The following is a 45,027-nucleotide window of genomic DNA, read 5'->3' as shown; positions in this document are numbered from 1 at the left end:
ATACCAAGTTTTATGCATTCAGCGCGCTCTGCCGTGTGAATATATATGGGATTTGTTTACGGATGCCATCAAATATGATTTCGATGCTCTCGCTTTTGGCTATGAAAAGGACAACGTTCCTGCCACAGATCTATTGCAAGCAGCCAATAGGCTTTTAAGCGAAAGTAAGAGAATTTGCCCCTTTGTAGGAGAGGCACCTGTATTCATTCCCGGGAAGGAGCGTCACGTTCATTTATATATTTTCTGCTTGTATGCATCTTCAACCTATACCCAACGGTGGATAGAAACTTTAGGGGATAACGCAGGCTTAAATAACTATATTGCAGCTGCTGAAGCTCACCTAAGGGCATTTAAAGCCATAGAAATCGCTGGTAGAATTAGCTATGATGGTAAACCCTTATATAAGTACTATTCTGAAGAGCATTCTTCCAACGAACGCTATTTTTTAGTAGAGAACTATGAAAATAATTTAATTCAAATACGAAAAGTTCGAAGAGCTCTTGCTGAAATTAAGGCAGATTTTGGTCGATTAGCAGGCATCTATCTTGAAGCATCCTGTTTGGGAGCTGAAGATGTACCCATGCTCTATTTGCTTTCAGAAGAAGCGCGCAAAATGGCAAGTCGGAGATTTGATCGATCTAAGAGATACGAGGCTTTTGCCGTGGCCCGCACAAAAGCGAAAGAATGTTTGTTAAAAGCAAAAGAATGTTTAGACAAGAACTCCCGAACTGTTTTCCTAATCCCTAAAAATAACATACCCGTTGAACAGAACTTTTATTGGATCTGTCAGTATGCTGCTTCAATTTATAATTTATCTTCCAAATGTGCATTAAGTTCTAAAGACGCATGGGATGTTCGCACCGAAGCTTTCAACCTGCTCGAGGAAGTCGGGGTCATCGTTGACACTTCATTTTTAAGTGATCTTCCGGAAAAGTTGAGTGAGGTAACCAGTTCAGAATTACTCAAGTTTTGTCTCATAAAGTTTCAAAAGGATGCTTACGACCCCCTTATGGCCATTACTCGACCTCAAACAGCAGCCAATAGTGTTTTCTCCACACCTTTCTCTTCGCCTTCACTCTCAAGAAGGGTAGGCAACGCCTCCGTCGTAATACCAACAGCCACCAATCGTGCCGCAACACCCCCTGTTGAGCAAGAGGGAATGCAAGATGGATCATTTGGACGTATTCGATCGCGTCATAACTCGATCTCCCTCAAACCCGGTGAAACATTAGAAGATGCCTTAACAGGATCTGGGTCTTCCTTTGATCCACAGGGTTCTTCCGTAACCCGTTCAAGAAGCAGTACCAGAGACAGTACTTCATTACCCCCCGTTCTGGTGCCGTCTGTTGCAAAGACCCGCTCGAGAAGTGGTACGAACGATTCTACTTCACCACCCAACTTTCAGAAACCGGATCCTGTTGTAAAAGGACGCTCAAGAAGCAGCACCATAAGCGGACCATCACCAATGATCTCAACTCAATCTCCTAGGCTTGCTCATGTTGAAGCGAGAGGCAGTAGCGACAGACCGGTGACACACTCGCGCTCAGATTCAGGAGATTATTTTGAACAGCGTTTGTCAGGAAGTAGTAAACCGGGTCTTTTAAATCCTACCGAAGAGTCAGTTTCAACTGTTTCTTCGGTTTCTGCCCCAGGCGGACGGAAAAGAAGCAACACAATATCAGGTACCCAACCTCCGATGGCACAACCGTCTCATATGACACCTCCTCAAAGTCCTGCCCTTAGAAGAGCCAAAGGAGAACGAACTCAATCAGGGAGGTCTTCACCTGTTAATGATCCAACTCTTAGCACAGAAATCTCTTCTATCCTCAGTGGTCCACCTCCTCTCCCACTTCCAACAAATGAGGAGCCCCCACCACCTCCATTGCCCGCAGCAGGCACGGATCAAAATGAAGAGCTACCGAAAAAAAAGGGGTCAAATCTTGTGCCACGATTAAGAGGTGTCCCTCAAGGTGCTTCTGACGAAAGAAGAAGAGGAATGAGAAAATCAGATACAGCCGTCCTCGCGCCCTTAAAAAGCCCAAGGGTTGGCTCTGAAGGATCGTCTGGTATGACCTTTGCACAACTCCCTTCAAACAACGCTGGAGGCCTCAGATACTCTGAAAGCGCAGGGAATCTGTCAGGTTTGGCTGATACTATGGAAACACTCAACCCCAGAGATCTAGCCCTAACAAGCCCAAAGAGCCCTACAAGGGGCCTCCCCTCCAAATGGGGTGATGCCCCAGCGATAAGAAGATCTGAAGGTGATGTGCCAGGATCAGGAATTAATTCAGATGGAAGAAGATCAGCACGCCTTGGACAACCAAGTCCCCTGGAAGTAGAGACTCGAAGAAAATCGGTAATCGGCTCACAACCTCCAACGAGCTTAGATCCTCACGCACCGAGTCCAAGAACGGGAAGTCCAAGGAAGGGAAGTCCAAGAACGGGAAGTCCAAGAACAGGGAGCCCAAGACCTGAGGGCATTTCGAAGGACAAAGCCATTCCAGTAACACCAAGGAGAACAAGTGTGACAGTTGCGCAAAGTGGGTCGAACAACAATGGCCAGAAAGCAACGCCAAGAGATGAGGAAACCTCAAGTAAGGATGTAGCACCTCCTACAGATGGGAAGCAAGATGAGTATACGATATAGATTTTCCTTGCTCTCCAACCTGATTTTCTAATAGGATCTGACTCAAAACAGGAGAGAAAACATGTTAAAAAAGTTTGGTGCCTTACTGTTATCTTTTTCTCTCGTGATATCAATCGTACAAGCAACAGAAAAAGAGAAGGACACACGACGGAGATTTTTTGGAAGATCGCAAGGGTCTGAAAATCCAAAAAAAGATGATAAGTTAAAAGAATTAATGAGTCCATCAGACAAAAGGGGCTCCGCCGACTCAAAGGGCCCAACATCCTTTTCACAGCTTGGTGGGGGGCGAAGAAAATCAGACCCTGCATTAAGTGTAGGAGATAGTTTAAGCAAACCCTCCTATATTATGGACCCAGAGGCTTTAGCGGCCCTTGTAGCAGACTCGAAGGGGGGTGTAGACGCACAAAAAGAAGTCCGCCTCAGAAAAACACCAAACGATGATGCCCGCAGAAGAAAATCTGGAAGTTCGTCAAGTCCTCTTGATCAACTAGGCCGCCGAAAATCAGGCAATTTGGGCAACCAAGATAAACTTTCGACAGGTCTTGGGCGCAGTACTTCAGGAAGCCTCCAATCCAATGGACCTAATAGTCCACATAAAAGCCCCAGAACCCCGGGGGGAAGTTCAAGGTCGAGCCCCAGAGACACGATTAGCCCGAGAGTAAGCAAGGGAAGCACGAGTGAAGCGACCAGTCCAAGGGCAGAAGACTTAAAACTAGCTCAAATGGAAAATTCAAAGTAGTATGAAAAAAAATATCAATCACTCACTGGGAGAAAGCACATGTTTAAAAAGTTAGTCCTCACTCTAGCTTCATATTTTCTGTTCATTTCAGTCACATGCGCTGAAAACAAAGTGACACTGAAGCAAGAGTCTGTCCCATTCTTGGTCATCAGCTGCAGCTTAAACCCCGACAGCCGAAGTGCAATCTTGGCTAAAGGGGCTTTCGATTATTTGAAATCACATGGCCAAGACGTCGAATTGTTGGATTTGCGAGACTACAAAATTCCCCTGGCCAATGGCCACGAGCAATCCGCTTATGATGATCCGCAAGTAAAGGTCATTCATGAACGCATCGCAAAAGCCAAAGGAATTATTATCGCAGCACCTATCTATAATAATAGCGTGGGCGCCGTTGCTAAAAATTTGATGGAGCTCACCACCCATGCTCACAAAACCATTCTGACAGGTAAGGCATGGGAAAATAAGGTGGTTGGATTCATGGGTACTTCTGGCGGACCTGGCTCACGTTGGGCTTTCATGCCTTTCCTCAACAGCTTAACGATCGAAGCGAGCGTTGTCGTTGTCCCCAACTTTGTCATGGCAACGGGAGGCGACTTTAATGACAAAAAACAACCCAATGAAGAAACCCAAAAGCGCATTGAGGAGCTTTCCCAAAATATAGTTCGTTTTACAACTGCTCTATTACCAAAGTAAGAATCCTTCATGAACCTTGATAAAACACAAAGTCCCTTTGGCGGTGCTGTCAAATCTGGCCCCAAGATATGGTTACACCTCGAAGGGCTCTGCTATTTCATCGCAGGGCTCTATCTTTTTTCATTACATCATCGCTCTTGGGGCTTTTTTGCAGCCCTTTTCTTGCTCCCTGACCTCAGTTTTGCAGGATATGCCTTTGGACCCCGCATCGGCGCTTATGCCTATAACACCCTACACTCCGCAGTCGGTCCCCTCATCCTTGGGATTACTGGCATGATGGTAAATTCCCCGGATTACGTGGTGATCAGCACCATTTGGATCAGCCATGTTGGCGCTGATCGTATGCTTGGTTTTGGACTGAAGTATTCAGATAACTTTAAGCACACACACTTAGGCTTTCCGTTTTCAAAAGAGAGTTAGGGAACATGATCGTGAAATCCAATAACATAGTCATTGCGTGGAGGTAAGCCGAAGCGACCAGCGAAGGCGTGCGACGTGGCAATCTATGTATTTGATTCTTCAAAAGGATTTTATGTAGATGGGAGCTAAGAATACATAAATTGCCACGTCGCTTATGCACTTACGTGCTAACGCTCCTCGCAATGACGTAACCAGTCGATTTATGAAGGATGTTATGCCCCGTTCAATCCCTAGCATGGGCTATCACCTACCCCCCTTCGCCCTCACTGTCTATGAGCTTACGATCCGATTTGTCTATAGAATCTGACAAATCAATAGATCCTGAGGTTTGGCTAACGTAGTCATCTAGTTTTGAAGCAGGATCGCTCGACATATCCCCATTGCCCATGGGTTCTTCCATATCGTCTCCATCATCATCAGATCGTTTCAAGGGATCGGGGCAATTTCGTGTTGTGGTTTCAGGACACATCAAATGGCATTTATCGGCCACCTTATCATGCATACAGTGTTTTTTGGTGCAGGCTATTTTACAGAATTTAATGAGCTTTTCATGAGAGGCTTTTACCTCAGTCGTTGACAGGTTGTACCAGTTGTTGTGGAAATTTTCGGCTTGGCGAAACCCTTCCAGAATTTTTGCTCGTTTCTTCTCTTTTTCTGATTTCTTCTTATTTTTCTCAGACTTACTTTTGGAAGGGGCTGGTTCTTTTCCCTTCTTTGGTGAAGGCGCTTCTTCTACATCATCGTCGGCATCTTCTTCCTCAGCATCACTTTCATCAGCCTCGCCAACAATTGGGCTGCTTTCAACTTTTTTTTCTACTTTCAAAGGACTTTTCTTTGCTTTCGGTGATGCATCTGTAACGCCAATAGACAAAATCATGACAGGCATCAGGGCGATCAATAATCGACTCAAAAACAAGGTACAGGCCCGCATTCTTAAATTCCATTCCTTAAAACAAAGAACTCTATTTCAGTAACAATAGCTTAAAAAAGGTTATTCCTATTAAAAATGATAATTCAGAAGACACAATATATCAATCTCGGAATATCACTTCTCTTGCACACGCCGCTCAGATTCACTATAAATCGAGGTGTAACTTATGAGGGAATAAAAAATGAATCAATCACTCCCCCCCCTTCGCCTAGGCACCCGCGGAAGTAAGCTCGCCCTCGTACAAGCGAACATGGTTTTAGAACTCCTGAAAAAACAATTCCCAGATGATGCTGCCATTCAAGGCGCCAACATCGTTACCATCACAACAACGGGGGATCGCATCAAGGACCGCCCTCTTTCTGAAATTGGGGGAAAGGGATTGTTTGCAAAAGAGATAGAGCAGGCCCTCCTTGCCAATGAGGTTGACTTTGCAGTTCATTGTCTAAAGGATATGGAAACGAAAGCCCCCGACGGGTTGATGCTGGCTGCGATACTCCAAAGAGAAGATGCTCGCGATGCCTTGCTCAGCAACAAAGCTCAGTCCCTCGAGGCCCTTCCTCCCAATAGTGTTGTTGGAACTTGTGCACCTCGACGTGTCGCGCTAATACTCCACCATCGACCCGACCTCATTTGTGTTCCATTAAGAGGAAATGTGGATAGTCGCATTCAAAAACTTCGGGACGGCGATATGGATGCGATCATTCTGGCATTAGCTGGTTTGCGCCGCTTGGGTCGTCAAGACGAGGCCACTTACATATTTCCAGAGTCAGAGATGCTCCCAGCGGTCGGCCAAGGCGCCCTCACCCTGCAATGCCGAAAAGATGATCCGCGCACACTGTCTTATCTAACACCGTTAAACCATCTTAACACTCAGCGTTGTGTGACGGCTGAGCGCGCGCTCTTGGCAGGCCTCGGGGGCAGTTGTCGAACCCCCATTGGTGGGCACACAACCCTGCAAGACGATGGCCAACTGCAGTTAGATGCGATGATTGCGTCCCCTTCAGGCGCCCCCCTATTTCGAACAAAACAAATAGGGAATGATCCAACAGAACTGGGGTTATCAACGGCTAAAATATTAAAAGAGCTAGCAGGCGCTGACTTAGAGATGCTGGAATGCGCATCTTAATTACACGCCCTCAAGAGAGCGCCGCCATCCTCGCAAGCCAACTCACACATCTGGGACATGAGGTGACCGTCGACTCCTTAATTCACCTAACGCCAATTGACCCAGGGACTTTAGATTTAACCTCTCTTGCCACTCATGAAACGATTATCGCCACTTCCCAACAAGCTATTCGTTGTTTGGCGAATCTGACTTCCAAACGCACGTACATCTTGTGGTGTGTGGGGGAAGAGTCAGCGAAGGTGGCCAAGAATCTTGGATTTCAACATGTCCATCAGGGAGGGGGCTCCGCTGAACTATTGCTGGCAGAATTCCTCAAGGCCCAGCCCTCTTTGTGCAAACCCATCCTTCATATATCTGGAGATATCATCCGCACCGATATTGTCCATGAACTCATCAAGATGGGAATTGAAGCCACACGAATGGTTGTTTACACCACTCACGAAGCAAATACATTCTTACCTCAAACCTTGCATACCCTTCAAACCAATGCCCTTGATGCGATCCTATTCTACTCGCCTCGTACAGCAAAAATATTTAAAAAATTATGCCGAGACACGAATCTTGATGTCGAATGCGCTTGTGTTAATGCCATCTGTTTAAGCGATGCAATCAAAACTGAGATAGAAGACCTTCCCTGGAAAAGTATGAGAATTGCAAAAAAATCCACAACAGACGATTTACTATTGGCGCTGATGATGGCAGACTGACATTGTTTTTTGGGCAATGACATTTTGGTACTTATGTGGAGACTTCAATGAAAGATAAACCCGTCCCTCCATCCCCGGTTGAAGAAACCCTACCAACAAAACCGAAAAGGTCGTGTTTCTTAAAATTCGTGATCCCGATGATTATGGCCATTGCCTTGGGAGTCATTGGTTCTGTCGTTCTTCTTAATCAAAATCTCTGGTTCATACCCTCGCCGAACACTCAAGAGATCGACCTTTTGAAAAGTCACACCGTCGCGCTTGATGATCGGTTAACCTACCTTGAGAAAATGGACAAGCCTCTGAGTAGCACCGTCAACCAAGAAGAACTTGTTAAGGACGTTGAAAGGCGTCTTACAACTCTCCAACAACAAATAGAAGACCTTCAAAAACAACCTAAGGAAGGCGCACCAGACACAATTGAGCGCTCCCAAGCTGTTGAGAAAGGGGTAACGCGATTAACCCAGGCCAATCAAGTGTTAAGAGAAGCCCTTTTATTTTGGCGTTTAAAAGCAAAAGTTCTATCTGAAACCCCTTATGTCGGAGAGTTAGCCGCTTTTAAAGAGTCAACCAAAACGGATGTGAATTTTTCAATTTTAGAAAAGTATGCAGACCATGGGCTTCAGGGTTTAAAACATAAAGTTCAAGAAGCATCTCCTTCTGTGAATGAACCAACAACAGTGTGGTCCCGCCTAAAGGCCTCCGTACAATCCGCCATCAAGATTGAAAAAGTGGATCCAAACGCGCCGGAAGCACCTCGTCCCCCAGAATCCCCAGACAGATCAACTGTTGAAGAAGCCTTGAGCCACATAGAACAAACGTTAATCCAAAAACTTAGCTCACAATCTCTATTCCCATCATCACAAACGGGAGATGCCTTATAATGGTTCAATTCATACGTGGATTTATTTTCTTTACCAAACTCACAATCCTTGTATTGGTCGGGTTTCTCTTGACCCAATATCCAGGGCACGCCAACTTAACTTGGTTCGGGTATCGATTCGAGATGAGCATTGGGATATTGCTGGCCTGTATTTTATTTGCAGTGGCATCTCTTCTCCTTCTCGTCGGGGTTTGGCGCTTTATATGGCGCCTTCCTGTTATTTGGGTGGAGCGTCGAAAAGCACGCCGCGTCCGTAAAAGTGAACTTGCGCTCCTGGAGGGCTTAAGTGCCATTGCGGCCGGGGAACTCTCGGAGGCCCGTCGCCTCGCGAAACGATCGATGATGTTAAATGCGAACCAACCCTTAAATCTGCTTTTGTCTGCACAAAGTTCTTATATGTCAGGCAAACTTGAGGAAGCCCAAACGCATTTCTTACAAATGAGCAAGAACCCCAAAACAGCCTTTTTAGGTTTGCGTGGCTTAATTTTGCATGCTCATCAAACCAGTAATTGGGAGCAAATGCGCCATTATCTCCAAGAAGCAATGGCCCTTCGCCCTCAATCCCCATGGGTTTTACAACAACTTCTGGAACTGGATTTGCGCCTTGGCGCGTTTGATAAGGCTAGCATGATTGTAGAACAGATGCAGCTTCGTCATATGATTACCAAACCGGAGAGTCGTCGAAGACAAGCGCTGATTCATTGGATGAAAGCCGAGGCTGCGGAATTGGCAGGCGATGAAAGTTTGTTTGTTCAAACAATGGCCAGCGCGCACTACGAAGCGCCTGAAATTTCCGCGATTGCTGTGCGTCTTGCAAACCATTATCACAAGGTTGGGAAGACCTCAAAAGCTCAAAAAATTTTGATGGGGGGATATGCTCATTGCCCTCACCCAGACTTCTCAACTCAACTAGTGGCTCTCAATCCAGACAACAGCCCCCTTGATCATTATCGGGATATTGAAAAGCTCGTAGAAGGCGCCCCCAACCACCCTGAATCCCTTTTTATTTTAGCAACTGCGGCACGCGCGGCAAAACTCTGGGGGCAATCTCGTCATTATCTGAATCTGCTCAAAGGCGTCCAATATTCAGGAAGGGTATGCCGCCTGATGGCAGAGGTCGAGGAAGCCGAAAATCCTCATCAGGCTAATCAAGCTCATGACTGGTTGGAAAAAGCGACAACTGCACCTGCAGACCCCGCATGGATTTGTGGAAACTGCCATACACCAACACCTGTATGGCAACCAGTTTGTCCATCGTGTGAATCGTTTGACCAAATTTTTTGGGGAAAACCTAGCGCAGTGTCAAAGGACTCAAATCCCGGGGAAGCGACCCCATTGTTGGGATAAATTTGTCACTTCTCCAAATCTTTTCATCAGCAGGGGAGAGAATGGACAAAATAAGTGACTCTTATCTCATTTTCCCTCTTTCTCTAATTTTTTAATTACATTATATAAACAATATACAATAATTCTATTTCGAATTGACTGATATTTTTTTAAAAACTGCTACAAGATTTCTCTTTAAGAGATTGTAGTAGCAACTCATAAACGTTAGAAAAAACTGTAGTTTAAGGAACAACTGTATGCTCGCTCCTAGTCTTCCTCTGAATATTTCCGAGCGTCTTTACCCTTTGCACTCCCTCGACATTTTAGGAAGCCCCCTCCAGGGGAATTTTGAGCGCATCACCCGCCTTGCTCAGAGTCTTTTTGATGTTCCTATTGCTTTCATTAGCTTAATTGACGATCAACGCTTACTCTTTAATTCTCTGCTTGGAACAGATCGTATTGAAATTTCCCATGTTGAATCGTTTTGTGACCATGTCTTGTCCCATGAAGATATCTTTAATGTACCTGAAACAATTAGAGATGAGCGCTTTTCTCGGAATTCTTATGTTTTGGGGGATCCTCACATTCGATTTTATGCCGGATATCCTATTCAATTGAATTTGGAAAAGCTTGGTACAATTTCGATCGTAGATCATAAACCACGATATTTTTCCTACGACCAGCTCGCCTGGTTGAAAGACGTTGCTGCCCTGATTGAAACAGAGATTCATAATTTCACTATAACGTCGGACAAAGGCAAACTTGCCTCTGACCTTGACCAAGCACGCTTGGCATCCATGATAGACCCCCTCACCAGCCTATGGAATCGTCAAGGCATCTATAATATTTTGAGATCTCGTATGGATGAGTACCTCTTAGGCGGAGAAGGATTTGCCGTTGCGATTCTGGACATCGATCATTTTAAAACCATTAATGACACATACGGTCATGAATCCGGCGATCAAACTTTAAAGGCCATCGCTCACTCATTGCGGGAAGGCTGCAGGGAATCTGATGCCATTGGAAGATGGGGCGGTGAAGAATTCTTAATCCTCATCAACGAATCAAACCCCGATCACGTTATGGACATTGCTTCAAGAATCCGCATCGCCATGGAAATGCAACAAGTATCTCTGCCCTTCACCCCGCCTCTCAACGTCACCGTCACCATCGGCCTTACCAACATTGTCCCCGGAAGCCGCCCAACTTTAGAAGGCCTGATCGCTCGGGCTGATCAAGCGCTTTATCAAGGCAAACGCGAGGGGCGCAATCAAGTCGTGGTTGTGTGAGGGAAGATATCTGAATCTCCCTATTTTTAAGTGAAGTCATATCTTTAATAATCTCGTGCACTTTACCTCTCCCCTTGTGGGAGAGGTCGCTGATGAGCCTTGCGAAGAAGCGGGTGAGGGGTGTGATTGCTACAAATAACATTTATTGGATGTAAACATTCTTCAGGAAGACCCCTCACCCGCCACGAAGCTTAAGCTTCGTGGCGACCTCTCCCACAAGGGAAGAGGTGATAATACAATGTAGTAATCTCCTTAACTCTTTCATTTCTCACCCACCTAAATTTTCTAATTCAATAAAGAACCAAGAATGACTTCCTCAAATTTGTCTTGACTATACTTCATATTATCTGCATTATCCTCATTTATTATTGGAAAAATCTACAAATTTAAAACCATATTATTTTAGAAGAGAAGGATTATTTTATGAAAAAATCTATTTACACATCCATTGCCCTGAGCGCTTTTATATCCATTTCATCTTTTGCTATGGAAGAAGGTGTTTCTGAAGTAAGCACGATGACCGCTCAGAAGAGTTGGGAAGAATCTACAAGAGAATTTCACCAAGCATTCCTTAGCGGAGATGTTGCAAAATTAGAAAGCCTGAGGAAAACTCCTGGTTTTGCTAATATTAATGACATGGGCCCAGGGTTCTCTCGTTATGGCTCTTCGCTCGACAATTGGGATTTATTAATTTCTGATGCCAGAGAAGTCTGTAAAACGACGGATTTGAATGCAAACTTTATTCGATTTATTTATGAATTTGAGATTGCTTTCAACAACGGAAATATTAAGCGGCTCATGGAACTCAAAAATGTACGCGGCTTTGCCAATATTAATGACTTGGGTGGACACTTTATGGAGTATGGACCAGGTCTCGATAATTGGGAAAAGTTAATGGAAGATGCGAGAAATCTTAAAGTATTCTTGGATGAGCAAAATCGTCTCTTAGCGCTTCAATCTCAAAAAAACTAATAAGGTAGTTTCTAAAGATTAAAGGGTAAGACAAAGGGATGAGAGAAAAATTTCATCCCTTTGTCTAGGCCCTATCCCCTTCAGCCCACCATTTTCTGTGCCATTAAAAGAATGTCTCGTGCCACGGGAGCCGCTGCTCTTGCACCACTTCCCCCATGTTCAACAAGAACGGACGCAACAAAGCGCGGATTCTCGAGGGGCGCATATCCAACAAACAGGGCATGCTCCCGGGTGTGCCATGGACGGTTCGCACTGCCCGCAAGACCTTGCTCTCGATCTTTCTTGGTAATGCGCTGTACTTGGGTTGATCCCGTTTTTCCCCCCATCTGAAACCCAGCTTCCGTGATTCGACTTGCATATGCAGACCCAAACGGCTCATTCACCACTTTTGACATTCCAGATATGACAAGATTCAAATGCTCAGAATTGACCTTAATGTCCTCAAAAGTTGGCTGGTCCTGCAGCCGTGCCAAATGAGGCGTCACAACTTTTCCTGTGACGAGCCGCGCTGTCATGACGGCTAATTGAAGGGGCGTGGCCAGCACATACCCTTGACCAATGCTAGCATTATAAGTTTCCCCAAGGGCCCAAGATTTTCCCATCACCAAACTTTTCCATTCCCGTGAAGGAATGAGACCAGGCTTTTCGCCTGGAAGATCGATACCAGTTGGAGAACCCAGACCAAAGCGCTTGGCCATCGCGGCCATGGGATCAATACCCAACAATTTGCCCACATGGTAAAAATAGACATCGCAGGATTGTGCAATCGCATTTTCAAGAGTGACGGTTCCATGCCCGCCTGTCTTCCAACTATGGCAATGAAACTCGTGATTCCCTAAGGTCACGGACCCTGTACAACAAACCGGCGTTGACGGTGTAATCACCCCCGCCTCGAGGGCAGCCAAGGCCACAATCATTTTAAAGGTGGATCCAGGCCCATATTGACCAGTCAGCACTTTATCATTTAAGGGGCGTTGGGGGTGATTTAAGAGCTCATCCCATTGGGTTTTTGAAATGCCATTGGCAAATAAGTTGGAATCAAATCCCGGGCTTGATACATAACTCAAAACCCCACCAACCTTTGCGTCTAAAATAACAGCTGCTGCCCCCGTTTCCATTGAGAGACGCTGAAACACAGACTGCTGCAATTCAAGGTCAAGGGTGAGATTGATATCTCGCCCAGCAGAACTTGGAGATGTCGATAACTCCCGCACAATTCGACGAACCGAATTCAACTCCACTTGTTTCACGCCGGGTTTTCCACGGAGCTCTGTCTCGTAAGACTTCTCGATCCCTGCTTTTCCAATACGGACCCCCGGCAATTCAAGCAACGGATCCCCATCAAGATCTTTTTCCCCAACCGTCGCCACATAGCCAACGCAATGACATGTTTCAGGACCAAAGGGGTAGGAGCGGTTTTGGCCTTGCTCAACACTCATCCCCGTTAAATCAGGCAAATGCAGCTCAAGGCGTGTAACTTCATCCCAAGAGAGGCCCTCTTTCAAAGTTACCGGCACAAAGCGGGGTTTGCGCTTCAATTCTTGGGAGATACGATCGATGTCCTGATTATCTAATCCTAAAATTGATTGTACCGATGTGAGAAGTTGGGGAAGATCTGTGGCCTGATCTCGAATAACAATAGCCCGATAGGCATTATGATGGGTGGCCAAAATTTTACCAGATCGATCCAGAATCTGCCCCCGTGAAGGCGCGATGAGCCGGGAATGAATGCGATTTTTGTCCGAAAGTGTGCGGTAATGATCCGAAGAATTGACTTGAAGATAATAAAGGCGCCCTACCAAACTGGTCAAAAGAAGCCCTTGGGCGCCCCCTATTATCAAGGCCCGTCGGGTAAAGAGCTGCTGTTTATCTTGAGAGGACATTCATGTTTTCCTAGGATTTGTGAAAGGTTTTTTCCCCCTCACCCGCCTCTTCACTTTCGTTCAGAGTCGACCTCTCCCACAAGGGGAGAGGTAATCGTGCACGTTTGTATTTTTACCTCTCCCCTTGTGGGAGAGGTCGACTCTGAACGAAAGTGAAGAGGCGGGTGAGGGGCACTAAAAACATCAACTAAAACGCTTTACGCCGCTTCATCAATTCCATCGGCGAGCTTGGAGTTCGGAACCATGCCCAATGCTTGAAGATAAAGGGTTAAGAGTTCTTCTTGCTCCATTAACTCTTCTTGTTTCATTTTGCGCATTTTTAAAACTTGCTTCATGATTTTGACATCAAAGCCATTTCCTTTGGCTTCGGCAAAAACTTCCCGAATAGCATCCATAAGCTCCGCTTTTTCTTCCTCAAGACGCTCGACCTTTTCAATATATTGACGCAATTGTCCAGTGGATACGACTTCAAATGCCATCATGATTCTCCCTTAAGATTATTTTTAAAACACAAAATTTGATTTGTTATAGCAGAACTTAGGGTGCTGAAACAACCTTCTGATCATCCCCCTGTTCTTGCCCAAACATGTCTTGTTCAATAGCATGACACAGATAATGATATAAGCAGATGTGCACCTGTTGAATCAAGGGCGTAGAAGAAGAGGGAACCCCAATTAGAACATCACTTAAGGAAGCTATTTTTGTGCTGCCCTTCTTTGTGAAAGCCACCGTCTTCATGCCAAGCTCACGCGCTGTTTCAAACGCCCGTACGACATTGGCGGAATTCCCACTCGTCGTCAAACCAATGAGCACAGCTCCCGGTTTTGCGTACGCCTCCACTTGACGGGCAAAGACATAATCATAGGAATAGTCGTTGGCAAGGGCGGTGAGGATGCCAACATTGTCTGACAAAGCGATCACATTTAAGGCTTTACGCTCCATTAAGAATCGACCCACCAGCTCCCCGGTTATATGCAAAGCATCACAAGCTGAGCCCCCATTGCCACAAACCAGGACCGGCAACCCACTCGTCAAGGCTTCAATGATGAGCTGAGTCGCTTCATCAACTGCACCCAACAAGGTGTTATCCGCTGTTGTGGATTGGAGGACTTGAATGGACGACTCTAAATAGTGTTTTAAAGACATTTTTTAGCCTTTCTGTCAAATTCAATTCAAAGAATGTGTTAAGGTAATATCACGTGTCATCTATAATGGCAAGCATTTCCAAATCATTGAATCTATGCTATACATCTGTCAAGTCAAATACGAAGGAAAGTGAAAAAAGTGCATAACACGACGCTTGATGAAAATTGGACGCGCTGGCGCGAAGGTGGTATCCATGCAAAAGCTTGGCCATTTGAAGAGGCCCGGCGAATCTTAAACCGAATCCAACATAAAACCCCTAAAAAAGGATTTGTTCTCTTGGAAACGGGGTATGGTCCCTCTGGTTTGCCGCATATCGGGACATTCGGTGAAGTCGCCCGCACCTGCATGGTACGCCATGCTTTTCAAGTGTTAAGCGACATACCGACCCGGCTTTTTGCTTTTTCGGATGATATGGACGGCCTTCGCAAAGTCCCTGATAACGTACCCAACCAACAAATGCTCCTCCAACATTTGGGCAAACCTCTCACACAAATCCCTGATCCTTTTGAAAAATTTGAAAGTTTTGGGCATCACAATAATGCCATGTTGTGCCAGTTTTTAGATTCGTTCGGGTTTGATTATGAATTCCAAAGCTCCACAGATTGGTATAAAAGTGGTCGCTTTGATGAAACTTTAAAGCTTGTCCTTGAACATTATGACGCCGTGATTGCCGTTATTCTACCGACATTAGGTGAAGAGCGCCGCGCCACCTACAGCCCATTCTTGCCGATTTGTCCAACAACCGGTCACGTCCTTCAGGTGCCTATTATAAGTCGGGATACACAAGCTGCGACTGTCACCTATCTTGACCCAAAGACCAACCAACCGGTTGAGGTCCCTGTTACCGGGGGGCATTGTAAGCTGCAGTGGAAGGTCGACTGGGGCATGCGTTGGCGGGCCTTTGATGTGGATTATGAAATGTCAGGCAAAGACCTCATTGATTCTGTGAAACTGTCAACTCAAATCACCCACATCTTAGGCGGAAAACCCCCGGAATGTTTGACATACGAGCTTTTCCTAGATGAACTAGGACAAAAGATATCGAAGTCCAAAGGCAATGGCTTAACCATAGAGGAGTGGCTAAAATACGCTCCATGGGAAAGCTTGTCATACTACATGTACCAGTCACCTCGTAAAGCCAAACGCTTGTATTTTGATGTTATTCCGCGCCATGTTGACGATTATTTGTCTTGGGTTGCCAAATATCCTGCTCAACCTGAGGATCAACAGCTGGAAAACCCCACCTGGCACGTCCATGCTGGGCATCCACCGGTTTTGGAAAGCACCCTCAGCTTTGGGATTTTGTTGAATTTAGCGTCCGTGTGTAATGCGGAAGATGCCTCCATTCTCTGGGGGTTTGTCACGCGCTATCAGAAGGATGTCACCCCTGAGTCTGCGCCCTTCCTGGCCCGACTCATCGATCATGCGATTCACTACTACAATGACTTTATTTTGCCAACGAAAACCTATCGAACACCAACCGAGATAGACCGAAGCGCGATGATTGAGTTACGGGATCGTCTCACGACGATTCCAACCCAAACGTCGGCAGAAGATCTCCAGACCCTTGTTTTTGAGGTGGGTAAAAACCATCCTTACCCGGAATTGCGCGCTTGGTTTGCGGCATTATATGAGGTTCTCTTGGGACAAGCAGAAGGCCCGCGCATGGGCTCCTTCATTGCATTATATGGCGTCAAGGAAATGATTGATCTCATTGATGAGAAGCTCAAAAGTACAACCGCTCCTGAAATAGAGAAAGCCATCTGATGCCAAATACTGCTGTCATCGCGTCACCCTCCTGGCTTCGTCGCCTTTACGCTTGGACCCTTCAAATGGCTGCCAAACCACAAGCCGTATGGATTGTTTGCCTGGTTTCTTTTGCCGAGAGCTCCTTTTTTCCCTTGCCCCCGGACTTAATGATCATCCCCATGATTCTAGCAGATCGGGCCAAAGCCTGGGTGTTGGCCGCTTTGTGCACCATTACTTCCGTGTTGGGGGGGCTTGTAGGCTATGCCATCGGGTATTTCTTATTTGAAACCATTGGGGAATGGATTATTGAAACCTATCATTTAGAAGCTGCATTTGGCCGCTTTCAGGCAGATTTTCAAGACTGGGGATTTTGGATTATTGTCCTCAAAGGGCTCACCCCGATTCCTTTTAAGCTCGTGACCATCGCAAGCGGCGTGGCCGGATTAAATCTTTCTCAATTCGTCGTGGCCTCAATAATCGCCCGTTCGTTCCGATTCTTTCTCCTCTCCGCTCTTCTCTGGTTCTTTGGAGACTGGGCCCGCGTATTCATTGAGCGATATCTGCCTTGGCTTTTGGGACTCGTCTTAATCTCTTTAGTCGCTGGATTCATGATTGTTCAATATTTGGCTGGGTGATTTGAACTGAGTCCATCTTGATTATGGGAGGCAGTGGGGGTAAGCTTTGAGAAGAGAGATCGTACAAAAGGCTCATCTCAAGGAGACAACAATGACCTGCACCACCATGAACAAAGTCCTCAGCTGTCTCTCCCACAAACACGTCCACTATTTTTTGATCCTGATCGCTGCTGCATCTCTCGGGTTTGCTTATATTGCGGAATATGGTTTTGGTATTCTGCCCTGTGATTTTTGCCTTTATGAACGGTGCGTATATGCGGGCATCATTATGGTTGGCATCCTCAGCCTTAAAACGGCTTTCTTTGCTGGTCATCGCGGCATCCTCGCCCAGCTCTTCGTGCTTTTCATCGGAATCGTGCTCACCGGTTATCATGTAGGCATGGAGCAACATTGGTGGTCGGGTCCTGCGAGTTGCACAGGCGTCGGAAGCGCCGCAACACTCGAAGATTTTCGCGCTCAAATGATGAAGGTCACCCGCCCGCGATGTGATCAAATCTCCTGGGCAATCTTCGGGATTTCCGCCACCGTATGGAACCTGCTTCTTCAAGCAGGACTCGGTTTCTTAACCTCTTTGAGTCTTTATTTGCCAACGAATAAATCGTGATTTTCATAAAAGACAGCACAGCGATCCATTTGTTTTCAGAGTATTATTTGTTGATACATTGACTTGAAACATGATAAATACTTCTTATGCACTCCATAGAGGTGTGTATTTCCCTATTAGGCAAATGCCCAAATAAATCATATAAAAACCTCTGCAAAAGTTAAATAATTCCTTTGATTATGTTGCTTCATCTATCTGAATAGTTTGAAACTAGCGTATTTTTACGGTATTGCAAAATATGAATTCACTGGTTATATATAACGCTACTTGAGAAAATTATCTTTTGCAAAGTATTAATATAAATTAGCGACCTTTATTTACATCAGGTCGTTAAAGCAAACCCAAATTAAAGGATTCAAAAATGAAGAATAGTATGAAAGGAATTTTGGCTGTTGTGCCTTTGGCGCTTGTACTCTCCCAAATGACACATCCAGCCTTATCCACCGAGGAAAACCCTCTTACGGAGGAAGCTAAGACTCCACAAACTCTAACCTCAGAAACCCAACCCGGTTTAGCTCTAGGTACTGTTGAAATATCTGATGAAATGATTACTGCCGCAGGTCCCCTTGCTAAGGTACCATTTGAGATAATGACAAAATCCGTATTTAGGCATCTTGATTTAAAAACCATAGTCAAATTCAGAGTTTCAAGGTATTTCAATTTTTTGGTTGAAGAGGGTTATTTAAAGACAAATCTAAGCAAGCCTAGCTTGCTTGAACTTGATCCACAGACCCTCAAAGGAATGGGATTGCCTTGTGAAGGTATTGAAACACCGATACAAAATCCACTCAATTGGATAGACCCCATATTTTGCCTCGTAAAAGACAACCTCATTAAATCTAACGGACAGTTACTGGATTGTGTATTTAAGGTGATTCATATAACAAGTCAATTCGAAGGGGTAAAAGTTGTTTACCTTCAAGAAAATCAAACTCTTTTCGCTGGATATAATATACGACTGGCAGAACAACAACTTAATTATACGAAAGACTCTCTAACTGTTCTATTAGAAAAATTCAGACAGATTTAACTTTTAATCTCATCGTTTTCAATAAGTGATACAGCTTAGGCAAGATCAGCAATGTGAAGCATGTTCCAAACGTGAGCCCGCCGACGAGCACCAAGCCTATCGCTCGGCGGGCCTCGATACCTGCCCCTGAGGACAAAATTAATGGCAATGCTCCAAAAACCATCGCGCCTGTTGTCATAAGAATGGGCCGCAAGCGCAAGCGTGCCGCCTCGCGAATCGCCTCTTCAACGCTTTTTCCAGCCGCAATCAATTGGTTGGCAAATTCAACAATGAGGATACCGTGCTTGGTGATCAAACCGATCAGGGTCACAAGCCCGATCTGAGTATAAATGTTCAACGACTGCCCAAACACCCACGCCGTAACCAAGGCTCCAAAGCACCCCAACGGCACGGTTAGCATGATAATAAAGGGATCAAGGAAATTCTCAAATTGAATGGCTAAAATGGCATAAATGAAAATGAGCGCCATCCCAAACAAAAGAACCATCGCCAACGAAGACTTTGTGTACAACTTGCCTGCTCCCGTCCATTCTTTTTTTAGTTCAGGAGAAAGTGATTCAGACGCCAGCTTCCAAAACTGAGGCATCGCTGCCTTGATTTTTTGGTCCGGCATTAAACCCGCAGAAAGAGATACAGAACGCATCTGGTTAAAGTGAATCAACTCTTTCGGCATAACAGAGGACTTAAGTTCCCCGAGGGTCCCAAGAGAAATTCTCTTTCCTTTTGCGTTTGTGAGGTACAATTCATCCAACGTCCAGGGCGCTGGTTTTCCCTCTAGGGTAATTTGATATCGGATCCCATCCTTCTGGAAATGGAGAGACTGTTGGCCACTGAAAAACACCTCGATCATTTTCGAAATTTGAAAAGGGGTAAAACCAAGACGCGAAACAGTGTTTGGGTCAAGGAGAACAGAATAGCCAGGCGTATTAAGCATGAGATTATGGTTCACGTATTGAAAGATCTTCTTATCCTCAATGGCCTTTTTGGCTTTCTCGACCTGGTCGAAGAGATCGCGATAACTTCCGATGGAAGAGATAGCCAACGTTAACTCTCCCCCGGTTACTGCATCATCTAAACCAGGTAACCCTGATTCCCAACTCCACGTGTGTGCGTCAATCGACGGGAGATCCACCATCTGGGGGCGAATTCGTTCAACAACAGCTTCTGTCGAAACACGTCTTTCTTCATGGGGCTTTAAAGACAGAATCACGTTACCACCCCACTCCCCCATAAAGGCCAAATACCCCTTACCTTCGGGAATGTCTTTTACCTGCTCTTCAATTTGAGCAACGTAAGGGGCAAGAGCATTGACGTCTTTTCCAGGAATACGGGGCAAATAAACCCCCATAAGACCCCGATCCTCTTTGGGGGCAATTTCGGAAGGAAGATGCGAAAATAAAAAGATTAAAGAAAGAAAGGTCCCTCCCGCAATTGAAAGAACGACCCGAGGATGGGCGAGTGACTGATTCAAACTTCTGACATAAAATTTTTCCGTTGCGCCAAAAAAGTCATCAATCTTTGGAAAGAGGCGCTTTTTTTCATGACGGAGTATTTTTCCACACATGAGAGGCGACAGAGTCAATGCTACCATTCCAGAAATGAGTACACTCCCCGCAAGGGCTACAGCAAACTCAACAAACAATTGGCCAACGGCCCCTTGAATAAAGGCAATAGGGGCATAAACACTGGCAAGGGTCAACGTCATGGCCACAATCGCAAACCCAATTTCCCGACTTCCCTCCAGGGCAGCCTTAAGAGGTTTCATCCCATTGGCAAGGTGTCTCTCGATGTTCTCCAAAACCACAATTGCATCATCCACCACAAGACCAATGGCCAAAACCATGGCTAACAAGGTGATTGTGTTAATCGAAAAGCCAAATATTTTCAACAAGATAACAGACCCAACAAGAGAAATTGGAACCGCTATTAAAGGAATAAGGGTTGCTCGAATATTTCTTAAAAATAAGAAAACGATGACCAGAACAAGTAAGATGGCCTCAATAATAGAGTTTTGAATGTTACTTAACGAAGCGCGAATAAAGTCCGCTTGATCCAGAACAACCTCAAGGACCATATCGCTTCGAAGCGTCTGCTTCAAATGCTCAACTTGCTCACTCACCAGCTCAGAAACATTTAAGGGATTTGAATCGTTCGTTCGGGAAATGCCAAGGATAAGACCTGGCTTTCCGTTGATCTTTGTGAGCATTGTTTTTGTGTTGGTTTTGAGCTGAACGTCAGCAATCGAACGTAAAAATATGGGTTTCCCATTGTTATCTTTAATAAATAAATCTTCAAAATCTGCCACAGAAGATAGACTCAAATCCATTGTTGTTGGAACATCATTTCGAAACTTACCAACCGGCCAAGATAAATTATTTTTTTCAATAGCCGTGAAAACATCGTCTGCATTAATGCCAAAGGAATAGAGTTTCTGGGGATCAAGGGAGACCGTCATTGTATACGGTTGACCCCACACTTCAACCGCAGCAACTCCTTTCAAGCTTCTAAAAGCATTTTTAAGATTCAAGTTTACATAATGAGTGAGATCCCCAATATTTAATGTCTTGGAAGACACCGAAATTGCCATAAAAGGAGGACCATTCGACTTTGTCCTTTGTTGAACAACGGGCTCCGGTATGTCTTTGGGTAACTCCGATCGTGCCAAAGCAATGGCATCTCTTACAGCAATGAGAGCCCGCTCAACAGACGTTCCTTCCACAAAAATAAGATCAATGTTGCAGGCGCCTTGGGTGGAATGAGACGTCATCGTCTCAACCCCTTCAACCCCAGCGAGCTGATCCTCCAAAACGTTGGTGAGAGCCGACTCCACCAGCTCCGCACTGGCATTGGGATAATGCGCCCAAACCACAAAACTCGGGAGTTTTATTTCCGGATATTCGCGCACAGAAATTGTCTTCAGACTCAACAATCCAACAACAAGAATCATGACGTTCAAGATGGTTGCCGTAACCGGATGTTTGATGAAAAAAGAAGTAAAGTTCATGGAGCAACTGGTTTCTTTTCAGGCGAAGTCTTTCCTACAGGGGCAGGCTGAAAAATTTTGACATCGGTATCTGGGGATAGGCGCTCATGACCCCGTATAATCAAGGTATCACCTTCTGAAAGGCCTGATGTAATCTCAACAGAATCTTTTTCACGAATCCCAAAGGCTATGGGACATAACACAGCTTTGTTATCTTTAACTAGATAAACATGAGTCTTTCCATCTCGAAAGAAAGTGCTGTCAACAGGAACTACCAAAACATTTCGATGCTGTGCCACCACAAGATCAAGGGTAATATTTGATCCAATCACACAATTATCACAAGAAAAATTAACATAGGCGGGGGACATATGGGTATCTGGATCAATCATTTTTTGAATATGAGGAACATCAATCTTTTCGCCATCAATGATCACCTCCTGAACCTTACCGGCATCCTCTTGAATAACTTTCAAGATAGGCGAGGGAATATCAAATTCAACGATAAGCTCAGTCGGGTCATAAAAACTAACGATGGGATCGCCGACCTGTACTTGAACCCCTTCTCTTCTTTTAAAACTCCCAACGATACCATCAAAGGGAGCAATGAATCGGGTTTTGTCAAACTCAATACGCGCTGAATTTAAAGCTTTTTGAGCATCAATCCACTGGTTCTTTCGGTCCTCAACATCCTGCTTCTTGGCAAGCTTTGACTTTTCCAACTGCACCATACGCTCATACTGATCTCTCGCATTTTTTTCTGCGCTTTCCGAAAGGAAATAGGTCTGCTCAAGATCCATGTTCTCTAATTTTGCAATGACATTCTTCTTCAATATTTTCTGACCTGGAAAAGCCACATAATCTAAAGTACCAATAGTTTTAGCGATCAAGAGGGTAGATCTTTTAGCTTGAATGGTTCCAATCAAGCGAACGGTTTGAGTAATATCCTTGCGAGAAGCCTTTTCAACTTCAACAACTTTGATGTCTTTTTTTTCTTCCTTCGAACACGAAATTAACAAAAGTAGACAACCAAAAAAAGCGCCGTTCGCAATAATTTTCATGATGTTTGAAGCACTTGTCAGCATTGATAAAATCGGTTCCTTAGAATGATTTTTAAGAATTTCCAAAACCTTATGTATACGTCAATTATTAGCATTGAGAAAAATTACAGGCAATCCAAAACTTCAAATTCCCTTTCTGTCATCTAGTCTGTATAGTAACACTCATGAATTTCGAACTTACTTTACCCATCGCTGGCGTTTCGTTGAACATCTTCTTCCTTTTAGGTTTAGGATGGATGGGCGGTTTTTTGTCTGGAATGCTGGGTGTGGGCGGGGGTGTCATTATCACGCCAGCCTTAATGGTTTTGGGCGTTCCCCCCATGGTTGCCGTCGCAAGCCAAGTCAATCATTCTATCGGAACAAATTTAACGGGGTTTCTAAATTATCGGCGAAACAATGACGTTGATTTTCGTTTAGGGGGCATCTTGCTCATCGGGGGAATTGTCGGTGCCGTTGGAGGGGTTTATTTACTGAGGTGGTTAAATGCCCACGGTCAAGCCGTTTCAATTATTACCATAAGTTACATTGTTGTCCTCGCCGCCATGTCCTTTGTCCTGTTTCGGCAGAGTTTAAAAACCTTAGCCCATTATCGATCTGCCACCAAGGCCATACATACACCTTCCTGGACCCGATTCATCGGTTTAAAGATATATTTCACCAGAACGCGTGTTGAGCTCAGTGTCTTATTCCCCTTATTTGTTGGGATAATCAACGGCTCTTTGACCTCATGCTTGGGCGTTGGCAATGGCATTTTTATGATGCCCGCCATCTCTTACCTCATTGGAAGAACAAGCCCCGTCGTCTATGGAACAACTCTTCTTGCCGGCGTCGGGATGAGCATCATCACAACGTTCATGTACGCTGTTGGCACACAATCGGTGGATTTATTTCTGGTTCTCATCCTTTTGGGGGGGGGAATATTAGGATCTCAAATGGGTGTCCGATTTGGGTATACTTTGCCTCGACCCTACATAGGGATGATTGGAGCTTTTGTCATTTTAGGAATATGTTTGCGTATTTCTTGGACAGCAAACACAGGGAAAAGCTTCTCCATGCTTTCTTCATGTCGGGAATTAAGAGCGTGCCCCCCAAATTCTCTGTCCTGCATCATGGAGTTTTCACAATGTTACCCGATTGCAAGTGCCTTTGTTGGTGTTTTGGGCGCTATTCTTTTTTCAATACTACTCGAATACATTTTCTTTCGATTTTCATTGATTTCTAGAACGCGTCGTGACTAAATGTGCCTTTACGGAAAAACAATGAGGGGTAATCTACTTTGAATTGGTCAAATAACCAAATATCCATCAAGAAAATCAGCCTCATTGCCATCGTTAGCATTATAATTCTGTGGGGAATTATCTCTTTCTTCAGCAAACCTGCCCAAAAAAGCCCAACGGGTGAGGCACCCTATCTCAATGTTTATAACTGGTACGGAATGATACCAGAAACAATTTTACGACAATTCGAAACTGAAACTGGCATTCGTATTCGATACGATCTCTACGATAACAATGAAATTTTAGAGGCCAAACTCCTCGCCGGTAAATCTGGTTATGATATTGTTTTTCCTTCAGCTTGTCCCTACATTGAACGTCAGATCCGAGCGGGTGTTTATCAAAAGTTGGATAAATCCAAACTGGTTAATTTTCACCATTTAGATCCAGAATTTTCAGACCGCATGCAAATCATCGATCCTGGGCTCGTGTATAGCATTCCCTTTTTCTGGGGAACATTTGGGTTTGCTTATGTGGAAGAAGTCATTCTTGCTCGAATGCCAAATGCCCCCCTTACCAGCTACCGAATGCTTTTCGACCCAGAAGTTGTCTCTAAATTTAAATCCTGTGGCGTTACCCTTTTGGATGAAGCTGTTGACGTATACCCAGCTATTATGGCGTATTTAGGACTTGACCCCCAAAGCTCTGACATCAACGACCTTAAAGCTGCCCAAGAGCAACTGTTGAAAGCACGACCTCACATCTCTCGATTCTTAGGACAACGTTTTGCCAGTGAGCTCGTCTCTGGTGAAGTCTGTCTGACGCAAGCCTGGTCAGGCGACGTGCAAGCTGCTGCGGAGCAAGCTAAAGAATCAAAGCGTAAAACTACCATTCGATATGTGATTCCAGAAGAGGGAGGAACACTTTGGATTGATGCAATATGTATACCCAAAGATGCCCCTCACCCTGAAAATGCCTATCTGTTCATAAACTTTTTGATGCGACCTGAAATAAGTGCAGCTATTACAAATGCCATGTTATTCCCTATCGCGAACAAAGATGCCCTTCGCCTTATAAAGAAAGAAATTCGAAATAATAGAACCCTTTACCCAGAACCTTCCGTATTTAAAAGGTTAAAGCTTGATAAAATTCAAAACCCTAGGTATGAAGAGATACGAACTCGGTATTGGTTTATCGCAAAGCAAGGTGCGTAACGAATGCCAGGCCATACAGGAGGTGTAATTTGAAACCAATGATTAGCAGTGTACCCGAAACTCATTTTAAAAAAAGCGAGAAAGTGATGAGGATTTCCTCTTCATTTTGCCTCTTTATTTTTGGCCGCTGATATGGCGCCTCACCCTCCAACACGCCGTCAGCTTGAACCTTGGCAAGATCCAAAGGCAAAACCTTACATTTCCATTGAAAATGTCACCAAAAGTTTTGGATCGGCCGTAGCTGTCCGTGGTGTTTCCTTATCCATTTACCAAGGAGAACTGTTTTGTCTTCTGGGAGGATCAGGGTGCGGTAAAACAACCTTGTTACGTTTATTGGCTGGCTTGGAACGCCCCACGTCGGGGCGACTTTATATTGATGGCGTCGATGTAACAGATGTCCCAGCTTATGAACGTCCAGTCAATATGATGTTTCAATCTTATGCCCTGTTTCCTCACATGACAGTTGCCCAAAATGTCGCCTTTGGACTGAAACAAGAACGTCTTCCCCCGAAAATCATTCGTGAACGTGTCAAGGAAGGGCTCGATCTCGTCCAAATGAGTGATTATGCGGAGCGCAAACCTCACCAACTTTCCGGGGGGCAATGTCAACGTGTCGCGCTCGTGCGAAGTTTAGTAAAACAACCCAAGCTTCTCTTGCTTGATGAGCCTTTGGCAGCCTTGGATAAACGATTGCGGGAACGCACTCAATTTGAACTTGTCAACATTCAAGAACGCGTCGGAATTACCTTTATTATGGTAACGCATGACCAAGAGGAAGCGATGACAATGTCGAGTCGCATTGGCGTCATGGAAGAAGGACGTATACGTCAAATCGGTGCTCCCCATGATGTATACGAATTCCCCAACTCTCGTTTTGTGGCTGAATTTATTGGCTCTATTAATATATTTGAGGGTGTCGTCGTGGAAGATGAGCCTGACCATGTCCTCATTGATTCCGAAGCAGCGGGGTGTCAACTCTATGTTACTCATTCGGCAGCCGTGCCCGTTGGGGCACAAGTAGCGGTCGCTGTACGTCCTGAAAAGGTCATGATTTCAACCGTGGAGCCTTCTGGAAAGCGCAACTGTGCCAAAGGGGTGGTTCGTGAAATTGCCTATTTAGGAGACCTTTCTATATATTATGTGGAGCTTGCCTCAGGCAAAATCGTCCAAGCAGCTCTCCCAAATCTGCTCCGTCTATCGGAACGAGATGTCAAATGGGAAGATGAAATTTATCTCTATTGGCGCGCTGAAAATGGCGTTGTTTTAACATCATGATCAATCAAACGAATTATTTGACCCTTAAGCGCCTGTGGAATCCTTTATGGAACCGCCTCGCCCGTGAGCGACGATTAGTGATCGCAGCGCCCTACTTATGGCTCGGGATATTTTCACTCATCCCCCTCCTCCTCGTGGTAAAAATAAGCCTTTCGGAAGCGGTATTAGCAATCCCCCCCTTTCATCCCCTCTTCCAATGGCCAGCAGAGCAAGTCCTTCAACTCCGTCTCAACTTAGCGGCTTATGGCACTTTGTTAACCGACCCTTTTTATGCATCCGCTTTTCTGGGGTCCCTCAAAATAGCATTGACAGCAACCTTAACGTGTTTGTTCATTGGTTATCCCATGGCTTATGCCATTGCTCAAGCATCATCCAAATGGCGCACCCCACTCCTTTTATTGGTCATTTTACCGTTCTTCACCTCCTTTTTGGTGCGTGTTTATGCCTGGATTGGTTTGCTCAGCACCGAAGGTGTGATTAATACATTGCTCATATCCTTAGGTGTTATTAGAGAACCCCTCCCCCTCTTATATAATAGCTTTGCCGTTACCGTTGGCATCGTTTACTGCTATCTGCCGTTTATGATTTTACCGATTTATTCCGTGCTTGATAAGATTGACCCTGCTTATTTAGAAGCTGCTTATGACTTAGGCTGTCGCCCGTGGCGGGCATTTTTGCGCATAACAGTTCCTTTGTCTTTTCGAGCCATTATCGCAGGAAGTATCTTAGTCTTCGTTCCTGCCGTTGGTGAATTCGTGATTCCAGAATTGCTTGGGGCACCAGACACTGTCATGATTGGACGGGTGTTATGGTCGGAATTCTTTAATAATCAAAATTGGCCGTTGGCTTGCGCTCTTGCTCTAATAACCTTAATTGTTTTCGTTGTTCCGTTCATGATATTTCAACGATTTCAATTTCGTGAAATTGAGGAATAAGCCATGCGTCAGCTCTCTCGAACAAGTATCACGACATTAATTTTTGGCTACGCTTTTCTTTACCTCCCTATTTTAACAGTCATTGTTTACTCTTTTAATGAGTCTCGTTTAGTAACCGTGTGGTCTCGCTTTTCAACCAAATGGTATAAAGCTTTAATGACAAATGAAGGGCTATGGGAAGCCGTATTTGCAAGCGTCAAAATTGCCTCAATGACGGCCACAGTTGCTGTCATTTTAGGAACGCTTGCAGCTGTTGTCATGGTCCGATTTGTTAATTTTCGGGGAAAAACTTTATTTAGCGGATTAATATCTGCGCCCTTAGTGATGCCAGATGTCATCACTGGCCTTGCGGTTTTAATGATGTTTGTCACTTTTGAGCAACTTATTGGTTGGCCGTCTCATCGAGGCCTTATGACGATTACCATTGCCCACATTACGCTTGCTATGGCTTATGTGTATTTGGTTGTTCAAGCTCGACTTCAGGATTTTGATCGATCTATTGAAGAAGCCGCTCTTGATTTGGGCGCCCGTCCTTTAAAGGTATTTCTGGTCATTGTGCTTCCCTTGATTTTTCCTTCTCTCATGGCGGGATGGCTCCTTGCTTTTGCCTTATCTTTAGATGATGTCGTCATCGCGAGCTTTCTTTCTGGACCCGGTGCTACAACCTTACCAATGTTGATTTTTTCAAGTATTCGTTTGGGAGTCAGCCCTGTCATCAATGCCCTTGCAACCATCATCGTTGGTATTGTGGCTATTGGAATCACAATTGCAGGCATTGTCATTCATCAACAGAACAAGCGCAGTTAAAGTTTCTTATCGATAATAGCCTTGCTGAGGAACCATTGGCTGCTGAAATTGTTGTTGGGGTTGCTGCATCATCGGCTGTTGATACTGAGGTTGTTGAGGTTGTTGCATCATCGGCTGCACCATAGGTTGTTGATACTGCTGCTGAGGTATCATCTGCTGTTGAGGAACCAACATCTGCTGAGACATTTGTTGCGGTGGAGGCTGCATTTGCTGCTGTTGGGGCTGACCATATACCTGCCCCCCGCCTTGAGGATAAGCTGTTGGCGCTTGATTCCCGTACGGCATTTGAGGAGAACCAGGAGGAGCATAGGATTGTGCTTGCTGCTGTGCAGGATATTGTTGATATTGTTGTTGAGCGCCTGTTGACCTGCCACGATGGAATGGATTTACATGGCTAGCAGCCTGACGAACCTTCACATTAGCTGACCCCATTCCATAACGGGCAAAAGGTTGCAAAGGTTTCGGAACGATCTTTGCTGCTGAAACCAAAGCACCTCTCACAGGAGACAATTCATGGCGAACCTCACGACCAAGTATAGACCCCCCCATGTGCGCTGCCATTTTCCCCAATTTTCCACCTGGAGGGCCATCTTGAGCTGGCTGATTTGAGGCTTGCCACGCAGACTGAGGAGGATGTTTCCCTTCCTCTGATTTTAGTGTTGTAACGGCAGCCAAAAACCCAATAATGAAAAATAAGGTGCTTAAAAATAATAATCCGAGCACTAAACTCATAATTGACATTTTACTCATGGAAAGCCTAACTTCCTGATTAATCCAACGATATTTAATTCCCTTTTTTCCAACCCTATTGGCAGCTTTTACGGGCTTCTTCAGCTGTGCAGCTCTTTTCTTTAACTGCTTGGGAGCATCATTTGCACCCTTGGGGGTTCTTGCCAATGATACCGTTTGCCCCCCTACATTGTGTTGTCTTGGTTGGTGATTTTCAACAATCGGCTTTGAACCAACGCTTTCCTCTAAAGGAACCCCCAACGGTGTGCTGACCAGAAAAGAAGGAGGTGGGCCTTGGCTCACAGTAGAAGGAGAAAAATCATCTCCATTCTCAAAGGGCGTGTTGTTGGCTGCTACGGAAGCAAGCTGGGAGGCTCTTTGAAACAAAATTTAATCACCTTCTTTATTTTGGCACCCAAAAGGCTCCTCTTACCCCTCACTAAACAACAAGACTTTGTTCATGTCACGGGCCTGCTCTTAAACAAAATCAACCTACTTTTAAAAGTATGGCACTATTTTAGAAAAATTTTAACATTTTTTACGAAACCTCAATAAAATCGCATTTACTGTGGGATTCAGAACACATGTAATGAATTTAAGAAAATTATTTCAAAAATGATTGTGTAATTTTTTTTATTTTTGATGCTATGCTTTTAATGTGAAGTTTAGGGTTATTTATAAATAGGAGACTATACTATGAATTTAAAGTTACCAATGATATTGGCGACAATGCTCGCTGCTTTGGCTGTTCCAGCCACACTTGCAGCAGGTGAAGAAACCAAAGCAACAACGACAACGACGACAACAGAGACTACAGCTCCAGCTGCAGCTCCAACCAAAAAGGCTCATCATGCACATGGCCACAAACACGCCCATAAGCATGGTCATAAGCATGGCCACAAACACGGCCATCATCACTACAAAGATGAAGGCGGAGCAAATGCTCCTTATCCAGCTGGAGATACAAGAAATCCATGGGATTATTGGAACAAAGGAAACAGTGATAGTTCAGGATGCTCCGGTTCGTGAATAACGACTCATGTAAGGATTTGAACAACAAGAACTAGACGTTCCAAAGGCCATGTAATCACCCGTATGGGGAATTATTGATAAAAATATAAAAAAATGTATTTTATTTTTTTTTATTTTTAGTGTTATGATTTTAAGTGTGAAGTTTAGTGTTACTTATAAATAGGAGATTATATTATGTCTAAGAAGTTACCAATGATTTTAGCAGCAATGCTTGCCGTATTGGCTGTTCCAGCAACTTTAGGAGCAGGTGCAGAAACAACAACGACAACTACAACCACTGAAACAGAAACAGCACCTGCTGCTGACGCTGCTCCAGCTGCTGATGCTGCTCCAGCTGCTGACGCTGCTCCAGCTAAAGCAAAAGGAAAGAAAAAACATCACGGTAAGAAGCATCACCATAAGAAGCATTCTGGTGAGGCCTATGATTCAGGTTCCACAGGAAACTCTCCACAAGGTTCTTATAGAAAATCTTATGATGAGAATTGTGGTGAATTGCCAAAAGCTGACTGTGCTCCATGTGAAGACTTGAGTCCTAAAGCTGGACCAGCTGTTTCTCCAGGCCACAGAGCTCCATAATTATACGGTTGCTTAAAAGAAGGCGGGGAATTCCCCGCCTTTTTTTATGATCTAAAATCTAGCTACCGCCGCAAATTCTCGGCAATCTTCGTTAACCACACACCCGGATCTGCCCCAAAAAGGGAGTCAGTCTCTTCTGACACAGCCCGAAGTATCGACACCAGCCACTCCTCATCATTACGGGAGAAATTACTTAAAACATAATTCGTGACAAGATCTTCACGATTCTGCACGCGCCCCGGGTGACCAATCCCAAGACGGACCCGCCAATAATCCTTTCCAAGACTTTGATCGAGACTCTTCAACCCATTATGGCCGCCATTGCCACCCCCCTGCTTTACTTTTATCTTTCCAGGCTCAAGATCCAAGTCATCATGAATGACATACACATGATCCAAGGGGACCTTATAGAATTGGATCAGATCCCGCACCGGCTGGCCGGAAAGATTCATATAAGTCAAAGGCTTGCACAAGATCACTTTGTGATCCCCGATGGTTCCTTCAGAAAGAGCTATGGAAGATTTTATTTTGAAAGGGGGGAAGGAATAGGTGGCGGCAATAGAGTCGACAGCCATAAATCCAATGTTGTGCCGGTTGAGAGCGTACTTTGCTCCTGGGTTTCCCAGGCCAACCAGCACATACATCGACAATAATTCGCTTTAAGAAGCGGCCGGTGCAGAGGAAGAACCACCACCAGAAGCCGTTGCCGGTGCTTCTTCTGTTGTTTCTCCAGGCTTTTCTTCTTCCATAACGGTCGGCGCAACGATGGTTGCAATCGTGTTATCCCGCTCAGGATGGGCGGCAATGACGCCTTCAGGTAATGTCAAACCTTCAAGGTGAATCGTTTGGTTAATATCTTTCCCAGTCAAATCAACAGTTAAATTTGCTGGGATAGATTGGGCTGGACAGATGAGTTCAAGATTATGGTGAACAATGTTCAACACACCACCGCGCTTGATTCCAGGTGCTTTATCCTCATTGATAAAGACAACAGGAACAAATACATGAACTTTCGCGCCTTTACTGATGCGCATAAAATCCACATGAATCGGACGGTCTGTAACGGGATGAAACTGCACATCTTTTGCAAGCACTTCCTCCGCCTTACCATCCACCGCAACAGAATATAACCTGCTAAAAAACCCAGGTTCCATGCACTCAGCCATCAAAGCCTTAGGATCAATAGAAATCATTTCTGGATCTTTTTTGTTGCCATAAATAATTCCCGGAATCAATCCGGAAGTCCGAACAGCTCGTGCGCCCCCCGTCCCAGATAGTGCTCTCGGCGAAACGTTGAGTGTAATTGTTGTACTCATGAGAAAAACTCCCCCCAAAAAATAGCTAATAAAATAAAAATGCCTTTACCCGTGTATACATGAGTCTTAAGTGAAATGCAAGATGGTCGTCAAATACTTGTCTGACTTTTAACCTTTTTTTTCAAGAAGCTTCCTTTCATCTCAAGCACATTTGAAACAGACTCATCACAGGCAATCTGTTGAATGGCCTCCCCCAACAAAGGTGCCACCGAAAGAATCTCGATATTTGGCGCCTGAAGGATCGCCTGCGATGGCTGAATTGTATCCGAAATAATGAGACGGCGCAGATGTGATTTTTCTATTCTTTCAAGGGCTTTACCTGATAATACCCCATGGGAAACAAAGGCGTCGACACCCGCCGCTCCCCTTGACTTCAGTATTCCAGCTGCTTCACAAAGGGTCCCTGCGGAATCGACCATATCATCAATGAGAAGACACGTCCGTCCCTCAACCTCCCCTAAGAGATTTTGAGCGATAACTTCTCCAGGCATTGTCCGCCGCTTATCAATAATTGCCATATCGGCTGACAGGGTCTCAGCCACGTTCCGCGCACGCACCAGCCCTCCTACATCCGGGGAGACAATCACAAAAGACTCTTGGCCATACCGAGCCTTAATCTCTCGGCAGAACAAAGGTGCCAAAGTCAAATTGTCCGTGGGAATGTCAAAGAAACCTTGAATTTGAGCAGAGTGCCAATCAATCGTCAAAACACGATTCGCCCCCGCTACGGTGAGTAAATTTGCCACCAATTTGGCTGAAATAGGGCTGCCAGGAGATGTTTTCCTGTCCTGACGGCCATAACCATAATAGGGGATTACAGCCGTTATCGACCGAGCTGAACCCCCTTTCAAGGCATCCATCGTCACCAACAATTCCATCAAAGTGTCATTCGTAGGGCTTGAGGTTGGCTGAATCACAAAAATATCTTGTCCGCGCACGCTCTCTTGAACATCCACAAAGACTTCTCGATCCTCAAATCTCTGAATAAAAGCTTGCACCAAAGGAACCTTTAAATAGGCAGCGACGGCCTCTCCCAAGGGGCGATTACTATTGCATGTTAAAATTTTCATTTCATTTCCTTAATGGGGCTTATTCACCCTCACCCATTTTTCTTGTCCCTAATCCCAATTCCCGACAGACCACACCCAAAATCCTGTTGTCCCAAAATCGTCTTGCGACGGTAACTAAAAAATCTTAAAGGATCTACATAAGTATTTCCCGGAGACGGAGATATGTTGTGAACCCCTGCCTCGTGAAGACGATTGGTAACATAACCCGGCAAATCAAATTGCCAATGATCAGGTCGATTCCCTGGCTTAAAGTAGGCGGGGGTGAGGGCAATATTATCATAAAACTCTTGGGATACTTCATAGGATTCCTGCCAGATGCATGGACCTAACGCCCCTACAATCTCTTTTCCGCCCAGCGCCTTCATCTCCCGAACCGTTTCCTCTATAATTCCTGTAACAGCTCCCCGCCATCCGGCATGGATCGCTGCAACAATGTCCCCTTGCGGTGTTGATAACAAAATCGGCACACAATCCGCAGTCAAAATCGCGATTAAAAGCCCAGGCGTGGTTGTAATCAAAGCATCTGCTTCCGGAGGATCTCCCGCAAAAGGACCTTTAACAACCAGGACTTTAGGAGAATGTACCTGACGAACGGTGACAAGCTTCTTGACATCAAAACCGAGCGTTTCTGTGATCCGACGTCTATTTTCTTGCACATGCTCAAGGTTGTCCCCCTTTTCTCTGGCGGCGTTAAGTTCAGCAAAATCACCCTGACTCACCCCGCCTTTGCGGGTGAAAAACCCATGCGTGATGGGTTTTATATCTGCTAAAACAGATGCTTGAAGATAAGGAACCATAAGTACTCTCCTTCGAAATGCTCTTGCTAATTTAACATTATTATGGCCTCAGATGATACAATTTCTTGAAAGATGGAGAAGAATCAACCGTATACAGTCTTTGCCCTTCTCTTGAATCGTATCACATTTACCTTGGCATATGGGGGCTCAAGAATGCTAAGGTCGATCTCAAAGGCAAAATGAAAGTAGATCATTAATGAGTGTTTCTGAGAAAGATTTTCGAAAAGTTATGGGCCGCTTTACGACAGGTGTAGCCATTATCACAACCCAACACCACGGAAAGCCTGTTGGTGTAACCATTAACACCCTCACCTCAGTCTCTCTAGATCCCCCTTTGGTTTTGTTTTGCCTCGGAAACAAGAGAATGGTTTATCCTGCCTTTTTCGAAAATCCCCATTGTGCGATCCATATTTTATCCACAGCTCAGCAGGAATTGTGCAAGTCATTTGCTCATTCATCAAGCCAGCATTGGGAAGGGATAAACTATGAGTTGAACCAAGCGGGCTGCCCGTTGATCCCTCATTCCTTAGGAATTCTTCACTGCCGTCGCAAAGACACTTACGACGGTGGAGACCATACGATTTTCCTAAATCACGTTGAGGATATTCATTGGGAAGAGTCTCCCGATGAAAAGGCGCCCCTGGTATATTATCAAGGAAAGTTTTGTTGAAGCAAATCTCTACCCCAAAAAGCCTCTAAGGCTTTCTTAAGATAAAGAACTTTAAAAGCGAACAAAAGTCAACAAAACATCTGTTGCGCGATCATTTTAAAATGTCTAATTATAGAAAATAACCAAAGTGTTATTCATCTAAAGATGCCGCAAACTCGACTTCAAATAGGCATATCCCGTAATCAAGGTTAACAAAGCCGCAACCCACAAAAGAATTTCACCAATGAGGTTTACAGCACCACCGAAGGGAGAAATGTCCCCAATTAACAGAAGCGAGATCGAGGTCATTTGCGCTGCCGTTTTCCACTTTGCCAGCTTCGTGACTGGCATTTGAACCTGAAGACCACTCAAGAACTCCCGCAAACCTGACACAAGAATTTCACGACACAGAATAATAATGGCCGGCAAATACGAAAGGGGCTGTATTCGACCAAAACCGACCAACATCAATAGCGTAGAGGCGACTAAAAGTTTGTCCGCAACGGGGTCAAGAAACTGGCCGAATCTTGAAGTTTGAGACCAAAGCCTCGCCACATACCCATCCAGAAAGTCCGTAAAGCAAGCGCTGATGAACGCAAGAGTGGCCACCCATCGACCCGTGTGGTTGTCCGTATAAAATGCAGCCATAATGATGGGAATCAAGGCAATACGACTTAACGTCAACAAATTGGGAATGTTGGGAAGGGAAGTTGATTCGTCTGACAACTTTGGAGTCTCAGTCATTATCCTTGCTTCTCTAAGCGCGTTTTGAGTCATACAGATCTCTAATGAATGTTCTATTACTTTTCATGTTATTACTTCTCATGAAAGTATGCATAGATTTTTTTTGCAACAGATTTATTTATTCCAGGTACCAACGTTAAGTCTTGAAGACTTGCAGCAAGGACACCGCGAGCCGATCCAAAATGATGAAGGAGCGCTTTTTTCCGTGTAGGGCCAATCCCCGGAATTTCATCAAGACGCGACTGCACAAGGGTTTTAGCACGCTTCGCCCGGTGGGTTCCAATAGCAAAGCGATGTGCCTCATCTCGAAGACGTTGCAAAAAGTGCATTAAGGGATCGTTTTCAGGCAGCGTAAAATTGTCGCGTCCACTTTGGAAAAATTTTTCACGGCCCGCATCTCGATCCGGTCCTTTGGCAACACCAACAACGGTAATGCCATCAACATCCAATTCTTGGATGACTTTTAAGGCCACATTCAGCTGACCCTGCCCCCCATCGACCAAAATCAAATCAGGTAAGATCCAATCTTTCTCCCCCGCATGGGCAAACCGACGATGAAGGACTTCACCCATCATGGCATAGTCGTCTCCCATGGACGTCGACGGTGAAGATCGAATCGCAAATTTCCGATATGATTTTTTCTCAAGACCTTGGGGGGTTGCCACAACCATCACCCCATAGGGATGAGTTCCTTGCAAATGGCTATTATCATAGATTTCAATACGCTCTGGCCGCTTGGACATCTGAAAGAGCACAGCCATTTGATCGAGAAGCACCTCAAACGTTGCATTTTGAGCAAATTTCCGGCTTAAAGCCCCTTGTGCATTGCTTAATGCGTGTTCTACAAGGTCACGCTTATCACCTGATTTTGGAACTTCCCAAGAGGTCGCAACCCCAAATTTCTCTTGCAAGGCTTTACGAATAAGGGGCAACTCTGGTGGCTTATGACTGAGCAACACCATAGAGGCGGGCGCGCGATCTTGATAGAACTGGGTTAAAAAGGCAGCGATTTGATCCTCGAGACCGGCATCATCCGTATGAGCCAGAAAAAATGAAGCTGTGCCGAGGTTTCTCCCCCCTCGGAAGAAGAAAATCTGAACACACGTTTGTCCCCCCTCTCTTGCTCCCGCTATCACATCTGCATCACGAATCTTAGACATATTAATTCGTTGATGGGCCTGTATCCGGGTTAACAGGCGCAAACGATCGCGATAAGAGGCCGCGTCTTCATAAGCTAAATTTTTGCTCGCTTGGCTCATTTTGTCCGCCAAATATTCTTGGATACGCGTCGTCTTCCCATTTAAAAAGGCCAAGGCTTCTTTTACGAGGGTTGCATAATCTCCTCCTGAAATTTTATCAACGCAAGGAGCGCTACACCTCTTGATATGATATTGAAGACAAGGCCGGGTGCGCTTCTCAAAAAATGAATCACTACAATTCCGCAGCAAAAATACCTTCTGCAGAAGAATCATCGTTTCTTCAACCGCAAGAACAGAAGCAAAAGGCCCAAAGTATTTTCCCTTTTGACGCTGAGGCCCTCGATGCTTTTCGAGACGCGGATACGGATGCCCTTGTGTTATCAGAATGTAAGGAAAAGATTTGTCGTCCTTTAAAAGGATATTATAATGGGGCTGCAGTTTTTTGATCAGGTTGCTTTCAAGCAGCAAAGCTTCCGTTTCAGTGTGGGTTGTAACAATTTCCATTGAAATGGTTTCAGAAACCATCCGCTGGAGTCTGTGGGGAAGCTTATTTGCGAAGGTATAGGAGACAACCCGTTTCTTAAGGTCCTTCGCCTTGCCCACATAGACGACCTCACCTCGCCCATTGATCATCCGATAGACACCCGGCACTTGAGGCAAAGTCCTCACGGTTTGTCGGATGACTTCAATCCCTTGAGCCAGAGAGAGGGGAAGATTAAACTTCTTTGTCATTGGTGGTTTTGCTCCACCCCAACTTTTTCTTGATAATGGCGACAACACGCCCCATTTCATCGAGCTTTTTGGGTGTCCATTGAGGAAATGGATATTGGAATGGCTTAGCATACCCTTGATCATAAAGATCATTATGAAATTCTCGAAACTTGGGTGACGTATGATTTGCCTCCCAAATATAGACGGGTTTTCCTGTATAACAGGCTTCTGAGGCCATAGAAATAGAGTCTTGAGTTACTATAATTTGATCGGCCAATCCAAGATACGCAGGATAGGGATTTTCACCGACGCTATCCCAAATTTCATAGGAATGCCCCATTAAATTGTCTTTCAGCATCTGGAGTAAATGAGGAGACGTTCGGCGTGATGGGGTTATAAACGTATGGCCCCCGATCTTCTTTAAAGCTTCCGCCAAGGCCTTGATATCCGCTTCTTGGTATTTATAATGGCGATTATCGCCCCCTAAAAGAACCGTCGTCAGCGGCGATATTTCAGGATGCGTATACACTTCAGCTGCGGACCTAATCTCAGCATCATTCAAGCGATGGAGGGCCCCGAGTACGGAGATCACATTTTTCCCCTTCACGTGATCGTGATACGGCACAATAACACAATCAAAATGTTTGGGACTGATGTACGGCTTTTGTAAGATAATCGTAAAACACTTCTTGTTTCGTTTCTTAATCGCTAACGCTGGCGCCGCGGATACACGCCCGCCTGCGATGAGGACATCCGGCCACGGAGGACTGAGAGGATCATGCCCTTGTGTCTGGGAGTAAATTGCGCCAAAGCAAAGCTGAGGTGGCAGAACACGCCAAGGCATCCGCGGCTTCATGGATTTAAATTTTGGCGTCAGTCCAAGGGCTTGCGCAATGCCCAAGCACTGGCTGTACGTCCCAATTTTGCCGTGATCTGCCAAGATCCATGCATTTACTTTAGAGTCCATTGATGTGCTTCCTAAACCTACTTATTTCTTAATGCTTATCTACTTATGCGTGACCACTTAAAATTCTTCAACACAGAAGTTAAACTTTATTTCCAATACTTTGTCAAATCACCCCTCCAGATTTTTGTTTGCAAAGTCCCAATCAACAAGATGGTCCAGAAAAACTTCTACATAATCCTTTCGACGGTTTTGGTAATCCAAATAATAGGCATGCTCCCAAATATCACAGGTCAGAAGAGCCTTTTGATCATGAACCATTGGTAAATCTGCATTGCCTGTCGTGACAATCTTTAAGGTTTTATCCTTTTCGAGAACCAACCACACCCAGCCGCTTCCAAACTGTTTGACACCTGCTTCCACGAATTGTTTTTTGAAGTCATCATAACTTCCAAAGGTCTTCTCAATGAGATCTTTGATTGCTCCAGTGGGCGTTCCCCCCCCTTTTTCTTTCATGGATGCCCAATAAAAACTATGATTCCAGGTCTGTGCTGCATTATTAAAGAGGGGTGTTAGCTTCGGATCGTTATAGGATTTTTTGATCACTTCTTCCAATGTCAGATCCGCCAAATTATTTGCGGTCATCAAATCATTTAATTTTTCAGCATAACCCAGGTGATGCTTCGTGTAGTGAAATGTGAGCGTCTTTTCAGAGATGTACGGGGCAAGGGCACCTAACGCGTAAGGGAGAACTGGTTGTGGAATTTTTGGCGGATACACTTTTGGGGCATCCGCATCAACACCAGTGACAAAAAAGAAAGTGAACAGGATGAGAAGATACCGAATTGATTTCATGAGAGCCCTCCTTAAGAAATTTAATAACTTGAGTATAGACGGAACGAATCTCTTGGGAAATGGGGTTAATTTTCAGGCAACAAAGAGATTGCAAATTTTGGCCCGTTGACCCACAATTCGGGCATTATATAAGAGGATCAACATGATAAGATTTTTACGGTCATTTATATTTGATGCGTCATTTTATATCGCATCTTTCATCCTAATGATTCTGTTTTTGCCCTTGATGCTCCTGCCACAAAAGGTGATCTTTTGGGCCGGGCGTGTTTGGGTTCATGTGTCCATGGGACTCTTGAGAACCATTGTGGGACTCACCTATCGCGTTGAAGGGTTGGAAAATCTCCCGAAAGGACCTTGTATCGTTGCCTGCAAGCATGAATCCGCTTGGGAAACTCTCATTTTCCATATTCTTGTTAACCGCCCTTGCTACGCCTTAAAGCGTGAGTTGATGTGGATTCCGCTGATCAATCTATATTTCTGGCGCATGGGAATGGTGATCATTGATCGGGGTGCAGGGGCCAGTGCCTTAAAAAGTCTGATCAACGGTGCACGGCGGATCACCGCGCAAGGTCGCCCCCTTATTATTTATCCCGAAGGGACACGCAGCATTCCCGGCAAACCCGCGGAATATCAAGCAGGCGTCGGTGTTCTCTATCGCGATTTGGGCGTACCCGTCGTACCTGTTGCACTCAATTCCGGCTTGTTCTGGGGCCGTCGCAGTCCTTTAAAACAACCCGGGCAAATCACCATTCAATTCTTAGAGCCCATCCAACCAGGTCTTTCCCGGGCTGATTTTATGGAGAAATTAGTTGACCGCATTGAAATGACTTGCGAAACTTTGAATAAGGTGAAACCAAATTAGGAGTCGATCATGTCATCCAAACAAAACCAAAGCAATGCAACTTGGGGAGGGCGCATTGTCAAGTCCCTCCTGGCAATCCTCCTTCTGACCATCGCCTTTGATTTTGGCAAACACTTCATTTTAAAAAGAACCCTGGAAAATGAAATTGCTCTTTCACAAGGGGTGATAACTCTTGATTCGATGTCCATCTCAATCTGGCCATTCCTTCAAAGTCATCTGATTTTAAAGAATTTTCATGTCAATGTGTCTGGAACACCTCTTGCCGCTACGACGGTTACCATTCGGCAAGGGTGGCGCGACTGGCGCCTCGCACATATCCAAGCACAAGACGTTAAATCCGCCGAGACGCTGGCCATTCAAGATGCCCGCGGGATTTTGGACACCGCAGAGTTAAGATCACGTGTGAAAGTCTCAGAGCTCGTCCTCACTGGCATCAACGCCAAACTCCCTCTTCTCGAGTTCGGGGGCTCCCGCGCCTCTTTTGATTTCCTTTATGAAATGGGGAGTCATCAACTCTCTCTAAAGACAGATGCGCCAGACCTCTTTTTTGCAAATGGTATCGAATTTGGGTTAAGTGGAGAAGGGACTATTGATACGAAAGCACCAATCCACGGTAAAATGGATGTGAAAATCCGAAATATCGATAAGATGTTGAAGGAATTGGTGACCGCTGGCGTTATTGATGCATCACAAGCGGGCCTTGTTACAGCGGGCAGCGAATTTTTAGGTAAAATTGGGCTTCATGACCTCACATTGCCTTTGAAAATCGAGGATGGGGAAGTGTTCTTAGGTCCGGTCCCCTTGTTTAAAGTGGGGAAATCTTAAGCCCCAACAAGCTTTGGGGCAGGAACGGGTTTTAGAGCGCGCATGGGCGTTCCCGCATAAACTTGCTTCATCGCCTCAACGCACACGATCCCTGAAAATTTTTGCAAAACCTGATTGCCAATCTTATCCAAGAAAGGCGCACACGCCATCATCAGACGGGATTGGCTCGGAACCATATACAACGCGCGCTTGGTCGACACAGGCGTAAACAGGTTACTCTTCAACAAGGTGGTTAGCTGGGTCATGGTATAGGGCTGTCCATGCCCAAAGGGCGTGCTGTCAAGATGCGCCCACATGCTACGCCGGTTGGGAACAATGATCAACAACCGCCCCTGCCCTCTCAACACTCGCCAAGCTTCTCGCAAGAGTTGGCGCGGTTGTTCCGTATGTTCAAGGGTGTGGATCATCAAGATACGATCCACAGATTCATCGGGCAAAGGCAAACACCCCTCTTCAATAAGCGCAATGCGAGAGTTCCCATTATCCGGCCACAACACAACGCCTCGCTGCGCAGGCATTAAAGCAATGATATTTTCGGAAGGTTTCAGGTAAAAATCCAAATAGGGAAGCGCATACCCCAGTCCCAACAAAGTCTGTCCGGAAAGATCCGGCCACATATGATGGATACACCCCTGGATCTGGTGCCCTGCGGCCTGCCCAAGGGGGGTCGAATAAAACTCCGTAAAATTCACAACGTCATAGGCCATAGGCCTGACTATAGCATTATTGGGAAACCCACGTAAGGTGATGAATTTTGTGAATGATTGCAAACAGGGAATTGCGAGAAGTTAAACCATAGCTTCGTTATGTTTGCTTAAAAAATTTTTCCAGAATAAATAATTCACTCGACGTCATAGTTCCCAGTGAATTTTGGCCATAAACCCCTCACCCGCTTCTTCGCGCTGCTCATCAGCGACCTCTCCCACAAGGGGAGAGGTAAAAATGCACGAGTTACTAAATAGTGGATCTCTGAAATATGAGAAAAGTGGCTGTTATTACCTCTCCCCTTGTGGGAGAGGTCAGCAACGAGCAAAGCGAGTTGATAGGTGAGGGGTGTGCAGCATCATAAGAATCTCTTTCTTATGAGAATAACTCACCCACTCTTTTGAAGCTTCTCGACCGTCGCCGTCGTGCTATAGCCGGGTTTGAGGTCGATGAGGTGAACTTTACCACCATTCAGCATAACCACATCAGCGCCCACAACCCTGTCGATTGTATAATCCGCGCCTTTGAAAAGCATGTCCGGAAGAAGGGTTTCAATAAGTCTTAAAGGGGTGTCATCTTCAAACAAAATGACCGCATCGACATACTCTAACGCGGCCAGAACATGAGCTCGGACAATTTCAGCTTGAATGGGGCGGCTCTCCCCTTTTAATTTTTTGATAGACGAATCTGTATTGAGCCCCACGATGAGACGATCACACGCTTTTTTACATTCCTCTAAGGAGAACAGATGGCCTAAATGGAGAAGGTCAAAGCACCCATTGGTGAAGCCGACCGTATACCCTTTTCGACGCCAGATTTGGGCTTGGTGATTGGCCTCTTCTAAAGTCATGATCCTGCACGGCGCCAGCGTCTCAGCCTTTAGGGCAGCGGCGGCCAACTCATCTTGGGTCACGACGGCCGTTCCAACTTTGCCAACCACGATTCCAGCGGCCACATTTGCGAGTCGAGCCGAATCCTCCATAGAATGGCCGGAGCTGATCGCAGCCGATAGTGTTGCGATGACGGTATCTCCAGCGCCGGATACATCAAAAATCTCGCGGGCTTGCGTTGGGATATGAACGGGTTCTGCTTTAGAACCAGGCCCAGAAGAAGTGAGCAATGTCATGCCTTTTGCACCACGCGTTACCATAACAGACTCAAATTGATGGAGATCTTTGAGACGTTGCAAGGCCTGAACAACATCTTGATCGGAAGTGATCGATCCTGGCGTGACTTCCCGCAACTCCTTTTCATTCGGCGTCAGGAGGGTTGCACCTTCATAACGGGCGTAGTCTTGACCTTTGGGATCGACAATGACGGGGATTCCCGCTGCTTTTGCTGCTTGAATCACAAATTGACAAAGTTCAGGGGGAAGAGATCCTTTACCATAATCCGATAAAATGACCACCTGAGCCCGCGGTAATTGGTCTGTGACCATGGCTTTTAGGGCCTCTACAGTTGCCGCTGAGGGCTCTAAAACCACTTCCTCATCCACCCTTAAAAGCTGCTGAGCGTTTGAAATGAATCGAGACTTCACGGGTGTACGACCTTCTCCTGTCAGCTGTGCATCGACGAGAGGTAAAGTTGCAAGGAGGTCTTTTGTCTTCTGTCCCGCATCATCTTTGCCAATAATCCCAACAAACGTTGTCGGACATCCAAGGGCAGATAAATTTCGCACCACATTGCCTGCACCACCGAGCGCATAGAAATCACGATTGATTCTAAGAACAGGCACGGGTGCTTCTGGGGAAATGCGATCCACAGAACCATAAACAAAGCGATCCAACATCAGGTCGCCTAAACACAAGACATGGGCGTTTTCAAAAGAGATATCAAATATTTTCATGACGTTAAGATCGTTTCTATTATGTTAGCTTCTGCTTCTACTTAAACGATCAGTCGTGTTTTTTCAACTTATAATGTTAATTCGCGCTCATCCTTACAGAAGCATCTGGAGAAAGGGTAATTTATCCACCCCTCTTTTAATAACTCACATCAATCTTATCAATCGTGGACCAACCGGGGTGGGTTGTAATGGTTTGAAAGGGAAGACGCCCGCCGGGAAGTAATTCTTCGCCCTTATTGGCGTGCTGCCACGAATGGGATTTTGGTTTCATCACTTGACCATTGTTTTTACCAGAAATTGTTATGGTCAAAGGGGGAATGGATACAGATTGTGACGAAACATTGACGATCTCTCCCGTGACGAGAAGATGCGGCACATTATTATGATGGGTTGCATCATAATTGATGCCTTGAACAATAAGACCTGGCCCAGCTGCAGCTGGATTTCCGCCGACGCGGGGATTAAGGACACGCTTTAAACTCGGGGCATGGTCAAACAGGGTCGCCCGTTCACGATAAGTCACAAAACCAACAATACCGATAGCCGTAACAATAACGAACCAATCTAAATAAAACCTATGAATAAAAGCTTTTAAACCCCGTGGCCTTTCTTCATCAGCCAACGACTTTTCTAATATATTGAGACCGGGATTTACGTTGTGAGAGATCCGTTCTTTTTCAAGGACTCCCTCTCTTCTTGGGTCTAACACCAACATTTCTTGCGCTTCTTGCCACCAAACATTGCCACAGTCACCACAGCGAACCTGACGGCCCTTTTCGGGCATTGCGTCGTTCTCAATAAGGTATTTTTTTTGACACGACGGACAAGTGATAATCATGATCTCATACCCAAAATTTAGTCATTCATATATCAATCATAGGATGAAGTGAGGGGCAGAGCAACGGGGTTAGATAAAATTTTTTAATAATTTTAAAGAAGTGGGAGAATTAACCCTGCGATGAACTATTTCCTTGATCTTTTTTCTTGCAAAGTCTAGACCATATGATAACCATTGTGTTAATAGTAACGATATATCATTTTATAATCATTAAGGAGATCACTATAGCACGTTTACCAAATGAACCGACAACCTCAAAAGATGGCCCCCGCGTCAATGGAGAGATTACCGCTCCCAAAGTACGTTTGGTTGATGAAAATGGGGAAATGATCGGGGTGATAACTCGCTTTGAAGGCATACAAATGGCCCAAGCTGCTGGTCTTGATCTTGTCGAAGTCTCTCCCAATGCTGATCCTCCGGTTTGCAAAATTCTTGATTATGGCAAATATAAATATGAGCAACAGAAGAAGAAGGCTGAAGCAAAGAAAAATCAAAAAATTGTCGAAATCAAAGAAATTCAGATGCGACCAGGAATCAATGAAAATGACTTTCAGGTGAAATGTCGATCAATTAAAAGATTCATTGAAGATGGGGACAAAGTCAAAATTACGATGCGCTTTCGGGGGCGGGAAATTTCTCACCATGAAATTGGCATGCAAGTTTTAACGCGCCTTCGTGAACTTTTTGAAGAAACTGCCAAAGTCGAACAAATGCCGCGTTTAGAAGGCAAACAAATGATCATGGTCCTCGTCCCGAAGTAAGATAGGGGCTTGATGAGTTCATTATTTTTTGTGATTTAAACAATGACGTCATCGCGAGGAGTTAAGCCGCAGCTTTGCGGAGGCGAACGAGGAAGCGATCCAGGGGCCAAAGACAAGCCATTAATTTTCCTGAAATCCTAAACGCACTTGGGTCGCTCCTACTACCCCTGGATTGCTTCGTCGCATGCGCTCCTCGCAATGACTTAACTTAATTTTTGATTCACTTACTCTTTCCATTCTCACCTAGGCAGAACTATACTGATCACTCAACACCTCACTCAGTGAGCCTCATCCCAGTTGTTCCCAATCCCAACACCCACAACAAGGGGCACTTTTAGGACC

The 45,027-nt window shown here is 45.2% G+C and carries 44 protein-coding genes (1 of these 44 cut by a window edge); 25 read left to right on the top strand and 19 right to left on the bottom strand.

Translation table 11 applies throughout. From position 1 onward, the window contains the following. From K2Y18_01995 to K2Y18_01980, 4 genes are all read left to right on the top strand, one after another. Positions 1-2,647: hypothetical protein (locus tag K2Y18_01995; protein ID MBX9804507.1), on the top strand; the 2,647-nt coding region annotated here is incomplete at its 5' end. 61 nt (positions 2,648-2,708) lie between these two features. Beyond that, positions 2,709-3,386 (top strand): hypothetical protein, encoded by a 678-nt coding sequence (locus K2Y18_01990; GenBank protein MBX9804506.1) that lies wholly within the window; start codon positions 2,709-2,711, stop codon positions 3,384-3,386. Positions 3,387-3,425: 39 nt separating this feature from the next. Continuing rightward, positions 3,426-4,079 carry an NAD(P)H-dependent oxidoreductase gene (locus K2Y18_01985; GenBank protein ID MBX9804505.1) on the top strand — a complete coding sequence of 218 codons (654 nt, stop codon included), beginning with the start codon at positions 3,426-3,428 and terminating at the stop codon, positions 4,077-4,079. Between the two features lie 9 nt (positions 4,080-4,088). Next, a complete protein-coding gene (locus K2Y18_01980; GenBank protein ID MBX9804504.1) occupies positions 4,089-4,499 on the top strand; it encodes a DUF4260 domain-containing protein in 411 nt (136 codons plus the stop codon). A 247-nt stretch (positions 4,500-4,746) separates the two neighbouring features. Here K2Y18_01980 and K2Y18_01975 read toward each other — a convergent pair whose 3' ends face one another. Continuing rightward, entirely contained in the window at positions 4,747-5,430 is a 684-nt protein-coding gene (locus K2Y18_01975; GenBank protein MBX9804503.1) for a hypothetical protein, read from the bottom strand. Between the two features lie 181 nt (positions 5,431-5,611). Here K2Y18_01975 and hemC point away from each other — a divergent pair, with 181 nt between their 5' ends. The 6 genes from hemC (at position 5,612) to K2Y18_01945 (ending at position 11,730) form a co-directional block, all read left to right on the top strand. Further along, the gene (gene hemC, locus K2Y18_01970) at positions 5,612-6,556 is read left to right on the top strand and encodes a hydroxymethylbilane synthase (protein MBX9804502.1); all 945 of its coding nucleotides are present in this window, start codon (positions 5,612-5,614) and stop codon (positions 6,554-6,556) included. Continuing rightward, positions 6,544-7,263 (top strand): uroporphyrinogen-III synthase, encoded by a 720-nt coding sequence (locus tag K2Y18_01965; protein ID MBX9804501.1) that lies wholly within the window; start codon positions 6,544-6,546, stop codon positions 7,261-7,263. Before hemC ends, K2Y18_01965 begins: the two co-directional genes overlap by 13 nt. A 47-nt stretch (positions 7,264-7,310) precedes the next feature. After that, entirely contained in the window at positions 7,311-8,144 is an 834-nt protein-coding gene (locus K2Y18_01960) for a hypothetical protein (protein ID MBX9804500.1), read from the top strand. Further along, positions 8,144-9,490: a hypothetical protein gene (locus K2Y18_01955; GenBank protein MBX9804499.1), complete on the top strand. Its 1,347-nt coding sequence runs from the start codon at positions 8,144-8,146 to the stop codon at positions 9,488-9,490. Before K2Y18_01960 ends, K2Y18_01955 begins: the two co-directional genes overlap by 1 nt. Before the next feature lie 236 nt (positions 9,491-9,726). Beyond that, positions 9,727-10,758, top strand: a complete 1,032-nt coding sequence (locus tag K2Y18_01950; GenBank protein ID MBX9804498.1) for a sensor domain-containing diguanylate cyclase — start codon at positions 9,727-9,729, stop codon at positions 10,756-10,758. Positions 10,759-11,181: 423 nt separating this feature from the next. Beyond that, positions 11,182-11,730 (top strand): hypothetical protein, encoded by a 549-nt coding sequence (locus K2Y18_01945; protein ID MBX9804497.1) that lies wholly within the window; start codon positions 11,182-11,184, stop codon positions 11,728-11,730. Between the two features lie 80 nt (positions 11,731-11,810). On the opposite strand, the gene mrdA is transcribed toward K2Y18_01945, so the two are convergent. From mrdA to K2Y18_01930, 3 genes are all read right to left on the bottom strand, one after another. Continuing rightward, positions 11,811-13,613, bottom strand: a complete 1,803-nt coding sequence (gene mrdA, locus K2Y18_01940; GenBank protein ID MBX9804496.1) for a penicillin-binding protein 2 — start codon at positions 13,611-13,613, stop codon at positions 11,811-11,813. Between the two features lie 197 nt (positions 13,614-13,810). Further along, positions 13,811-14,092: a DUF2312 domain-containing protein gene (locus tag K2Y18_01935; protein MBX9804495.1), complete on the bottom strand. Its 282-nt coding sequence runs from the start codon at positions 14,090-14,092 to the stop codon at positions 13,811-13,813. A gap of 58 nt (positions 14,093-14,150) precedes the next feature. Then, the gene (locus tag K2Y18_01930) at positions 14,151-14,759 is read right to left on the bottom strand and encodes an SIS domain-containing protein (GenBank protein MBX9804494.1); all 609 of its coding nucleotides are present in this window, start codon (positions 14,757-14,759) and stop codon (positions 14,151-14,153) included. Between the two features lie 138 nt (positions 14,760-14,897). Here K2Y18_01930 and K2Y18_01925 point away from each other — a divergent pair, with 138 nt between their 5' ends. The 4 genes from K2Y18_01925 to K2Y18_01910 all read left to right on the top strand — a co-directional run bounded on the left by K2Y18_01925 (position 14,898) and on the right by K2Y18_01910 (position 18,777). Beyond that, positions 14,898-16,526: a lysine--tRNA ligase gene (locus tag K2Y18_01925; GenBank protein ID MBX9804493.1), complete on the top strand. Its 1,629-nt coding sequence runs from the start codon at positions 14,898-14,900 to the stop codon at positions 16,524-16,526. Beyond that, the gene (locus tag K2Y18_01920) at positions 16,526-17,143 is read left to right on the top strand and encodes a DedA family protein (GenBank protein MBX9804492.1); all 618 of its coding nucleotides are present in this window, start codon (positions 16,526-16,528) and stop codon (positions 17,141-17,143) included. The genes K2Y18_01925 and K2Y18_01920 overlap by 1 nt, the downstream gene beginning before the upstream one ends. Positions 17,144-17,234: 91 nt before the next feature. Next, positions 17,235-17,747: a disulfide bond formation protein B gene (locus tag K2Y18_01915; GenBank protein ID MBX9804491.1), complete on the top strand. Its 513-nt coding sequence runs from the start codon at positions 17,235-17,237 to the stop codon at positions 17,745-17,747. Between the two features lie 361 nt (positions 17,748-18,108). Next, positions 18,109-18,777, top strand: a complete 669-nt coding sequence (locus tag K2Y18_01910) for a hypothetical protein (protein MBX9804490.1) — start codon at positions 18,109-18,111, stop codon at positions 18,775-18,777. Here the strand turns inward: K2Y18_01910 and K2Y18_01905 are convergent. After that, complete coding sequence (locus tag K2Y18_01905) at positions 18,764-21,781, bottom strand: efflux RND transporter permease subunit (GenBank protein ID MBX9804489.1); 3,018 nt, start codon at positions 21,779-21,781, stop codon at positions 18,764-18,766. The two genes, K2Y18_01910 and K2Y18_01905, sit on opposite strands and share 14 nt — an antisense overlap. Then, the gene (locus K2Y18_01900; GenBank protein MBX9804488.1) at positions 21,778-22,845 is read right to left on the bottom strand and encodes an efflux RND transporter periplasmic adaptor subunit; all 1,068 of its coding nucleotides are present in this window, start codon (positions 22,843-22,845) and stop codon (positions 21,778-21,780) included. Before K2Y18_01900 ends, K2Y18_01905 begins: the two co-directional genes overlap by 4 nt. A gap of 140 nt (positions 22,846-22,985) precedes the next feature. Between K2Y18_01900 and K2Y18_01895 the strand changes: the two genes are divergently transcribed. The 5 genes from K2Y18_01895 (at position 22,986) to K2Y18_01875 (ending at position 28,266) form a co-directional block, all read left to right on the top strand. After that, positions 22,986-24,059, top strand: coding sequence for a sulfite exporter TauE/SafE family protein (locus K2Y18_01895; GenBank protein ID MBX9804487.1), 1,074 nt, complete (start codon positions 22,986-22,988; stop codon positions 24,057-24,059). Between the two features lie 38 nt (positions 24,060-24,097). Continuing rightward, positions 24,098-25,249, top strand: coding sequence for an extracellular solute-binding protein (locus K2Y18_01890; GenBank protein ID MBX9804486.1), 1,152 nt, complete (start codon positions 24,098-24,100; stop codon positions 25,247-25,249). Between the two features lie 132 nt (positions 25,250-25,381). Then, complete coding sequence (gene potA / locus K2Y18_01885; protein ID MBX9804485.1) at positions 25,382-26,524, top strand: polyamine ABC transporter ATP-binding protein; 1,143 nt, start codon at positions 25,382-25,384, stop codon at positions 26,522-26,524. Further along, complete coding sequence (locus K2Y18_01880) at positions 26,521-27,459, top strand: ABC transporter permease subunit (protein ID MBX9804484.1); 939 nt, start codon at positions 26,521-26,523, stop codon at positions 27,457-27,459. Before potA ends, K2Y18_01880 begins: the two co-directional genes overlap by 4 nt. Positions 27,460-27,462: 3 nt before the next feature. Next, positions 27,463-28,266 carry an ABC transporter permease subunit gene (locus K2Y18_01875; protein MBX9804483.1) on the top strand — a complete coding sequence of 268 codons (804 nt, stop codon included), beginning with the start codon at positions 27,463-27,465 and terminating at the stop codon, positions 28,264-28,266. 6 nt (positions 28,267-28,272) lie between these two features. Here the strand turns inward: K2Y18_01875 and K2Y18_01870 are convergent, their stop codons facing one another. Continuing rightward, positions 28,273-29,382 carry a hypothetical protein gene (locus K2Y18_01870; GenBank protein MBX9804482.1) on the bottom strand — a complete coding sequence of 370 codons (1,110 nt, stop codon included), beginning with the start codon at positions 29,380-29,382 and terminating at the stop codon, positions 28,273-28,275. Positions 29,383-29,691: 309 nt separating this feature from the next. Here K2Y18_01870 and K2Y18_01865 point away from each other — a divergent pair, with 309 nt between their 5' ends. Continuing rightward, positions 29,692-30,024 (top strand): hypothetical protein, encoded by a 333-nt coding sequence (locus K2Y18_01865; GenBank protein ID MBX9804481.1) that lies wholly within the window; start codon positions 29,692-29,694, stop codon positions 30,022-30,024. 177 nt (positions 30,025-30,201) lie between these two features. Continuing rightward, a complete protein-coding gene (locus K2Y18_01860) occupies positions 30,202-30,603 on the top strand; it encodes a hypothetical protein (GenBank protein ID MBX9804480.1) in 402 nt (133 codons plus the stop codon). 62 nt (positions 30,604-30,665) lie between these two features. Here K2Y18_01860 and pth read toward each other — a convergent pair whose 3' ends face one another. The 4 genes from pth to pgeF form a co-directional block, all read right to left on the bottom strand. Next, complete coding sequence (pth, locus tag K2Y18_01855; protein MBX9804479.1) at positions 30,666-31,247, bottom strand: aminoacyl-tRNA hydrolase; 582 nt, start codon at positions 31,245-31,247, stop codon at positions 30,666-30,668. A gap of 15 nt (positions 31,248-31,262) precedes the next feature. Next, a complete protein-coding gene (locus K2Y18_01850; protein MBX9804478.1) occupies positions 31,263-31,919 on the bottom strand; it encodes a 50S ribosomal protein L25/general stress protein Ctc in 657 nt (218 codons plus the stop codon). An 89-nt stretch (positions 31,920-32,008) separates the two neighbouring features. Then, positions 32,009-32,989 carry a ribose-phosphate pyrophosphokinase gene (locus tag K2Y18_01845; GenBank protein MBX9804477.1) on the bottom strand — a complete coding sequence of 327 codons (981 nt, stop codon included), beginning with the start codon at positions 32,987-32,989 and terminating at the stop codon, positions 32,009-32,011. Positions 32,990-33,018: 29 nt separating this feature from the next. Then, the gene (gene pgeF, locus K2Y18_01840; protein ID MBX9804476.1) at positions 33,019-33,786 is read right to left on the bottom strand and encodes a peptidoglycan editing factor PgeF; all 768 of its coding nucleotides are present in this window, start codon (positions 33,784-33,786) and stop codon (positions 33,019-33,021) included. 196 nt (positions 33,787-33,982) lie between these two features. Here pgeF and K2Y18_01835 point away from each other — a divergent pair, with 196 nt between their 5' ends. Next, positions 33,983-34,456: a flavin reductase family protein gene (locus K2Y18_01835; protein MBX9804475.1), complete on the top strand. Its 474-nt coding sequence runs from the start codon at positions 33,983-33,985 to the stop codon at positions 34,454-34,456. A gap of 138 nt (positions 34,457-34,594) precedes the next feature. Here K2Y18_01835 and pgsA read toward each other — a convergent pair whose 3' ends face one another. The 4 genes from pgsA to K2Y18_01815 form a co-directional block, all read right to left on the bottom strand. Then, positions 34,595-35,179, bottom strand: a complete 585-nt coding sequence (gene pgsA / locus K2Y18_01830; GenBank protein ID MBX9804474.1) for a CDP-diacylglycerol--glycerol-3-phosphate 3-phosphatidyltransferase — start codon at positions 35,177-35,179, stop codon at positions 34,595-34,597. Positions 35,180-35,250: 71 nt separating this feature from the next. Beyond that, positions 35,251-37,110 (bottom strand): excinuclease ABC subunit UvrC, encoded by a 1,860-nt coding sequence (gene uvrC, locus K2Y18_01825; GenBank protein MBX9804473.1) that lies wholly within the window; start codon positions 37,108-37,110, stop codon positions 35,251-35,253. Further along, complete coding sequence (locus K2Y18_01820) at positions 37,094-38,056, bottom strand: mitochondrial fission ELM1 family protein (protein MBX9804472.1); 963 nt, start codon at positions 38,054-38,056, stop codon at positions 37,094-37,096. The genes uvrC and K2Y18_01820 overlap by 17 nt, the downstream gene beginning before the upstream one ends. A 108-nt stretch (positions 38,057-38,164) precedes the next feature. Next, the gene (locus tag K2Y18_01815; protein MBX9804471.1) at positions 38,165-38,848 is read right to left on the bottom strand and encodes a superoxide dismutase; all 684 of its coding nucleotides are present in this window, start codon (positions 38,846-38,848) and stop codon (positions 38,165-38,167) included. A 145-nt stretch (positions 38,849-38,993) separates the two neighbouring features. Between K2Y18_01815 and K2Y18_01810 the strand changes: the two genes are divergently transcribed. Together K2Y18_01810 and K2Y18_01805 are read left to right on the top strand one after the other, a co-directional pair. Then, positions 38,994-39,710, top strand: coding sequence for a 1-acyl-sn-glycerol-3-phosphate acyltransferase (locus K2Y18_01810; protein MBX9804470.1), 717 nt, complete (start codon positions 38,994-38,996; stop codon positions 39,708-39,710). Between the two features lie 9 nt (positions 39,711-39,719). Further along, positions 39,720-40,535, top strand: a complete 816-nt coding sequence (locus tag K2Y18_01805; protein ID MBX9804469.1) for a DUF2125 domain-containing protein — start codon at positions 39,720-39,722, stop codon at positions 40,533-40,535. Here the strand turns inward: K2Y18_01805 and K2Y18_01800 are convergent. The 3 genes from K2Y18_01800 to K2Y18_01790 all read right to left on the bottom strand — a co-directional run bounded on the left by K2Y18_01800 (position 40,532) and on the right by K2Y18_01790 (position 43,924). After that, a complete protein-coding gene (locus tag K2Y18_01800) occupies positions 40,532-41,242 on the bottom strand; it encodes a class I SAM-dependent methyltransferase (GenBank protein ID MBX9804468.1) in 711 nt (236 codons plus the stop codon). The two genes, K2Y18_01805 and K2Y18_01800, sit on opposite strands and share 4 nt — an antisense overlap. 386 nt (positions 41,243-41,628) lie before the next feature. Next, positions 41,629-43,086: a D-glycero-beta-D-manno-heptose-7-phosphate kinase gene (rfaE1, locus tag K2Y18_01795; GenBank protein MBX9804467.1), complete on the bottom strand. Its 1,458-nt coding sequence runs from the start codon at positions 43,084-43,086 to the stop codon at positions 41,629-41,631. 136 nt (positions 43,087-43,222) lie between these two features. Continuing rightward, complete coding sequence (locus K2Y18_01790; GenBank protein MBX9804466.1) at positions 43,223-43,924, bottom strand: zinc-ribbon domain-containing protein; 702 nt, start codon at positions 43,922-43,924, stop codon at positions 43,223-43,225. A gap of 164 nt (positions 43,925-44,088) precedes the next feature. Here K2Y18_01790 and infC point away from each other — a divergent pair, with 164 nt between their 5' ends. Next, on the top strand, positions 44,089-44,685 hold the full coding sequence (gene infC / locus K2Y18_01785) for a translation initiation factor IF-3 (protein MBX9804465.1): 597 nt from the start codon (positions 44,089-44,091) through the stop codon (positions 44,683-44,685). Between the two features lie 278 nt (positions 44,686-44,963). Here infC and polA read toward each other — a convergent pair whose 3' ends face one another. Next, positions 44,964-45,027, bottom strand: partial view of a DNA polymerase I gene (polA, locus tag K2Y18_01780; protein MBX9804464.1) — the 3' end only. Its footprint extends 2,693 nt past the window's final position; the window shows 64 of its 2,757 coding nt (coding positions 2,694-2,757); its start codon lies off the right edge, out of view — the gene reads right to left on this strand; its stop codon occupies positions 44,964-44,966.

The organism is Alphaproteobacteria bacterium (assembly GCA_019746225.1).
GTDB lineage: Bacteria > Pseudomonadota > Alphaproteobacteria > Paracaedibacterales > VGCI01 > VGCI01.
Note: the sequence above shows the minus strand (reverse complement) of the source record. Positions and strands in the feature narration are given on the sequence as shown.

Bases quoted from the DNA above. Each gene is read 5' to 3' on its own strand.
- K2Y18_01990 (MBX9804506.1), top strand. From the start codon at position 2,709: ATGTTAAAAAAGTTTGGTGCCTTACTGTTATCTTTTTCTCTCGTGATA.
- K2Y18_01985 (MBX9804505.1), top strand. From the start codon at position 3,426: ATGTTTAAAAAGTTAGTCCTCACTCTAGCTTCATATTTTCTGTTCATT.
- K2Y18_01980 (MBX9804504.1), top strand. From the start codon at position 4,089: ATGAACCTTGATAAAACACAAAGTCCCTTTGGCGGTGCTGTCAAATCT.
- K2Y18_01975 (MBX9804503.1), bottom strand. From the start codon at position 5,430: ATGCGGGCCTGTACCTTGTTTTTGAGTCGATTATTGATCGCCCTGATG.
- hemC (MBX9804502.1), top strand. From the start codon at position 5,612: ATGAATCAATCACTCCCCCCCCTTCGCCTAGGCACCCGCGGAAGTAAG.
- K2Y18_01965 (MBX9804501.1), top strand. From the start codon at position 6,544: ATGCGCATCTTAATTACACGCCCTCAAGAGAGCGCCGCCATCCTCGCA.
- K2Y18_01960 (MBX9804500.1), top strand. From the start codon at position 7,311: ATGAAAGATAAACCCGTCCCTCCATCCCCGGTTGAAGAAACCCTACCA.
- K2Y18_01955 (MBX9804499.1), top strand. From the start codon at position 8,144: ATGGTTCAATTCATACGTGGATTTATTTTCTTTACCAAACTCACAATC.
- K2Y18_01950 (MBX9804498.1), top strand. From the start codon at position 9,727: ATGCTCGCTCCTAGTCTTCCTCTGAATATTTCCGAGCGTCTTTACCCT.
- K2Y18_01945 (MBX9804497.1), top strand. From the start codon at position 11,182: ATGAAAAAATCTATTTACACATCCATTGCCCTGAGCGCTTTTATATCC.
- mrdA (MBX9804496.1), bottom strand. From the start codon at position 13,613: ATGTCCTCTCAAGATAAACAGCAGCTCTTTACCCGACGGGCCTTGATA.
- K2Y18_01935 (MBX9804495.1), bottom strand. From the start codon at position 14,092: ATGGCATTTGAAGTCGTATCCACTGGACAATTGCGTCAATATATTGAA.
- K2Y18_01930 (MBX9804494.1), bottom strand. From the start codon at position 14,759: ATGTCTTTAAAACACTATTTAGAGTCGTCCATTCAAGTCCTCCAATCC.
- K2Y18_01920 (MBX9804492.1), top strand. From the start codon at position 16,526: ATGCCAAATACTGCTGTCATCGCGTCACCCTCCTGGCTTCGTCGCCTT.
- K2Y18_01915 (MBX9804491.1), top strand. From the start codon at position 17,235: ATGACCTGCACCACCATGAACAAAGTCCTCAGCTGTCTCTCCCACAAA.
- K2Y18_01910 (MBX9804490.1), top strand. From the start codon at position 18,109: ATGAAGAATAGTATGAAAGGAATTTTGGCTGTTGTGCCTTTGGCGCTT.
- K2Y18_01905 (MBX9804489.1), bottom strand. From the start codon at position 21,781: ATGAACTTTACTTCTTTTTTCATCAAACATCCGGTTACGGCAACCATC.
- K2Y18_01900 (MBX9804488.1), bottom strand. From the start codon at position 22,845: ATGCTGACAAGTGCTTCAAACATCATGAAAATTATTGCGAACGGCGCT.
- K2Y18_01895 (MBX9804487.1), top strand. From the start codon at position 22,986: ATGAATTTCGAACTTACTTTACCCATCGCTGGCGTTTCGTTGAACATC.
- potA (MBX9804485.1), top strand. From the start codon at position 25,382: ATGGCGCCTCACCCTCCAACACGCCGTCAGCTTGAACCTTGGCAAGAT.
- K2Y18_01880 (MBX9804484.1), top strand. From the start codon at position 26,521: ATGATCAATCAAACGAATTATTTGACCCTTAAGCGCCTGTGGAATCCT.
- K2Y18_01875 (MBX9804483.1), top strand. From the start codon at position 27,463: ATGCGTCAGCTCTCTCGAACAAGTATCACGACATTAATTTTTGGCTAC.
- K2Y18_01865 (MBX9804481.1), top strand. From the start codon at position 29,692: ATGAATTTAAAGTTACCAATGATATTGGCGACAATGCTCGCTGCTTTG.
- K2Y18_01860 (MBX9804480.1), top strand. From the start codon at position 30,202: ATGTCTAAGAAGTTACCAATGATTTTAGCAGCAATGCTTGCCGTATTG.
- pth (MBX9804479.1), bottom strand. From the start codon at position 31,247: ATGTATGTGCTGGTTGGCCTGGGAAACCCAGGAGCAAAGTACGCTCTC.
- K2Y18_01850 (MBX9804478.1), bottom strand. From the start codon at position 31,919: ATGAGTACAACAATTACACTCAACGTTTCGCCGAGAGCACTATCTGGG.
- K2Y18_01845 (MBX9804477.1), bottom strand. From the start codon at position 32,989: ATGAAAATTTTAACATGCAATAGTAATCGCCCCTTGGGAGAGGCCGTC.
- pgeF (MBX9804476.1), bottom strand. From the start codon at position 33,786: ATGGTTCCTTATCTTCAAGCATCTGTTTTAGCAGATATAAAACCCATC.
- K2Y18_01835 (MBX9804475.1), top strand. From the start codon at position 33,983: ATGAGTGTTTCTGAGAAAGATTTTCGAAAAGTTATGGGCCGCTTTACG.
- pgsA (MBX9804474.1), bottom strand. From the start codon at position 35,179: ATGACTGAGACTCCAAAGTTGTCAGACGAATCAACTTCCCTTCCCAAC.
- uvrC (MBX9804473.1), bottom strand. From the start codon at position 37,110: ATGACAAAGAAGTTTAATCTTCCCCTCTCTCTGGCTCAAGGGATTGAA.
- K2Y18_01820 (MBX9804472.1), bottom strand. From the start codon at position 38,056: ATGGACTCTAAAGTAAATGCATGGATCTTGGCAGATCACGGCAAAATT.
- K2Y18_01815 (MBX9804471.1), bottom strand. From the start codon at position 38,848: ATGAAATCAATTCGGTATCTTCTCATCCTGTTCACTTTCTTTTTTGTC.
- K2Y18_01805 (MBX9804469.1), top strand. From the start codon at position 39,720: ATGTCATCCAAACAAAACCAAAGCAATGCAACTTGGGGAGGGCGCATT.
- K2Y18_01800 (MBX9804468.1), bottom strand. From the start codon at position 41,242: ATGGCCTATGACGTTGTGAATTTTACGGAGTTTTATTCGACCCCCCTT.
- rfaE1 (MBX9804467.1), bottom strand. From the start codon at position 43,086: ATGAAAATATTTGATATCTCTTTTGAAAACGCCCATGTCTTGTGTTTA.
- K2Y18_01790 (MBX9804466.1), bottom strand. From the start codon at position 43,924: ATGATTATCACTTGTCCGTCGTGTCAAAAAAAATACCTTATTGAGAAC.
- infC (MBX9804465.1), top strand. From the start codon at position 44,089: ATGATAACCATTGTGTTAATAGTAACGATATATCATTTTATAATCATT.